The sequence below is a fragment of the Archangium sp. genome (assembly GCF_036277355.1).
In the GTDB taxonomy this organism is placed as follows: domain Bacteria; phylum Myxococcota; class Myxococcia; order Myxococcales; family Myxococcaceae; genus Archangium.
This window is the reverse complement of sequence record NZ_DASUNC010000203.1, coordinates 1-57,671: the sequence shown is the minus strand read 5'-3', so window position 1 is coordinate 57,671 and position 57,671 is coordinate 1. Positions and strand designations below refer to the sequence as shown.

Here is a 57,671-nt window from a genome sequence, read left to right as displayed (position 1 = left end):
CCTCCGGCCGCGAAGGACCAGTAGCACGGGGCCGGTGCCCACGCTGGAGAGCAGCCGGGCGGGCGGGCGCTCGACAGAGACCCGCTTGGTAGCCCGGAAGCCTCGCGGTGCCCATCCCTGAAGGCGCGGCTGCTCCGCTCTCGCACCTCGCGAGCGGCGGGAGCGCCAGACGTGTTCCCGGGAGACGGACATGCACGACAGCGGTTTCAGACGGTGGGTGGTGATGGGGGCGCTGGCCTCGGCTTCGTGGCTGGTTTCGGCGTGTGGAGCCCTTCCGCAGCAGGGGAACACCTATGAGGTCGCCCCCGGCTTCGCGCGGACCCCTCAGCTGAGCGGCTACAACGGCACCATCCAGGACAACCCCACCAGCATCGACCCGCGGACGCCCGAGGCGCAGGGCACTCCGGGCCGCTCCCTGCGGATGGACCCCGGAGAGCGGGCCCTGCTCCAGTCACAGGGCGGCGCCGCCATGGGCGGCAGTGGCTCCACTCCACCCGCTCCGGGCCCCGCGGGCGGCCCGCTGTACGAGGAGCTCGGCGCGGAGGGCAGCGCCATCGCGCCGTCGAACGACGTTCCCGCCGCGCAGGGCGTGGGCAATGACCGGCCCACCAACCCCAATACGCCGGGGGGTGCTCCCGCCCGGCGCGATGCGCGGGGCAAGTAGGCCGTCCCGCGTCAGGAGCGTCCTCGCGGTGCCGGAGGGGTCCGGCGCCTCGGGAGACCCCTGTTCCGGGCATTGGCTTCACACCCCTTCATTCATGGACCCGGGCTGGCGCTGATGCCTGCCCGTGAGGAGAGCAACGGACATGCGCGGAAGCATTCGCAGGTGGTGGGCGGTGGGAACCCTGGCCTCGGCGTCGCTGCTGTTCCCGGCGTGCGCGGACACGAACAAGGGCACGGATACCGCCACCCAGGAGCAGATGGGCACGGGGGGCGCGGGCAGCGCGGGCATGGAGGGCCAGGAAGGCATCGGCGGCTCCGGCACCGCCGGCACGGAGACGCACAAGGCAACCCATGGCGCCAAGGGCGGCGGAACCATGGCCCGCGACGCGGGAACGCCGGGCCCGGCGGACGCGGGCACGGGTGGCGCGGGCCTGGACTCCGAGAGGGAGTCCGGAGACCTCCCCACGAAGTAGGCGGGAGGCCCGGGACGGGACTACCGCGAGGCCAGCATGACCTCGGTGGGGTCCTTCCCGTTGAAGCCGCTGGCGAGCCCCTCGGCGAGCGTCCGGTGTTCGGCGTCGCCGAGCGTGGCCAGCCGGTCCTCGGGGCCGTGGGCGAAGCGTGCCTCGAGACGGGCGAGGCGGCGGTGGGCCTCCTCGATGCGAGCGCGGGGCACGCGGCCGGACTCCACCGCGCGCACCAGCGCCTCGATGCACCGCCGCTGCACGCCCGCCTGATGGCAGACGAGGAAGAGGTCCACGCCGGCCAGCGTGCCCTGCACCGTGGCCTCCTCCACCGAGTAGTGGCCGGCGATGGCCTTCATCTCCAGGTCATCGCTCACCAGGACGCCGTCGAAGCCCATCTCCTGGCGCAGCATGCCGTCGAGCACGCGGTGGCTCATGGTGGCGGGCACCTTGGGGTCGAGCGCGTCGAAGAGCACGTGCGCCGTCATGAGCGAGGCGAGCCCCGCCTGGGCGAAGGCGCGGAAGGGAACCAGCTCCACGCGGCGCAGGCGCTCCATGCCGTGGGGCAGCCGCGGCAGCGTCAGGTGGCTGTCCGAGGTGGTGTCGCCATGTCCGGGGAAGTGCTTGCCGCATGAAGCCACGCCGCCGGCCTCGAGGCCGCGCCCCAGGGCCACGCCCATGCGGGCCACCTCGTCCGGGTCGCGGCTGAAGCTGCGGTCGCCGATGACGGGGTTGGCGGCGTTGGTGTCCACGTCGAGCACGGGGGCGAAGTCCCAGTCGAAGCCGATGGCGCGCAGCTCGTGCGCGAGCAGCCGGCCCACGCGCTCCACGAGGGCCACGTCGCCGCGCTGGCCGAGCTCGCGCATGGGGGGCAGGGCGGTGAAGGGCGCGCCGCGCAGCCGCGCCACGCGTCCACCTTCCTGGTCCACCGAGAGGATGAAGGGCCGGCCCGCGCGCGTCTTGATGTCGCGGCACAGGGCGGCCGTCTCCTGCGCGGTGCCCACGTTCCGCTTGAAGAGGATGGCGCCGAAGATGCCGTCCTTCATCAGCGCGGCGAAGTCGTCGTCGATGCGGGGGCCGGGGAAGCCCACCATGAAGAGCCGGGCACAATCCCGGTAGAGAGCGTTGCTCATGGGGCCGTACCTTCTCACGCCCTTCACTTCACGGGGAGGGAAGAGCACGGCGGATGCTCGCCGCCGTACGTGGCTGCCTGTCCATCCGTCAGGAAGGCCGCACTCGGGAGGAGGGGCGCCGGGCGGGCCCAGCCATGGCTCTCCTGGCGGGAGACGAAGTTCCCTCAGCCCATGACGGGGAGCAGCAGGGCGGAGGGAAGCTTGCCGCCCTGGCGGGGGGCGTAGCGGTCGGCGAGCAGCTTGACCCCATCGGGCATGGGCACTTCGACGTCCCGCTCGACGAGGACGTCATGGGTGTCCGCGGGAGGAAACGCGAGGAGACGCGCGAGGAAGCGGCTGGCGAGGGTCATGGCCGCCCATGATTGCACTCCGGCCCTTGACGCATCACACCTGAAATGAGGGCGACTCCTCTCTAGTGAGGGGCGCGAGATTGCCATCCAGGTCAGCCGCTCCGGAAAGAGAGGAAGCCACCGTGAGCACGATTCTCCTGGTCGACGACGAACCGGATCTCCAAGAGCTCTACACCGATGTATTGGAGGTCATGGGCTACCAGGTCATCCATGCGCACGATGGCCTGGAGGCCCTGGAGAAGGCCCGCCAGCAACGGCCGGACCTGGTCGTGACGGACTGGATGATGCCTCGCATGGATGGCGTCGAGCTCTGCCAGCGCCTGCTCCACGAGCCGGGGCTCGAGGGGGTTCCCATCATCCTTCATAGCTCCCGGCGCGCGCCCCGGATTCCCGGCGTCCGCATGACGCTCTCCAAGAGCTGTCCGCTGAACGAGTTCGAGGACGCCGTGGCCCAGGTGATCGACGAGAGCACCGGCGAGGTCCTCACCCCCGCTTCCCTGGAGACCTCCGAAGGGACTCCCGTGGAGGCCCTCGTGGAGCTCCACCACTGAGGGCCCCCGCCGTCAGCGGACCGCTCAGGGGTCTGGCTGGAACCGCGGGTCCGCGAGGAAGGCCTCGTCGGTGAGCGCACGCAGGAACGCGGCGAGGTCCGCCTTCTCCTGCGCGGTCAGCTCGAGTGGGTGAAGGGTCGGATCCGTATTGGGATGACCCTGCCCGCCCTGGGAGTAGTGCTCCACCACGTCCTCCAGCGTCGCCAGCGAGCCGTCGTGCATGTACGGCGCGGTGACGGCCACGTTGCGGAGACTCGGCACCTTGAACTTCCCCCGGTCCGAGGGCCTCTCGGTGATGGCTTCCCGCCCCAGGTCGGGGTCGTCCGGCCGTGTGCCGTTGTTGTGGAAGCCGTTGTTGGTCAGGTTGAAACCCACGTGGCAGTGGAAGCACTCGGCGCGCTCGGAGAAGAAGAGGTTCATCCCGCGCTTCTCCGTGTCTGAGAGCGCCGTGTCCTCGCCCTTCTGGAACCGGTCGTACCGGCTGTCACCACTGACCAGGGTGCGCATGAAGGACGCGAGGGCCTTGGTCACGCCCTCCGGGCCGGGCTTCTGGCCATACGCGGCCTGGAACTGGCGCACGTAGGAGGCATCGGCGGCCACGCGGCTCACGACGTCCTCCATGCGCATGTCCATCTCGAGCGGATTGACGATGGGCCCGATGACCTGGTGTTCCAGGGTCGGGGCACCGCCGTCCCAGAAGAACGAGGTGTTCCAGGCGAGGTTGAACAGGGGCGGCGCGTTCCGGGTGCCGAGCCTGCCCTCGACACCTTCGCTCACACGCCGGGGATCGGCGAACGCGTTCTCCTGCTGGTGACAGCTCGCGCACGCCACCTCGCCCGTGCGGGAGAGGCGCGTGTCGAAGAAGAGGCGCTTTCCCAGCTCCACGCGTTCACGTGACAGGGCGTTGTCCTCGGGGACGCGCATGGCGGGGAAGCCCGAGGGCACGGTGACGAGCTCGCCGGTGCCGCACGCGGTGAGCACCGAGCCCAGGAGCATGATGGACAGGAGGCGCATGTCAGTGGTGCTCCTGCTCGAGACGGAGGAAGCGCGAGCCACGGAGGTTCTCGGCCAGGGAGTCCGCGAGCGCTCCACCGTGGACACGCCGCTGCTCGTCGTTGGTGATGTCCGGCTGAGCGGCTCCAGCGGGTGACACGAGGAGGCGGTTGAAGTCCGCGATGAGCTCGGGGCCGGTGCCGCCCTCGGGCGTGAGGGTGAAGGGGGCATCGAGCTCGAGGGCGACGAAGCGCTTGTCCTCGCCCACGTGGAAGAAGAAGTTCTTCCAGGCGCCCGAGTCCTGGACCTGGCCCTCGAACTTGAGGAACACGTAGCCGGGGTTCCAGCTCCAGTACATGTCCGAGTCCACGTCCAGCGGCGCGTCCATGGCCGAGGCATCCGAGTGGTTGAGCTTCGCGCCGGACCCGCAGGACTCCGGCACGCCGATCGAGACGGCCATGCCGCGGTAGTTGCCCGCGGGCGCCTGGACGTAGACGTTCAGGGACTCGGGCCGCTCCAGGTCCAGCAGGGTCACCCCGTACGGCAGCCGGTGGCCCTGGGCGTCGACCAGCTCCGCGCTGACGCGCTCTCCGCTCTCGCCGAGGAGCGCCACCTGCGAGAGGTACAGCCGCGCCTTCAGGGTCTTGAAGGACGCGCCATGGGAGGAGGTCACCGGGTTGCCGAGCAGGAGCGGGGCCGTGCCAGCCATGAAGTGAACGCCGAGGCGCGTGATGGGGGCCGATGCGTCCACCGTGGAGGGGGGGAGGCATGTTTCTGGCGTGGCGGAGGAGTTGTCCCCACACCCGATGGCGAGCGAGGACGCGAGAGCGACGGCCACCCCGAGGCGCGTCGTCCGACCCTTGCTTCCCACCCACGTGAACCGCCCCGGTACCGCGACCGCCGTCTCACCCTTGCTGTTCATGTTCGTCTCCTGGCTGCGCTGGAGGCAGTGATTTGCCCCGAGCGCACCCGGAGACGCGGATGCCGCGGTCGAATTACAGGTGGATTATTCGAGCGATTTGCTCAGCGCACCTCGGCTTCCCGGAACACCACGCCGTCCAGCTCCAGGCGCTTCACCGCCTCCACCAGGCGCTCGCTGGCGAAGATGAAGCCCGGCGCATCACGGAAGCGGAAGACGTCGACGTCCTCGGGCAGCGAGGAGGCGTCGAGCCAGAACTTCTTCGGGAGGGGGTTCGGGTTGTTGCCACACGTAGGGCAGGCAGGATTGCGATCTGGCGAAAGGCATTCAGGGTGGAACTGACCGTGCAACTCCAACTGCAGTTCCAGCAACTCTGGATGCTTCTTCTGCCGGAAGCGTACCTTGATGGGGCAGCCTTGGAGGCCTCGTATGCCGGCCACCTGTAATTGCTCCAGTGCCTCCCGGCGCACGTAGAGTGTCCAGGGGTTCTGCATGAAGAGCTGGCCGAAGTAACCCAACCCCGAGCCCTCCACCGGGCCGAAAGCCGCGCCTGATTTCAGCATGGCCCATTTGGGAGCAAGGGGACGTACCAGCTCGCGAAGTCGGACGAACTCCTCGAAAGATACCGGTTCTGGCTCGTGGAGCTTCTCCCGTTCCGGAAGGCTCGAAACATCCACGCAGGGATACTGGAGTCCCCCAAAACCGCCACCCATGCGGCAGGCTGGACATGGCTGCGACCAGTCCAAGCCGGGCAGGCTCCACTTGTGTCCGGCGTTCAGGTTCCCCGTATAGAGGGGAGCGTCGTCTCCTGTGACTCCATAGAACTTCAAGCGTCTCTTCCTCCAACCCGTTGAGCCGTCAGTCCGCGAAGAGCTGGGGGCCCGGCGATACAACCTGGTGGCCGTAAGGCACGATGGGACCCACGATGTCGAAGCGATAGGCCAATTCGAACGCTTTGCGCATCATTTCCTCCCGCGGCAGTGTCTGGTGGAAATTGGCATTCATGAACTGCCGCCATGCCGTGTTCCACAGACCGCCGTTCGCGCCACGATGAATGCGCAGGTGCACCTGCTCCGGGATGGCCATCGTCCATGCGTGGACGTCGATGCCACTGTTCTTGAACCACTGCCTGAACTCCTGCGCCTGGGGGAACAGGTGGTGCTTGATCAGCGTTCCTTCGAGCCGGGGAAAGGCCGGGAGGAAGCCCTGCCGGTAACGGAAATGGAACGTCATCCGGGGCCGTGCATCCTCCCGGAGCCCCGCGCGTCTCCAGTTGCGATGGATGCTGGGACTGCGCATGGGGGGGCGGTAGCGCGCCAACTCCGCACCATGTGCCAGCGGAGCATGTGCCACGGCCTCCGGGTCCACGTCTTCGCAGCTGAAGACACCACACTCGCCCTCATCGCATGCGAGCACGACGCACTGATCGGCGCTCGGGGCTTCGCACGCGATGGGGCCGGTGTGCACCGCCGGAGACGTCGTGGCGCATGCGGACAGCAGCAGGACGACAGCAAGAGATAGGGGGCGCGGGAGCGGTCGGGTCACGGGAGCCCGGAACTGTATCGGGTCCCGTGGTTCAGAGGGCGTAGACCCTCACCCCAACCCTCTCCCAGACGGAGAGGGAGCTACTTGCGCAGCAGCGTGCCCTCGAAGAAGAAGGCCAGGGCCGCGGCCACGATGAGCCACGTCCACAGCGGCACGGGCGGGCGCTCCGAGTCCGCGCTCGAGGCCTTCACCGTCTCCTCGCCGAAGTGCGCGGACAGCGCGTCCTGCGGCAGCCGGCTCAAGTCACTCTCGGCCGGGTCGAGCGTCGCCGCGAAGGCCAGCGCGGGCACCGCGTTGCCATCCGCGCCCAGCACCGAGAACGTCCCCGGCTGCTCCACCGGACCCACCAGCACCGTGCCGTCCGGCTGCGCCTTGTGTGGCACCTCCTTGCCGTCCGGCGCCTTCACCGCCGACACCTTCTGCGTGCCCTCGGGCCGCAGCGTGAGCGTCTCGCCCACGCGCACCTTCTGCTCCTCGCGCTCCTCCAGCGAGCCCGCCAGGTACGCCGCGAAGCGCTGCATCAGCGGCAGGAAACTGGTGCGGATGGGGAAGTCGCTCCAGTCCCGGTCCACCGTGCTGGTGAAGAGCGCCACCCGGCCCTTGCCCCTCCTCGCCACCGCCACCGCCGGAGCGCCGTCCTCGTACGTGGCCAGCACCTGGCTCGCGCCCTGGGCCGTGCCGCTCCCGTCCGCCTCCAGCAGCATGTACCGGTAGAAGCACGCCCCCACGAGGCCCTCCTCGGCGCGGCCCGTGAACGGCGCGAAGAGCGGATGCTCCACCTTCACCTGCGCCAGCTTCGCCGCCTTGCCCTCCGCGTCCGGGTCATCGCGCTCCACGCTGGTGCGCACCAGCCGCAGGTTGCGCGGCAGCAGCGCGCCCAGCCGCGTGTTGTACGCCTCCGGATCCACGTGGTCGCCCACGCTGATGAAGAGGCCTCCGCCGTTCTCCACGAAGGCGCGCAGCTTCGCCGCGTCCGCCTCCTCCGGCGCCGTCACGTTCAGCAGGTACACCAGGTCGTAGCCCGTGAGGTCCTCGCGCCACCCGGCCGCCGCGTCCCGCACCGCCACCTGCACCGGCGAGCCCGGCGCCGACAAGGCCGCCTCCATGAAGAAGGCCTCGTCCCGGTAGCGCGTCGCGTGCGGCGCGCCGTTCACCACCAGCGCCTTCAACGGCCTCGGCACCGCCAGCACGAAGGCCCGCCGGTCATCCTCGGCCAGTCCGTCCGGCGTCAGCATGCCCTGGCCCACCACGGTGCCTCCCTGCTGGAAGCGCACCGTCAGCGACTTCTGCGCCGTGCCATTCGCCGGCACGTCCACGAAGCCCTTGCCCACCGTGCTCTCGCCCACCCGTACCGCCGCCTCCAGGTCCTTCAGCGGCTGGTCCGAGAAGTTCTTCACCGTGAAGGTGAAGAGGAAGGCACGCGGGCCCGCCTGCAGCGCGGGCTCCACCTTCAAATCCACCAGCGCGTGGTTGGGCAGGGCGTCCTCGCCGTTGGCCGCGTCGCGCAGCACCACCTCGGGCCGCACCGCCTCGCCCGTGGGGCCCTTCACCGTGGGCGTCGGCGCCTCCAGGCGCATGGAGCCGGCCGTCAGGTCCGACACCACCACCAGGCGCTTGCCCGCCACCGGGCTCTCCTCCAGCGAGCGCGCCGCCAGGTCCAGGCACCGCGACAGGTCCGCCGCCCCATACGTCGGCTGCGCCTCGTCAATCACCTGCCGCAGCTTCGAGCGGTCGAAGCCCGGCGCCGCGGGCGGCAGCGGCGAGCCCGTGCACACCAGCACCGTCGCCGGCTCCTCGGGCCGCAGGTCCGCCAGCGCGTCACGCGCCTCGTCCCGGCCGCGCTCGAAGAGCGACGTCCCGTCCGACCAGCGCATGGACAGCGAGGCGTCCAGCACGATGGCCGTGGCCGCCGGGCCCTTCACCACCGCGGCCGCCTCGGCGTCCTGCTTCAGCTCCGGCCTCGCCAGCGCCACCGGCAGCGCGAGCAGAATCAACGTGCGCAGCGTGTACAACAGCAGCCGCTTGAGCTTGAGCCGGCTCGCGGTGCGCTTCTGGCTGCGCAGCACGAAGGCCAGCGGCCCGAAGGGATGGGGCCTCGGCCGCCGCCGGTCGAAGAGATGGATGAGCAGCGGAATGAAGGCGGCCAGCGCGCCCAGCAGCATCCACGGGTGTGCGAACGTCACCGGCGCCTCCCGCGCTTGCCCAGGTAGCGCAACAGCACCTCGTCCAACCGCTCGTCGGTGCGCACCAGCTCGTAGTCCACGTCCGCCTCCGCGCAGGCCGACTTCACGTTCGCCAGGAAGGCCCCGAACTCCTCCAGGTAGCTCTCCTTGATTTCACGCGGATTCACCTCGATGCGGCCCTCGCCCTCCATGTCCAGGAAGAGCGTGGGGTCATCGAAGGGGAAGGTCAGCTCGGCCGGGTCCACCAGGTGGAACACCGACACGTCGTTCTTGCGCTGCCGCAGCGCGAGTATCCGCTTGAGCGCGTCCTGGTTCTCGTCGAGGAAGTCCGACAGCACGATGACGGAGGAGCGGCGCGGCAGCACCTCGGCGAGGTGGTCCGCGGCGGACAGCAGATTCGTGCCCCCATTGGGCGCGGTGTTCTCCAGCGCGTCCAGCAGCACGTTGAGGTGGCCGGCCGAGGCGCGCGGGGGCACGTCCTGGAAGCGGCCATTGGTCATCACCGCGAGGCCGGCGGCGTCCTGCTGGCGCACCAGCAGGTAGCACAGCGCACCGGCCAGCGTGGTGGCGGCCTCCAGCTTGGAGAGCGCGCCGCTGCGGTAGCCCATGGAGGCGGACGCATCCACCACCATCACCGCGCGCAGGTTCGTCTCGTGCTCGAAGCGCTTGACGTAGTACTTGTCGAACTTGCCGTAGGCCTTCCAGTCCAGGTGGCGCAGCTCATCGCCGGGCGCGTACTCCTTGTGCTCGGCGAACTCCACGCTCTGGCCCTGGTGGGGGCTCTTGTGGAGGCCGGACAGCACCCCCTCCATCACCGCGCGGGCGCGCAGCTTCACGCCCTGCAGCCGGGCCAGTGTCTGGGAGTCCAGCAGCATGCGCGGGCGCTATCCCTTCACCATCGCGACCAACTGGTCCACCAGCTTCACCGACGTGGTGCCCTCGCTCTCGGCGGTGAAGTTGGGCAGCACGCGGTGACGCAGCACCGGGCGGGCCACCGCCTTCACGTCCTCCACCGAGGCCACGAAGCGTCCATTCAGAATCGCCCGCGCCTTGGACGCCAGCACCAGGTACTGGCTCGCGCGAGGCCCCGCGCCCCACGACACGTTCTTCGCGATGAACTCGGGCACGCCCGGCTCCTTGGGCCGCGTGTGCCGCACCAGCTCCACCGCGTAGCGCACCACGTGGTCCGGCACCGGCACCCGGCGCACCAGCTCCTGCAGCGCCAGAATGCGCTCGGGCGAGAGGATCTTCTCCAGCCTGGGCTGCGAGCCGCCCGTGGTGGACTTGACGATCTCCACCTCCTCCTCGGCGGTGGGGTAGCCCACGTCCACCAGGAACATGAAGCGGTCCAGCTGCGCCTCGGGCAGCGGGTAGGTGCCCTCCTGCTCGATGGGGTTCTGCGTGGCGAAGACGAGGAAGGGCAGCTCCAGCGGGTAGGTGCGGCCACCGGCGGTGACGCGGTACTCCTGCATGGCCTGCAGCAGGGCGGCCTGCGTCTTGGGCGGGGTGCGGTTCACCTCGTCCGCGAGGATGATGTTGGCGAAGAGCGGCCCCTTGAGGAACCGGAAGGCGCGATGCCCGGTGGCCTTGTCCTCCTCCAGGATGTCCGTGCCGGTGATGTCCGAGGGCATCAGGTCCGGGGTGAACTGGATGCGGTTGAAGGACAGGTTGAGCACGTCCGCCAGGGTGGAGATGAGCAGCGTCTTGGCCAGGCCGGGCACGCCCACGAAGAGGCAGTGGCCGCGGGCGAAGAGCGCGATGAGCAGGTGCTCCACCACGTCGCGCTGCCCCACGACGCGCTTTTCGATCTGCCCGAGAATCTGGGCTTTGGCCCGGGCGAGCTCCTCGACGGCCTGAAGGTCCTCGCTGGTGGCTTCCGGTACCGGTGTCGGGGCGATGGGGGCGGCGTTTTCCATGAGAAGGGTTCTCTTAATCTCGGGCGGCGCGCGGTCCAAGGGGTTCGCGGGGGGTCCGCGGCACGAACGTGGGATGCCAACCGTTCCAGAGGGCGGGTATTCCTGCCACAGGACGTTCGTCCGCTCCAGGACACCCTGTGTCCGGTTCCCTACCCCCCAGGGGGGGTCGGCCGGACCCGAGACCGGGGGGATGCCGGAGGGAATGACCCCCTTACCTTCCCCCGGTTCGTCCCTCGGGGCCACTCCGGCACGTCCTCCCCCTCCGAGGAGGCCTCGTCCGGCGAGGAAGGGAGCGGTACCCGTCCGGTTGCCTCGACCCCCTCCGAGCCGGCTCCCGTGCCGCTCCAGCCGGAGCCCCCTCCCGTCCAGCCCTGGTTCCACCGGCTCGGCGGGCCGCAGGACGACTCCGGGACGGGGCTCGCCGTGGATGGGGCGGGGGACATCTCCGTGGTGTGGCTCTCCACGCCGCGCGAGGACGACGAGCGCGAGTCCGTGCCGGGCCAGCGCCGGGGCCTCACGCTGGCGAAGTACAGCCCGGATGGGGCCGAGCGCTGGGCCCGGGACTTCTCGCGGATGCGCGTGGCCTCGCCGCGCGTGGCGGCCTCGCCCTCGGGGGAGGTGTTCCTCTCTGGCAACGCCTTCCTGTACCCCCTGGACTTCGGCCTGGGCGCGGCCACCGATGGCTTCGTCGTGAAGTTCTCCGGCGAGGGCCAGCCCCTCTGGCAGCGGCGCGCGGGCCAGAAGGTGTACGGCCTGGCGGCGGATGGCGAGGGCGGGGTGCTCGTCACGGCCGAGGAGTGGACGCCGGAGGGCCCCGTGCCGGTGCTCGCCCACCATGACGCGCGGGGGGCCTTCCTCTGGGCGCGGCAGCTGGACCGGGTGGACGAGGGGACGCAGCTGCACGCCCTGGCGCTCGCGCCCTCGGGCCGGACGCTGCTCGCCGGACGCCTCGTGGGCCCGCTCACGGTGGATGGCCGGGCCTTCGGGAGCGCGGGGGGCCAGGCCCTGTTGCTGCTCGCCTTCGAGCGGGATGGGCGGCTCGCGTGGGGCAAGGAGCTGCGGGGCGTGGACGGCCACGTCACCGGGCTGCGGCCGGAGCGCGACGGGGGCGTGGTGCTGGTGGGCGAGCTGCGCGGTCCCCTGTCCTGGGGCGGCGCGCGGCTCTCGGGCTCCGAGGCCTTCGTCCTCGCGGCGGGCCCGGACGGCGCCGAGCGCTGGGCCCGACCGCTCGCCTGTGACTCGAAGCCGGCCTCGCCCGTGGTGGCGCTGGACGAGGCGGGCCAGGTGGTGGCCGTCTGTGGCGGCACGTTGAGCGCGTACGCCCCCGAGGGCTCGCAGCGGGACCAGCGCACGGTGTCTCCCGGCGAGTGCCCCGAGGGCGGCTGCCCGGTGGCCTGCACCACGCTGGACTTCGTCCCGGGGCGGGGCTTCACCCTCGCGGGCTACCAGCGCCACGGCGTGCGCTCCGGCGAGGCGTGGGACCAGGACGCCTTCCTGCGGCTGCTCGCTCCGTGAGCCGTCCGCCGTCCCCTGTTTCCCCAGAAATCGGAAAGAACCCGGTGGGTCTCCCCCGCTGAAACCCTCCGGGCACGTCTCGTGCGAGGGGGAGGCGTGGGACGGGGTCGCCCATGCGCGCACCTGGAATGGGAGCGCGGCAGGCAGGGGAGCGGAGGAGGAGAGAAAGACTTGAGCGGGCGGGTCTTACCCGCGACAGTCAGAAGCTATGGATCAGGGACGGCGCGCCGCGGACCGCAAGGCCGTGGGTCTGCTGGTGAAGCTCAAGCACACGGATATCGGCAACTTCGTCGAGGAGTTCGCCGTCAACATCAGCCCCGGGGGCATGTTCATCCGTTCGCGCGAGCCGCAGCCGGTGGGCACTCCGGTGAAGTTCGAGGTGCGCATCGCCGATGGTCTCCGGGTGATGAAGGGCTCGGCGGTGGTGCGCTGGGTGCGGCCGCCCGAGGACCTGTCCGGGCCTCCCGGCATGGGCATCCAATTCACGGAGCTGGACGCGCCCTCCCAGTCGCTCGTCGACCGGATGTTGCAGCGCAAGGGCGAGGTGTCTCCGGCGGCGCCCTTGGCCGCTCCTCCCGCCGCGAGGCCGGCGGCCGCTCCTGGGGTGGCGCCGGTGCAGGCGATTCCCACCGTGGCGCCCGTGGCCCCCGGCACGCGGCCCGTTCCCGCGGCCCGTCCGCCCGAGCCCCTCGTTCCGCCTCCGCCGCCGCCCGTCACCGCCGTCGACATTCCGCTCGACGAGCTCATCGCCGCCACGATTCCGCCCGAGCGAGCGCGAGCCGAGCCTCCGCCCGCCGCGAAGCCGCCCGTTCGCCAGAGCAACAGCATGCAGGAGTTCGATCTGGCGGACCTCTCGGCGGCGGCCACGCCCGGGCCCGCCACGCCGTCTCCGCCCGCGCGCGCCGGTCAGGCCAGCAGTGCGGTGGAGCTCGAGCTGGAGTCCTCCGACGACGACGAGCCGCTCGAGTTCGCACGGCCCGTCGCGGGTCAGCCCATGCGGCCCGCGGCGAGGAAGCCCGCGCCACCGCCTGGTGCCCGCCCCGCGGCTCCAGTGGCTCCTGTGGCCCCTCCCGCTCCCGTGGCACCCAGGGCTCCCCAGGCGCAGCCGGCGGCCCCGCAGCTCGCACCGGTGGCCGCGAAACCGGCGGCCCCGCTGCCTCCCGAGCCCAAGAGTTCCCCCGGGCAGGTGCGCACCGTCTTCCTCACGCCGCCGGCGAGCCTCGAGAGCAAGGGCCCGGTGATTGGCATCGACCTGGGCACGTCCAACTCGTGCGTGGCGGTGGTGACGAACAACAAGCCCGTGGTGCTGCGCTCGCGCGAGGGCTACAACACCATCCCCTCGGTGGTGTCGCTCTCGTCGCAGGGCAAGCTGCTGGTGAGCCACCGCGCGAAGAGCCAGGTGCTGCTGCGCCCCGAGCAGACCATCTACGGCGCCAAGCGCCTGGTGGGGCGTCCCTTCGACAGCGCGGTGGTGAACCAGGTGCGCGAGCGCTTCCACTACGAGATCATCCCCGACGCGCGAGGCCGTGCGGCGGTGCGGATGGGCGAGCACGTGCTGTCGCTGGAAGAGGTGCAGGGCATCATCCTGCGCGAGTGCAAGGAGTTGGCGGAGCAGCACCTGGGGCAGAAGGTGGAGCGGGCGGTGGTGACGGTGCCGGCGTACTACTCGGAGCCGCAGCGCGAGGCGGTGCGCCGGGCGGGGTGGATGGCGGGGCTGAAGGTGGAGCGGATTCTCAACGAGCCCACCTCGGCGGCGCTGGCGTACGGGCTGAACCGCGAGGTGACGAAGAAGGTGCTCGTCTATGACCTGGGCGGCGGCACCTTCGACGCGACCATCCTTCGAATCGACCGGAACGTGTTCGAGGTGCTGGCCACGGGAGGCGACATCTTCCTGGGCGGCATGGACTTCGACAACGTGCTGGTGGACCTGTTGCTGGAGCGCTTCCAGCAGCAGGAGAAGGTGAGCTTCCAGGGAGATCGCATCGCGCTGTCGCGGGTGACGGACGCGGCCGAGCGGGCGAAGGTGGCGCTATCGGAGTCCAGCTCCTACGAGGTCCACATCCCGATGCTGATGATGGACGAGTCGGGGCAGCCGAGGGACCTGCACGTCACGCTGACGCGGGCGGAGATGGAGAAGGCGTGCCTGCCGATGGTGATGCGCACGCTGGACGTGGTGCGGGACGTGCTGCTGGACGCGAAGATGAGGCCGGGGGACATCGACGACATCCTCATGGTGGGCGGGCAGGCGCGCATGCCGCTGGTGCGCGAGAAGCTGAAGGAAGTGTTCGGCAAGGCGCCGCACGCGGGGGTGAACACGGACGAGGCGGTGGCGCTGGGCGCGGCGTTGTACTCGAGCGCGGTGGACAAGGTGAGCAGCGTGGTGCTCATCGACGTGCTGCCGATGACGATCGGCGTGGCGATGCCCGGTGGAGCGTTCACGCGGGTCATCGAGCGCAATACGCCGCTGCCGGCGCAGCGCTCGTTCGCGATCTCCACGACGCGGGACAACGAAGAGGTGATGGAGCTGTCCATCTTCCAGGGAGAGGACACGCACATCTCGGCGAATGAGTACCTGGGCACGGTGCGGCTGGAGGGGCTGCCGAGGGGGCCGAAGGGCTCGGTGCGGGTGGCGGTGACGCTGCGGCTGGATTCCGAGTGCGTGCTGCACGTGACGGCGCAGGAGTACTCGACGCGCAAGGAGATGAAGGCAACGCTGGCGACGCGCTACACGCCGGAGGAGCTGCGGCAGCGGCTGGGGGTGGCCTCGGACGCGGCGAAGGCGGCGGAGGAGCGGCGCGGCCAGGACCTGAAGGAGCGCTCGGGCCGCTTCTGGGGCTTCCTGAAGAAGGTCGTGGGCAAGGCCTGAGGGAGTTCATGGTGCCCCCGCCGCGTTGCTGTCTCCCACGCTCGTGGTTGCTCGTTGGCCTCGTGCTGTGGGAGGCCAACGGCCAGACAGGATGCACCGATCGCAACAGCGTGGTCGGGCGCATCACTCCTGAGCACTTCTGGTTCAAGACGACCGTTGAGAGGTCCGATGCGCAACCGGGTGGATGGCAAGCCGTCTGCATCCACGCCCGCATCACGGAGGGCGACTCGGGGGCGACGACCGTCTGCAAGTTCGAGGTCGGCCTCCCTCTACGAAACGGCCAGAGGGAAATTCCTCTGTGGGTGGCTCGGCGGGACGCGGCGGAGATGGCCAATCGCGCTGCGTACAAGGTCCTCTCCAACGCTCCGCGTGGAGAAATGATGTTCACGCTGTGTAGCAATTTCAAAACCCTCTATGACCTGATGCTCAGGGAGAAGCATCCGGGCGCTCTGGTGGGAGCCTGTGTCTCCGAAGGTATCGAAACCGTCCTCTTCGACATCCCGAGGCCTTCCAAATCATGAAGGCATTCACGAAGGCGGAGCTCATCCGCATTGCGCACCAGCACTACCCTCCCGGAAGCACCGTCTTTGTCGACATCGACAGGTCCACACCCGAATTCCAGCGTTGGTCCGCTGCTTGGAAGACGGCGCTGGCCTGGGAGCCCTGGGACTCTCTTCTCAGTGAACTCATGGCTGCATTTCCCGGCCGTCCCGTCGGGGACGTGACGCAACCTGGTATGTCCGCCTGTCTCCGGTGTTGTGTGTACCTGGAGAAGCCACTACCCGAGGGAGGGCGGGTTCTGACCCGTCTGGCTGGTGCTGTGAGCGTGCTCGCCCCGCTCTATCTCGTCTACGTCACGGTGCAGCACATCCGGGCCGATGACACACGGACCCGGCCGCAGCTCTTCTTGCAGCCACCGGACGAAATCAGGCCGCACGCGGAACTGCTCGTGCATCAGCTGGAGCGGGCACTCGGCTACCAGCCATTCCCGCTCGGACTGGCCAACGAGCCTGTTCCCGGCCGATGCGTCTACTTCCTCAATGGAGGAGAGCCCTCGTTGCTCGATGCCCTTCTGGGCAGGGATCTGGGCAACCTGCCCTGAGTCCATGGGCACCGCCTGGTGCCCCTCAGGCCGCGCCTCCCTGGGCCTCGGCCATGGGGCAGGGAATCTCCAGCGTGAACGTGGCCCCTCGTCCTGGCCCCTCGCTGTGGACCTTCAGCGAGCCCCCCAGCTCCTGCGCCGCCAGGGCACTGGAGTGCAGACCGAAGCCGTGCCCGTCCTCCCGCGTGGTGAAGCCGTACTGGAAGATGCGCAGCAACATCTCCGGTGAGATGCCCACGCCCGTGTCCCGGATGTCGATGCGGACGTAGTCTCCAGGGCCTCGCTCCAGCGTCACGATCAACCGCCGCTCACCCGTGGCCGCACGCTCCAGGGCATGGCTGGCGTTGCTGATCAGATTGACGAGGATCATCAGCAGCTTGTGCTTGTCCGTCAGCACCGGAGGGAGCGCCGTCAGGTGCCGCTCCACCCGCGCTCCATGACGGGCGAGCCCGGCCGCGTTGATGCGCAGCGCGTCCTCCAGCAGCTCCTCCAGGTGCACGGGCTCGTGCATCCGTGGCGTGCGCGCGTAGTTCTGCTGCACCTTGACGATGTCGCCAATGTGCTCGGTGTACCGGCCCACGTCATCGAGCAGCAAGAGCAGCTCCTTGCGCTCGTTCAGCAGGGTCTCTCCCAGCTTGCCCAGGAAGGGCGTCACATGCCGGCCGCGCTCGTCCTGCGTGAGGAAGGTTCCAACGTCGGCCTGGTGCTCCTGGAGCATGCCCGCCACCCGTCCCACCTGCTCGAGCTTCATCCGGCCCATCCGCTCCCGGGCGAGCTGCGCCGCGGTGTAGACGCTGTTGAGCACGTTGCCCACGTTGTGCAGCACGTTGGTGGCGATCTCCGCCATGCCCGCGCGCCTCGCCGTCTGCACCAGCCGGACATGCACGTCCTGGAGCTCGCGCGTGCGCTCCTCCACCCGCTGCTCCAGGTGCTCGTTGGCCTGACGCAGCGCCTCCTCGCGCTGTTGGACCTTGTCGGCCATGGACCGGATGGCCCGCGCCAGCTGTCCCAGCTCGTCCTCGCGTGAGGTGTTCAGCTCCACCTGGAAGTCACCGGCGGCCACCCGCTCCGCGGCCTGGCTGAAGGCCAGCAGCGGCCGGGTGACGTGCCGACGGAGCACCCAGGACATGATGGCCAGCTCCGCCACCAGCGCGACGAGGCCCACCAGCAGCACCTGGCGCGCGGCGCGGAGCGCGGGCTGGGACACCACGCGCTCGGGCAGCACCGTGACGAAGTTCCAGCCGGGTCCCTCGAGCCGGGACATGCCGATGTACTCCTCATGCTCCGGCAGCTCCGCCACCGTCTGGCCCGGCGGACCGTGGCGCACCTGCTCGAAGATGCTCCGCAGGCCGCGCTGCTCCTCCTCGGTGACGCTGGGCGCTTCCTCGCTGTTCTTCCCGCCGCTGCCCGGGATGTAATAGACGCCCGTGTCTCCTTCCCGGGTGAACCGCGGATGGGCGATGAGCTGACCGTCGTCGCGGAAGAGCAGGTTGTACGCGCCGGGCAGATGGTCGTTGATGGTGCGCGTCATCAACTCCTGGATGAGCACGTCGTGGCCAATCGTCGCGACATGCCGGCCCTCCAGGTCCAGCGGCGTGGAGACCGAGACCATCCAGCTCTTGTCCACCGGATCCGAGTAGACGCCGCACCAGACCGTCTTCCGCTCCGGGTTCTTCCCCGGCTGGCTCAGCTCGTAGAACTCGAGCGTGAGGAAGGACTGAGTGCTCTCGGCCTCCTGGGTCCACGTGGGACGCTCCGGCCAGTAGAGCACCAGCACGTTTTCCGGCAGCACGACGTAGGTGTTGGTGAAGCGCGTGTGCAGGGCGGGCCCGTACTGGGCGAGCACGTCATACGCGGCCAGGATGCTCCGGCGCAGCCCCGCGCCCATCCGGACGTCCTTGGGCACCATGAGGCCCGGCATCTTCGTACCGTCGAAGCGCTCGGGGCGGTTGCGGACGCTGCCATCCGCCAGCTGGACGAAGAGGCGGTCGAAACGCGCGTCCACCTCCTCCGGAGTCAGGGCGAGGAGCCTCTCCTCCAATGCCTTCAGCAGCACGGCGTGGTTGTCCTGCGCCAGCACGAAGATGCCCTGCTCGCGCTGGCTGCGCTCCACCACGTACCGCTCCAGCCTCGCGAGGTTCTCGGTCCGGACCGACTGCAGCACGTGCAGGTAGCTGAAGAGCGTGGCCAGGGCCACCACTCCCGCGATGCGCGCCCCCATCTGCAGGAGCGTCGAGCGCGACAGGGAGCGACGGCGGGAGAACGGCATGGCGCGGCCTCTCTCGGGCGGGAGTTTCCGATTCTAAACGGTATTCCTTCTTTGATGTCCCAAGCATTGAGAAAACCCCTGATTTTTCTCGGAGTGCAGTAGGGCCACCCTCCGCGTCCTGTGCCGATGATTCAGGTGAAAGGCCTACATGCCGAGCCGCGGGCGGGGCTGATCCCAGCGGGAACGTGTCCTTCTTGGAGGCGCAAGGGGCAGCGGCCGCCGGGTGGAGTGCGCCGCGCGCCGGGGTGTATCTGGCCGCCCATGACCTCCAACCGACGTTTCACGCACCGGGCCTGGGGCCTGGTGCTGGCGAGCCTGCCAGTGATTGCCTGCGCGCATCTCCTGGGCCCGAGCCTCTGGCAGTTCGCGGGCGGCAACCTGCACAACACGCGAAGCGCGGGCGATGAGCAGCACATCAGCCCCCAGACGGCGCCCCACCTGTACGTGAAGTGGACCTTCACCACCGAGGGCGACGTCTCGGCGACTCCGTCCGTGGTGGAGGGCGCGGTGTACTTCCCCGACTGGGGCGGCTGGCTGCACAAGGTGGACGCCGCCACGGGCGCGCGCATCTGGTCCCGGCGGATCTCCGAGTACACGGGCATCCCCGGCAGCCGCTCGCGCAACACGCCGGCCTTCCACGAGGGGCGACTCTACCTCGGCACGCTCAACGGCGACTTCCTGGCCGTCGACGCGAGCACCGGCGACCTGCTCTGGAAGTCCCATCCGGACGCGCACCCGGCGGCTGTCATCACGCAGTCGGCCATCGTGGATGGCACCCGCGTCTACGTGGGCGTGGCCTCGTACGAGGAGAGCTACGCGGCGGATCCTTCCTACCCGTGCTGCACGTTCCGCGGGAACGTGGTGGCCATGGACACGGCGACCGGCGCGGTGGTGTGGCGCACCTTCGTGATGCCGGAGGGCTACTCCGGCGGGGGCGTCTGGGGCAGCACGCTCGTGCTCGACAAGAAGCGCAACTCCCTCTACGTGACCACGGGCAACAACTCCAACGTGCCGCCCGAGGTGCGCCAGTGCCTGGTGGATGCCACGGATGACGCCACCGCGGCGGCGTGCCTCGCGCCGGACGACTACTTCGACGCCATGCTCTCGCTCGACGCGAGCACGGGCGCCATCAAGTGGGGCCGCAAGCTCTACCCGCAGGACGTCTTCATCCTGACCTGCCTCATCCGCCCCGAGGACTGCCCCCCGCCGGGTGGCCCCGACTATGACTTCGGCCAGGGTGCCATCCTCTTCAAGACGCACCACGCCGATGGAGCCCCGCGCGAGCTGGTGGGCGCGGGCCAGAAGAGCGGCATCTACTGGGCGTTGGATCCGGACACGGGCGCCACGGTGTGGAGCACGCGCGTGGGGCCCGGGGGCGTGGGCGGCGGCATGATGTGGGGCTCGGCCATGGCGGACGGGCGCATCTACGCGGCCAACGTCAATTACGATCACCTGCCCTACACCCTGCCCAATGGACAGACGAGCTCCTGGGGCAATTTCACGGCGCTGGATGCCGCGACCGGGCAGATCGTCTGGCAGACGCCGGATCCGCTCGAGGGCGCGCAGGACCTGGCCCCGGTGACCACGGCGAATGGTGTGGTGTTCGGCTGCTCCATCGACCCGCGGGGCCACATGTACGCGATGGACGCGAGCACGGGCGCCGTGCTGTGGACCTTCGTCAGCGGCGGCTCGTGCAACGCGGGCCCGGCCGTGGCGGATGGGACGGTGTTCTGGGGCTCGGGCTACTCCAACTTCCAGGTGGGCACCCCGAACAACAAGCTCTACGCCTTCACCGTGCCGTAGTGCTTCCGTTTGAAGTCCTTGCGATCTGCGAGTTGGTGCCCGACTACGAGGCCTGGTTCGATCGGCAGATGAGCGCGCTCGAGGATTTCGACGTGACGCTGACGTACTGCTTCACGCCGGGCTCGTGCGGCATCAACGACCACCACACCAGCCCGCCCCACCGCATCGAGGAGTTCGCCGACTTCTGCGCGCGCATGACGCGCCGCTACGCGAAGCAGGTGCTGCGCAGCAGCGTGGCGTAGCGCTCCGCGGCCCGGCGCAGGCGCACCGCCTCCTCCGGGACGAGGCCCTCCAGCGCCGAGGCCGCCAGCGTGTGGTGGCCCAACTGGAAGGCCAGGTAGCACGGCCGGTAGAAGTCCAGGAGCGGCCCGCTGACGGCGTGGCCGCTCGCCCGTGCCACGTACTCGGCGAGGATGCTCTGTTCCGCCGCGTCCAGCTCCAGCTCCACGGCCGCGCCCACCACGTCCCACGCCACGTCCTGGCAGCCGATCAGATCATGCGCGTCGTGGTGGTCCACCGCGTCCGCCTTGAGGAGCCGTCCATCCGGCAGGACGAGCCACTCCCACGCGTGCGGCTTGTTGTCCGTCTCCACCGGGCGCACCTCGGCGGAGAGCCGCTCCAGGCGCGGAGCCCAGGGGCCCAGGGACTCGGCGAACCCGTCTCCCAGCACCTGGGCCGAGTTGTAGCGCGTCATCTCCAGCAGCTTCGCGAGCGAGGCGCCCCACCCGGGCTCCGCGATGAAGCGGCGCGCCCGGAAGCCGAGATAGGCCCCCACGCGCGCCACGAGCTCCGCGCGGTCCAGCCCGCGTGCCAGGGGAAGGGGCCGCGCGCCCTCGAGCCACCGCTGGACGAGGAAGCCGTGCCGCAGCCCCTCCACGTGCGGCGTGAGGCTCGCCTCCGAGAGCTGCCGCGCCCGTGCGAGCCGGCGCTCTCCGTAGAGCCCGAGGCCGGCGAACTTGAGCAGGAAGGCGCCGCGCTCGGACAGGACGAGGTACTTGCGCCGCTCCTGCTGCACGTGCACCGCGGGCCAGTGGCGCTCGTCCGGGAAGATCTTGTGCCGCCAGGCCCCTCCGCTCACGTCCACGAGCGGGCCGTGGACGGGGCCGATGAGGTCCTCGACCCAGGCGGCGAGCGGCGGCGGCGGGTCCTCCGGATGGACGAAGAGGGCGTCGAAATCGGCCGTGTACCGGCGTGCCCGGGCCCAGCGCACCCGGTGGCGCTCGCTGGCCACGGGCCCGAGCTCCCCCGCGTGGCTCGGGAAGAAGAGCAGCCGGTCCTCGGGGATGCCGCGCGCCTCGAGGAAGTCCGCCACCGCCCCGAAGGAGCTGCCCGACAACCCGGGCCCCTCGTCCACGATGGCGACGTGGGACTCCCGCGCGCGCGCCAGGAGCTCGCGCTCGAGCTCGGGCCCGAGGCTGAGGGGGCGCTGAAAGGGATGGCCTCCCGGCCCGACGGTGAAGGGCGGGGCCAGGGTGTTCGCGGCGGCGGCCACCACGCACGCGAGGCCCGTGCCGATGCCGTGGATGCCCACCACCACCGGCGGGCGTGGCAGCAGTCTCAGTGAGCGCGCGGCCTCCAGGTACAGCTCCGGGTAGAGCGCGTAGTAGGCGTAGCCCTCGGGCATCTTCACCGTCACCCGCTCCGGCAACTCCAGGCGCTCGAGTGCGTCGAGTACTTCGTCGGGAACGGGGCCGTAGCGCATGAAGCCGCTCACGTAGGAGTCCCGGACGGCGCGTGCGAAGGCCATGGGGAGCGCGAGGTAGGACGCGCCGCGTGGGCCCGGCTCGTCCTGGCGCCGCTCGGCGAAGTCCGCATCGAGCAGTCCCTGGGCGAGCTCGCCCGCCTCGATGAACAGGGACACCAGCGCCATGTGCCGGGCGATGCCCGCGGGTACGGCCTCCACCCGGCGCAGGCGTCCACGAAGGGCCGTGAGCACCTCGGAGGGCCGTACCTCCCGCGAATGGTCTCCGTAGACGAGCATGGAGCCGTTTCCCCCCTCCGCCTCTTGCTTGCCCGGCTCCCGTCGCCGTGGCCCGGGAGGCCGTCCGCGTTTCGGAGACAAGATAGGGGGCCACCTCCGTGTGAGGCCGATGTCATGCAGTGCGCGCCCGGTGTGCAGGCATCCTGTCAGGCGGCCGGTGGCGGGTCGGCTTCGGAGCGAGGAGTTGAAGGCCCAGGAGGAGGGACTCCTGCTGCGGTGGCGGGCGTTGTCGAATCCCTCCCTTGCGAGGGGATGACGTCAAATCGCTGAACCCGCGTCCGCCAGCTCAGGGGGCGTGTGCACCGGGCTCGGACGCTCGGCCAGGTCGCGGAAGTACCGGATCGTCTCCCTCAACCCATCCTCCAGCCGCACTCGAGGCTCCCAGCCGAGCAGCGTGCGCGCCCGGGAGATGTCCGGCTGGCGCTGCTTCGGGTCATCCCTGGGCAGCGGCTGGAAGGTGATGCGGCTGCTTCCACCCATGGCGTCGCGCACGGCCTCCGCGAACTGGAGGATGGTCATCTCGCGCGGGTTGCCGATGTTTACCGGCTCCTCCACGTCCGACATCGCCAGCCGCACGATGCCGTCGATCAAATCCGACACGTAGCAGAACGAGCGCGTCTGGCTCCCATCGCCGAAGACGGTGAAGTCCTCGCCCCGGAGCGCCTGCCCCACGAAGGCGGGCACCACGCGTCCCTCGTTGAGCCTCATCCGCGGCCCATACGTGTTGAAGATGCGCACGATGCGGGTGCGCACCTGGTGCACGCGCCGGTACGCCGCCACGATGGCCTCCCCATAACGCTTGGACTCGTCGTAGCAGGAGCGCGGGCCAATGGGATTCACATTGCCCCAGTACTCCTCGCGCTGCGGGTGAACCAGCGGGTCACCGTAGATCTCCGATGTGGACGCCTGAAGGAACACCGCGTCCTTGTGGTGCGCCAGCCGCAGTCCATTCTCCGTGCCGAGCGAGCCCACGCGCAGCGTCTCGATGGGCAGCTGTGCGTAGTCGATGGGCGAGGCCGGCGAGGCCATGTTGAAGACGAAGTGCACCGGCCCGTCGAAGCTGAACGGCTCGGTGATGTCGTGGTGCAGCGAGATGAAGCGCTTGTTCATCCTCAGCCCGGCGAGGTTGCGCTCATCGCCGGTGACGAAGTTGTCCAGGCTGATGACCTCGGAGGCTCCATCCGCGAGCAGCCGCTCGCACAGGTGAGATCCGAGGAAGCCCGCTCCCCCCAAGACAACCGCCCGTTTCCCGTGGATTCGATTCATGCACGGGAGGCTGGGGCCGCACAGGGCTTCCAGGGAGCGGTGGCCGATCATCCCGAGGATGCGTGGGTTGATTGCCCGACATGCCAGCACGGCTGCGTACGGCAGACAGCAGCGATGGCGTTCTCCTGTGCACGGCGTTCGGAGGGTGGCCCAGGGTGCGATTGTTCCCGCTCAGGGCCCAAGTCACCTCGCGTTCCTCACACACCGAGGCGCAGGAGAGGCAACGACGATGGATGCGCGAGCGGAAGGCGCTGGAGGCGGCGGTCATCGGTGGGCCCAAGGGCGCGCGGGTCGAGCGGGTGAAGCTCGAGGGCCGCGGCTGGTTCGGGCACCGGGGAGGGCTTCACCTGCTTCGGCATCGGCCGAGGGTCGTCACCCCGGGGGCAGGGGCGTGTACGTGCCGCCCCGCGACTCCACGGCCTGGCGGATGGCCCGCTCGAACTCCTCACGTTGGGTGAACATGCGGATGCCACCCAACGTGATGTTGGCCATCGTCACGCCCATCTCGACGACATTCGAGCTGAACAGCACGTTGAGCGAGCTGAGCCGTGGCATGAGGCGCATGCCCAGCTCCGTCAGCCCGGTGCGCGCCTCGGTGGTGTAGAGCGCCATGCCCTCCCAGTCGTGGAAGATGTCCATCTTCCCCAGGTTGCTGGCGGCGAACTCGTTGATGACGGCCACGGCGATGCGGGAGAACTCGGCTTCGAACAAAGCGCCGCGGAACCTCAACACGAGGACATGGGAGGCGGGGTTCCACTGACGCAGCTCCCCGTTGGGGGAGGTCCACGTCCGGGTTCCATTCTCGAGCGGCCGGGAGAGCATGGGGGGCGGTCAGTATGGCACGCCTTACTCGGTATACAGCGTCACACCGAGGCCGGGCCGGAACGTGCCGATGACGAGCGTGTCCGCGTTGGGCACGGTCGCCAGGCCCACCAGCAGGCTGGTGCTCACGGAGAGCTGCGGCGCGAGCCAGTACTCCAGGCCGCCACCGGCCGCGAGCGTCAACACGCTGGTGCTCGTGTTCGCGGCACCCACCTGGTTGAGTGAGCCCGCCAGCGAGAAGAAGGGACGGAGCGCCTTGCCCGGGGAGTCGCTGTAGATGTTCAGCCCGAGACCCAGCGACAGGCCCGTGAGGGACGTCTTCCCCTGCGACGCGTAGGCGAAGCCTGCATCCAGGTCGATGCCTGCCCGCTCGTTGATGAAGTACCGGATGCCCACGCTGGAGCTGGTGCCCGCGGACTCGCCCAGGCCCAGGGTGCTGCCGAGCAGCGAGGCACGCAGGCCGAACAGCCCCATGCGCGGTCCCACCGGCAGTGCGGGCGTCAGGGGGGCCATGGGGGTCACGGCCGGAGTGGCGGGCGCCGCCGGAGTGGCCGGGGTGGCGGGCGTCTCGGGCGTGGCGGGGGTCGCGGGCGCCGTCCCGGCCGTGTCCTGCGTGTTGCCCGCGTCCGGGTCTCTGACCTCGGCGAGGGCCTTCTGACGGGCCTCTTCCTCGGCGGCCTTCTGCTCGCGATAGCGCTGGATCTCCGCGGCGCGCTCGGCGGCGCTCTTCCGGCGGGTGGTGCCCGACGTCGTCTCGCAGCCGGTGATGGCCAGGGCGAGCAGGGCGATGCTCAGGGTCCGCATGGGGGTCTCCTCCAGAAAAGGGCGGAGCACATACCATCCACGCGCGCAGGTGGGCCACCCGCTCTCCGTGAGAGCGGGCTCCTTCGCCGCCAGGGTTTACGCCCTGTACGAGGTACCTCGTACGGCCCGCTCAGCGCAGCTTGCGCCGCAGGTGGTTGAGCAGATCGATGCGGGTGATGAGGCCGATGAACTCCTCGCCCTCCACGACGATGGGCACGAAGCCCTTGTCGAGCATCGGGAGCAGCTCGCGCACCGGGGTGCGGACATCCACGGTCTGCAGGCGCGTGGTCATGATGTCGCGCACCGGCAGGCGCAGGCGCGTCTCGTCGTCGATGGCCGCGAGCAGCAGGTCCGACTCGTCGATCATCCCCACCACCTTGTTGCCCTCGAGCACCGGCAGCTGGGAGACCTCGTAGAGCTTCATGCGCCCGTAGGCGACGAGCAGCGTGTCGTTGGGGGACAGGGTGACGACGGCGCGCTCGGCGTAGCGGCGGGTGATGACGTCGCGCAGGTCGCCGTGGGCCTGGCGGGGCAGGAAGCCCTGGTCCGCCATCCAGAAGTCATTGAACATCTTGGACAGGTACTTGTTGCCGCTGTCACAGACGAAGGTGCACACGCGCTTGGGCGTGGTCTGCTCGCGGCAGTAGCGCAGCGCCGCGGCGATGAGCGTGCCGGAGGACGAGCCCGCGAGGATGCCGGCCTTCTTGAGCAGCAGGCGCGCCGTCTCGAGGCTCTCCTTGTCGGAGATGGTGTAGGCCTTCTTCACGCGGGTGAGGTCCGCGTTGGGCGGGAGGAAGTCCTCGCCGATGCCCTCGACGACCCAGGAGCCGGCCTTGCCCATCCTGCCCGTCTGCACGTACTCGGCGAGCACGGAGCCCTCGGGGTCGGCGAGCACCATCTCGCACTCGGGAATCGCCTTGGCGAAGTAGCGCGAGAGGCCACCCAGGGTGCCTCCGGAGCCGACGCCGCACACCATCGCATCCAGACGGTTGCCGAGCTGGGCGGCGATCTCCGGGCCGGTGCTGGTCTCGTGGGCCAGGGGGTTGGCGGGGTTGGCGAACTGGTTGACGTAGAAGCCTCCCAGCTCGCGGGCGATGCGCTCGGCCATGTCCTGGTAGTAGTCCGGGTGGCCCTTCTCCACGTCCGAGCGGGTCATGACCACCTCGGCGCCGAGCGCCTTGAGGTGGAGCACCTTCTCCTGGCTCATCTTGTCTGGAATCACCAGGGTGAGCCGGTAGCCCTTCTGGGCGGCGACGAGCGCGAGGCCCAGGCCGGTGTTGCCAGCGGTGGCCTCGACGAGGTGCTTCTGGTGGGGACCGAGCTGGCCGGCCTGCTCGGCGGCGGAAACCATCGACAGGCCGATGCGGTCCTTGATGGAGCCGCCGGGGTTGTGGCTCTCCAGCTTGAGGTAGAGCTCACACGGGCCGGTGTCGAGCTGGGTCACCCTCACCATGGGGGTGTTGCCGATGAGGCCGATCAGGTCGGTGGGAAGAGGTGCGGAGCGCATGGCGGCGCACTGTACACGAGCGCGAGCGCTCCCTGGTGCTCACGGGCGCCGCCGTTGTGCTGCGCACACCCATCGCTCAGTCGAGGAACCGGCGCCACCAGCGGCGCCACTCTTGTTCATCAGCGGATTTGCCCTGGTCGCCGAGGTAGCCCCAGGGAAATGGCTCCTGCCAGGGCTCCAAGACTCGTGCGAGCTCGCGATAGGCGGGGAGCGGCTGACCGTGAGCCGTGTCTCCTGCTTCAGGCTCTGGCCCCAGCAGCACGAGGATACGCTCGCTGTCCAACGCCTGCACCTCCGTGGAAGGGGAGTGGAGCCGGGCGCGGAGGCCCGAGGCTCCTCCCAGCCCACCCAGCACTGGCTCTCCGAGGAAATTCATCCAGTGGACGCCATCCACCTTCACGCCCAGCTCGTCGCGAATGCCGGCGTCGCGAACATCGAAGCCAGGGTGGCGGAAGAGCAGAGGGCGCAGGGTGTCGAGCCGGCCGAGCCTGGGATAAGCGACGTCCAGCGCGAGCCCGGCATGTCCGGAGGCGAAGGGAAGGAGAGAGGCCAGCTCGAGGGCGAGCTCCCGTATGGCGCTGGCACCGCGCTCCTTGAGGTACTCCGTGGGCAGGGTGACACGGAGGACGCTTGCTCTATCGGGTGAGGCCTGCCGCGAGGGAACGCGGGCGTGGTACTCGAAGGAGAAGCCGCTGTCTTGCGTGCCGTAGATGCCGAAGTAGGGGTCCGCACCATCCTTCAAGGCCTGGGAGACCTCGTCGCGCGTGTAATCCTCCGCGTATCGGTGCTCCTTTGGGTTCAGGGTGGCTCGAATGAGTTCCCAGCCTCCGTCATCGAGCCCGCTGGGTTCCCAATCACAGCAGGTGTATTGCGAGAGAGCAGCCGGGTAGGCGCTGACCGCATGCAGGTAGCTGTCGAGCGCGTGGGACACCCCAGCGGCGATGTCGAAGTGGTCGCGGGGCACGAAGAAGACGGCGCGCACGACATCCCGGGCGATGAGGCGGTTCCAATGGCTCGTGACGTCCCCTGTCTCGGGAGCCCAGGACGTGTAGGGGATGGGCCCAGGGATTCGGACTCGCGGACGGATGGAGGTCATGGGCTCATCTACTGGCGAACGATCGCACGCTGAGGAGTGATGAGCGCGGGAAGGCACTCACCGCCAAGGCGTGCATAGGACGTCATTTGTGCCACGACTTCAGCGGTCCATGGATTGGAACCCACGTCGTAGCCGCAGGGGAACTTGAGATCGTAGATGCACTGAACCCGGGTGATGTTCCGGGTGAAGTGGATGACGATGTCGGGTTGCAACGAGCCGTCCCACCTGTCAGTCAGCAGTACCTCTTTGGTGAGCTCGTCTTTCCGAAGACGTGGCTCGATGGAGACGTTGTCGGGGAACTTTTCCGAGAGCCGGCGTTGAATGCACTCGAAGGCGGCGGCGTGCTTGAGCTTTCCGAGATGCCTGCGCCAGGTGGGGGCGAGCTTCTCCCTGACGGTGGGTTGTTTGCCGCACTCGGAATCAGGCAGGGAGCGCCCCTTTCCGAAGAGCTCATCATCCACCTTCGTATTGGCCTCCTTGACGCACGCGACCAGGATCTCCTCGACGGCTTTCTTCTGGGTTTCGTCGAGGAACTTGCTCACGGTGATGAAGCCCTGAAGGGCCTCGGTGGCTTGAATGACTGTCTCGAGCACCTGTCCAGCCCGGACCGCACCCGGAGCGATGATCTCCCCGGTACTCGCATTGATCGGAGCGCCACAGGCCGCGCCACATGATTGGTTGAACTGGGGGCGCGCGCCAGCGTGCTGCCCGCCCCAAGAGAGATGGGGTTGCGCATGTGCGGCCGGATGCGCGAACAGAACAGCGAGAACGATGATCGCTTTATTCATAGGTGGTAGCGCGCTGGCTTCGAAACGAGACGTCACTGGCGCGAGGTCCGTGTGACACGAGATCCACGGTCCTGCCTAGCAGCCGTTCGAGGTGCTCCAGGACCGCGTCGTCGTTCGCTGTACACTCCTCGAGAGAAGGCGTCACGTGCCCCAGCCACCTGGCCAGCCGCTCCTGCCTGTCGAGTGATGGCGTCGTGGCAACGGCCAGCCGCGTGACGAGACCGGCCTCGCTCCGGTGCGCGATGAACTCGGAGTCTCCGCGCATCGGCTCCCGCTGGTAGCCGGCACAGACCTTCCAGGTGCGCAGCTGCTTCAACAGGTCCAGGTGCGTGATGGCCAGCGCATCCACTCCACCCACCACATCGAGCGCGTACCGGGCCAGCACCGCGTCGAACCAGCCGTAGCGGACGTTCCCCTGCCACGCGTTGTGGGTGTTGTGCTCGGACATCACGGGCCGCAGGAGCTCCGTCTCCGTTGGCAATGGCCCCGCGCCATGCCGGGCCATGTGGCTGCGCAACACGCCGATCCGTTCCACCTCGGCATCCAGTCCACTCTCGGCGATCAGTGCCAACGCGTTCGCGGCGGTGCAGTCCGACCACGTCGTGAACGGATGGAAGCCGTGCCACTCGTCGAGCAGCACCCCCTGCGCTCCCTCGAACACCGTGGCCGGGGACTCCGCCATCCAGGCGCCCAGCAGCGAATCGGGCACCACCGCGCCGAGCTTCACCAGGTGCGTCGCCTGTTCGAGCCACGCCTCGATGACGCCCTCGTGCTCGAAGATGGCGCGCTCGTGTCCGGCCGGGCCTCCCGCGGGAATCACATCCCACAGCGCACGCAATTCCTCGTACTTGCGCTCACGGATGCGCTGGAGCTTCCTCCGCGCCCGTGCCGCATCGCGCAGGTCCCCGGCGAGCACGGTCTCCTCCGGATGCTCCAGCGCATCCTGGACCGTCTCCCCAACGCCGACACCGCAGCTGCCGTGCCGCGACTCACCCCGAGCCAGCTCGCGCAGGCGGTTGGCCGATTGGTGGAAGGGCGTGATGACGCGTGCGCGCTCGCTGATGCGGATGCGCGAGAACACATCCCCCACGCCCTGGGTGCGCAGGGCCTCGCCCTCCACGAGCAGGGCCGTGGGGTGGATGACGACGTACCTCGACAGGAACGTCCGGACACCTGGAACGAACGTCCCCGCACCGAACTGCGCGAAGGTGTGGTGCCGGCCCTCGGGCGTGACCACGTTGTGTCCCGCCTGCGCGCCGCCGTTGTACCGCACCACGACGGACGCTCCCGTCCGCCGCACCAGGAAGTCGGTCAGCAGCCCCTTCCCGCAGTCACCGAAACCCAGGTCGATGACGATGGAGGCTCGCCGTCCACCCGGCGTCTTCATTTGAAGACGTTATGGATGAGCTTCTGCAGGCCTCCTCCCTCCGACGGAGCGCCGGACAGGGCAGGGCCTCCGGTGCGTCCGAGCGCCTCCGCCAGGGGCGTCAGTGCCCGGACGGTCGCCGCCAGCCGATCGCCGGGCACGTTCGCGTCCCTCAGCACGCGGCTCAGTCCGTCCACGTCCTTCACCAGCCCCTCGTAGAGGCAGACGGCTCCCGCCGTCACGAAGCAGATGTCCTGCGGCGACTCCATGCACAACACATGGTCTCCCAGCAGGTCCCTCCACCGCCGCTCGCACTTGTTGCGGCGCTCCAGGTCCGGGATGACGAAGAACGGCACGAACGTCTTCTGCAGCTCGGCGACGATCTCCTCGGTCTTCAAGTCGTCGTCCAGCCTGTCCCCGATGATCCCGTCCACGATGTGCTTGGACAGGCTCGGATAGGGCAGCTCGTCACCCGTCATGAAGAGGTAGCCCTTCTTCTTCCGCTTCACCCAGCAGTCCATCTCCGTGTGCTGGGCCAGGAAGTACAGGCCGAGCTCATACGTCTCGTGACCCGTCCCTCCGCCGCCTCCCTCCAGGAAGCTCCACGTCAGCCACTGGTCCATCAGCTCGGCGGTGGACTCGAACTGGCCCACCTGCAGCGGCGCGCTGTCGCTCGTCGCATCCCCCACGGCCATGAAGAGCAGCTGGGGATCCGGCACATGGCAGTCCGTGAGCACCTTCATGAACTTCGGCAGCAGCTGCGTGGCCAGCAGCTTGGGAATCGTCCCCATCGAGCCCGTGACATCCAGCGCGAAGACGATGCCCAGCGAGTTGGGATGCTCGGCGCTGTCGCGGCTCTCCCGGAGGCGGACGCCCTTCGGGTTCATCAGCGCGTGGCAGGACTTCTGCTGGAAGACCTGCTGCGCCGGAAGCCGGGCGCGTCCGCGAAGGAGGGCCTCGTGTGCCTCGCTGCTGTAATTGCCGTGTCCCATCGTCAGTGCTCCTTCGTCTCCGCGAGCGGCCTCGCCCTCACGGCATCACGAGCGGGTGGAAGCTCGGGCGGCCAAAGACCGCGTGTCCCACTTCACCAACGCGCTCGCGAAGTGTCCAGGCGTCCTCCCTCGTTTCGACCCCGTCCCCCGCGGCGACCTGCCGGATGAGCGCCGCCAGTGCTCCTGGCACCGAGCCCGGCACCGAGCCTCGTGAAGGGTCACCCCCGAGGACCGCGGCGATGCAGCGCGCGCTCATCTTCAGGTCGGCCGCGGGCGTGAGCGTCTCCGAGCGCAAGAATTCCGCGGGGTAGTAGTCCTTGAAGCGGGTGCAGAGGGCGCGCAGGGGCGCCCCCACGCGGTCCGCGCAGCTGAAGCCCACGAGCCGCACCCCATGCTCGCCGTGCTCGACGACCAGGTGCTGCGGGAGCACCGCGCCGTGCACGACTCCCGAGCTGTGGAGGAACGAGAGCGTCTCGAGAATCCGGCGCCACATCCACACGGACACGCGCGGGTCGACGCCTCCCGGGTACACGTTGCGCACGGCCTCGAAGGTGTGGACGAAGCCCGCATGCCACCGCAGGGCCATGGCGCGCGAGCCGGTGTGCGGCCCATCGCGCAGCACGCCCCGGGCCACCGGCTGCGGAAGCCGGGTGGTGAAGGTCGCGGCCCCGGCCGCGGTGCTGCGCTGGAGCTCCTGAAGGATGTCCCACTCGTGGTCGAAGAGCGGCGCGTCCTCCGGGTCGCGCAGCACCTTCAGGAGCACTCGCTCGGTGGGCCAGCGGGCTCTCTGTGCGACATAGACGGTCGAGAGCTCACCCCGTGCGAGGAGCTGTCCGGGCGCCCAGTGGCCATCGCCGAGGGTCCACCAGGCCGGGTAGCCGTGGTTGGACGGCTGGTTCCACGCCTGGAAGGCTTCCCGGAAGCGCGCGGCGGAGACGGCCGTGGGGTCCACCTGCACCGTGGCCCCGCAGAACGAGCAGACGGCCGAGCGGGCCAGGCGAGCAGGCGCGATGGGCGCATTGCACTGCGGGCACTTGAGGACTCGCTCGGTCATGGGCGCGGATGGTATCCGACGAGACCCCAGGTGATACTGTTCTGGTTTCCACGTGATGCCGACCCCCATGCTTTTCGCAGCCGAGAGGCCCTCCCGCGCGGTGTGGTGTACGCGCTCGTTCCAGGTGGGAGCGGGGTTGGGGCTGGTCCTGGCGGTGCTGGGGCAGGGAGTCGTTGCGTGGTCGGGCCAGGAAGCTCGAGCCGCGGCCGTGCTGGTGTCCACGGGCGTCTTCGCGCTGGTGGGCCTGCTGGGCGCGGCGCTCACGGCTCCATGGATTCACCTGCGGGGAGGCCGCCCGTTGGCCGCGGGGCTCGTGACGGCGGGGCTCACGCTCACCGCCGCGCACCACGTGATGGCCACGGGCGTGCGCATCCTGTCGGGCGCGCTGCCGACGTTCTCCGGCCTGGAGATGTTCCTCGCCAGCCCCTCGCAGTTCTTCCACGCCGCGCTGGTGGGGCACCGGACCGAGATCTTCTCCCTCGGCGCGTCCGCCCTCGTGTTGGCGGCGTTGCTGTTCCTGCTCCTCGTCCGCCCCTCCGCGAAGCAGCGGCCGTACCCGCTGGCGCTGCTCGCGGCCGTGGGCCTGGGAGGCAGCGCCGCCGTGTTCGTGCTCGCCACCACGCCGGGCTTCCGGTCCGTGGGGGACGCCTGCCCCGAGTTGACGCTGCTGAGCTCGCTCGGGGATGACTCCGGGGACGCGGGGATTTCCGCGCGGAGGGATGCGCGGCCTCCTCCGTCCGTGCCGCCCGGTCCGCCGCTCTCCGCGGGTGAGGCGTGGCTCGCGTCCGCCCGGGAGTGGAAGGGACCCCGGCCCAACGTCCTCCTCATCCTCCTGGAGTCCGTGCCGGCCCAACACCTGGGCTACGCCGGCTACTCGCGGGCCGCCACGCCCAACATCGATCGCCTCGCCAGCCGGAGCCTGCGCTTCCGCCACGTGTGGAGCACCGCCCCCGCGTCCGCCTACGCGCAGATGGCGCTGCTGTCCTCGCTGCTGCCGCGCCGCCGGCCGTGGTTGGAGCAGTACGAGCAGATCAACTACCCGCGGATGCTCTTCCACGACGTCTTCCACACGCTCGGCTACGACACCGCCACCGTCTCCAGCCAGAACGAGAACTGGCAGGGCATGCGCCGCTTCCAGAACACGGGGACGCCCACCTTCTACCGGGACTCCAACGACCATCCCGGCCCGCACATGGGCGAGGGCGAGGAGCGCAAGCTCCCGGACCACCTCACCGTGGATGTCTTCCTCGAGTGGCTGCGCAAGCAGTCGAAGGCGCCGTGGGCCGCGTACGTGAACTTCCAGCGGACCCACTTCCCGTACGCGCTTCCGCCGGGCTTCACCGGACGCCACCAGCCCTCCGAGCCCAACCCGGGCACCTTCGGCTTCCTGCACTACCCGCGCGAGGAGCTGGAGGTGGTGCTCAACCGCTACGACAACGCCCTGGAGTACGTGGACGCGCAGGTGGGCCGGCTGCTGAGCCACCTCGAGGCCAGCGGCCAGTGGGAGGACACGCTCATCATCCTCTCCTCGGACCACGGAGAGCATTTCTACGAGGGCGGCCGCGTCACCCATGGCAAGTCCCTGACGGACATCCAGCTGCGCGTGCCGCTGCTCATCCACTGGCCCCGGCGCATCGCGAGCCGCGACGTGGACGTGCCGCTCTCCCAGCTGGATGTCCTGCCCACGGTGCTGGAGCTGCTCGGCCTCGCGCCGCACCCGTCCTTCCAGGGGCGGCCGCTGACGGAGCTGGAGCGTCCGGGCGCCCCGCACCCGGCCATCTTCTTCACCCTGCATGGGCTGCGGCTCGGGGATGGGGTGGTGTGCTGGCCGTGGAAGCTCACGCTGGACCGCTCGTCCCAGCACTACGAGCTCTACAACCTCCAGGAGGACCCGGGCGAGGCGCGCGACCTCTACTCCCCGGAGGCCCCCATTCCGGCCGCGCTGCTCCAGGTGCTGACGGCCCAGCTCGAGGCCCAGCTGCAGTACCACTCCCCCCAGGGCGCCCGGAACGAGCGTTACGCGCCGCGTCAGGTGTCCTGCCCGGACTGGAGCACCTTCGCTCCCGGGCCCCGGCTCCAGGTGGGCGCCTCGAAGCCCTGAGGGGGCCGGTGCAACAGGCCTGTCACGAAATGTACACCTGTTGAAATTTCGTGGTTTGGGTTCAACATTTATTCTTTCACAATCTGGTAACGCTGCTAAACATGGAGTCCCAACGAAACGGGAACTCCATGCCAAACGCCCATGACGCCTTCCTGAAGAGCCGCTTCTTCGCCGGACTGGACGGACTGCGGTGCCTGAGCATCGTGGCGGTGGTGGCCTACCACGTGGCGGGCAGCCATCAGGGCCTGGTGGGGCGGGGGTACCTGGGCGTCTCGCTCTTCTTCGCCATCAGCGGGTTCCTCATCACCACGCTGCTGCTGCGCGAGCGGGACAAGGCGGGGCACATCTCGCTGCGAGGCTTCTTCGCCCGGCGCGCGCTGCGCATCTTCCCGCTGTACTACACGGTGCTCGGCCTGTACGCGGCGCTGGTGTTCGTGTCGGAGAAGGACGCGGTGGTGCGCGGGGACTTCTTCGCCAACCTGCCGGCCTTCCTCACGTACACGTCCAACTGGTTCGTCCCGCCGGCCGCGGACAAGCGCGTCATCTTCTACTTCGCCTGGTCGCTGGCCACCGAGGAGCAGTTCTACCTGGTGTGGCCGCTGGTGATGGCCCTGTCGCGGCGCACGTGGACGCCGGTGCTCTTCATGGGCGGACTGCTCGCGGTGTCGGTGGGCGCGCCGTGGGCCGTGTCCGCGGGGCTGCTGGACGCGAGCCACCTGGGCGGGCGCGTGCTCACCAGCGTCTCGGCGTCCATCTGCCTGGGGTGCCTGGCCGCGCACCTGACGCACTCGCCCAAGGGCTTCGCCTGGGTGTCCCGGGTGCTGGGCCGGGCGTGGAGCGTGCCGCTCATGGCGGTGGCGCTGGCCGGCGTGGTGGTGTGGCACGAGGCGCCGAACTGGCTCGTCTCGCTGGTGATGACGGCGCTGGTGGTGGCCACCTGCATCCGCGAGCAGCATCCGCTGGCGCCGGTGCTGGGCCACGCGTGGGTGCGCTACGTGGGCACGGTCAGCTACGGCGTCTACCTGCTGCACATGCTCACCCTCAACGTGGTGCGCAAGGCGCTGCCGGGGCAGCACGTGGCCGTCTACTTCGTGCTGACGCTGGCGGCGAGCGTGGTGGCCGCCACGCTGAGCCACCGCTACTTCGAGAGCTGGTTCATCAAGCTCAAGGGCCGCTTCGACTGGCGCGAGGGCTCGCAGCAGGCTCCGGAGCCGCGCCGTGTCCGGGCGCAGCAGCCGGCCACGGCCGAGCCCGGCCCGATGGTGGGCGTGGGCGTCGAGGCCTGAGGGCCGCCGGGGCTGGAGCCCCCGGCCTCGCTCCCGTAGCATGCCGTGCACTCCCCGAGACAAAGGTGGAATGACGGCATGAGCGGGCGCTTGAATCTGGTGCTTCCCGAGGTCCTGGCCAATCCCTATCCGCACTTCGCGCGGCTGCGGCGGGACTCGCCCGTGTGCCAGGTGGACCCGGGCGGGCTGTGGGCCGTCACGCGCTACGCGGACGTGATGCACGTCCTGAAGAATCCCCAGGTCTTCTCCTCGGCGGGGCTCCAGCGCTCCATGTTGCCGCCCTGGCTGGACCACAACCCCATCGCCCACTCCCTGCTGGTGATGGATGAGCCCCAGCACGGGCGGGCCCGGACGCTCGTCAGCCGCGCCTTCGGCACGTCCATGCTCACCCGGCTCGAGCCGATGCTCCGCGCCACCGCCGGGCAGCTCGTCGACGCCATGCTGGCCCAGCGCACGGTGGACTTCCTTCCCGCGCTGGCCCTGCCGCTGCCCGCCGCCGCCATCGGCCTGCTGCTGGGGTTGGACCCCTCGCTCTTCCCGCGCTTCAAGCGTTGGTCCGATGACCTCGGGGCCGTCAGCGCCACCGCCGAGTCCGACCACGAGGGCCAGAAGCGCATCCGCCACACCATCCAGGAGATGGAGCACGACATGCGCGAGGTGGTGGCGGAGCGCCGCCGCGAGCCTCGCGAGGACCTGGTGAGTGCGCTGCTCCAGGCCCGGGTGGACGGCGAGGCGCTCAGCGACGCGGAGCTGATGGCCTTCCTGTTCCTGTTGCTGGTGGCCGGTTTCGAGACGACGGTGAACCTGCTGGGCAATGGCGCCGTGTTGCTGGCGGACCAACCGGGGCTGCTGGAGCGCCTGCGCGCCGAGCCGGCCCTGGTGCCCGCGTTCATCGAGGAGGTGCTGCGCTACGAGTCACCCGCGCAGTCCACCTTCCGGCTGACGCTGGAGGAGGTGGAGCTGGGCGGCGTGCGGCTGCCCCAGCATTCCGTGCTCATCCTCCTCCTGGGCGCGGCCAGCCGGGACGAGGCGTATGTCCCCGACCCGGAGCGGTTCATCCTGGAGCGTCCGCAGCGGGGCAATCTGGCCTTTGGTCATGGAATCCACTTCTGCCTGGGCGCGGCCCTGACGCGGATGGAGGCGCGCGTGGCGCTGGAGGCCCTGCTGCCTCGCATCCAGCGCCTGTCGCGTGGGCCGGAGCCGCTGCAATGGACTCCCTCCATCCAGCTGCGGGGGCTCTCGCGGCTGCCCGTGGAGCTGACTCCGGCCTGAGCCCGGCTCAGCGCTTGCGCGTCGAGGGCTTCTTCTTCTTCGGCGTGGGCTTCTTGTCGTCGTCATCGTCCTCGGGCAGGCGCGGGCCCGAGGCGAGGTCGAACTCGTAGGTGCCGCCAATCAGCGCGCGGAAGCGGTAGATGTTGGAGAGGTCCGGCGTCACCGCGATGCCGGCGACCGCTTCCAGCACCAGTCCCGGGAAGACCTCGCGGCGCACCACGGGGATGATCTCCACCTGGTTGGCGTTGTTCGTCCACACCGGGGTGATGGCGGGCTCGAAGTAGATGCGGCCGATGACCTCCAGGCCCACCAGGGTGAAGTTGTCGATGTTGTACGTGCCCGCCAGGCCCAACTGCACGGCATCCGGCACGTCGAAGTCCGCCAGCGCGCCCCGGTCCCGCGTGCCCTGGTGGAGGTAGCTGCCATTGAGCATGAAGCGCAGATCCTTGCTCACCCGCAGCTCGCCGACGAGCGTGCCCTCGTAGTCCCAGGTGCCATCGGACAGGTTGGGGGGGATGGCGTCCTGGTTGCTGGGACCGGTGGGGAAGGTGACGCGCGCGTAGGCCGCGAGGGCGAAGGGGCGCGTCTCCAGGAACGTCCACTGCAGGCCGAGGGGAATGTCACCGAAGGCCAGCTGGAAGTCGTTGTCGCCGGGCAGGCCGAGCCCGAGCAGCTCGAAATAGACGTTGGCCTCGAGGTTGTCGAGGATGCCCCAGCGGATGCTCGGGGAGAGCTGCTGGTAGGGGAGGGAGCGCTCGGACTCGAGGTTGAAGAAGCCCTGGTAGCGCAGGCCGAGCTCCAGGTTCCCGCTCCGCGTCGTCTCGGCGGTGCGGGTCACCATGGCCCGGTAGGGTTTGGCCTCCACGGGGGAGGCGAGGAGGAATACGGCGGCGGCGGCGAGGGAGAAGGTCGGAAGCCGGGCATTCATGCGGCGGGACACTAATCCCCCGGGCATGGATTGTGTCCACCCATCACTATGAATTGGCCATGGATGGATGTGGGGGAATTGGCGCGCTGCACCCTCCGGCCGCGAACTGTTACATTTGGTCTGACTGTCGGACCAGTTGCTCGTGTTCGCGCCCGGAAGTAGTCCTTCTATTCGCTCTGCGACGATGTCAAAGAACTTCGTGGACATTCCATCAGTCCGACGTGGACAGGAACTATATCCGGGGGTTTAGAGCGTGTTAGCCGTCGACTGAGCCCATGCTCAAGCGGTGTCTCCATGCGACTCCTTACAGCTGAGCGCTTTCGAGCCCGAGGGACTCACGTTCCGCAGGGAAGCCGGTTCAGCTCTGTGGTTTCCCAGCAGACCTCGTGGAAGATGCACGTTCGACAGCACAGGTGCGACTCGAGCTGGAGCACTTGGCAGCGCGAGCGCCGGAGGTCCAGGAGATCGGCGTGTTGGCAGTTTTGTGGATCCCCCGAGAGCGTGAAGCTGTCGGCGACGTGTTCGAACCGCCCGTCGCTGCCCGCGAAGCCGCGCTTCTTAGCGATCGGAAAGTTGTGGAAATCGCATTCCGGTCCCTTTGGGGGAGCCGCCTTGTAGAACCAGCCTTGGCCGGTGATGACGAGGAACTCGTGCTGTGTGTTGTGCTCTCCCGTTTGTCGTACCAGTTGTGGTCGGACTGGCGCCGCCGGGGCGAGCGCATCTGTCGACCCGGGCTCCGGCGCAAATGCCGACCCGAACTCCGGCTCCCGAATGTTGATGGGGAAGTGGACGGCCGACGACATCTCTAGATCGAGTCGGTTGAAAGCGTTCAGCACGCGTTGTTGGAATCGTTCGCCTTTCGCCGTGAGATCAGCAGTAAATGTGCCGAGCTGACTAGCGTCGCGCGGCTCGATGGCCGGGTTCGCGTTGTAGTCGACCACCGCGAATGCGCGACCGCCGCTGAGCAGCACGATCGCCGGATAGACGGCGCGCAGTGGGAATTCACTGCGCCTGCTGCCTGTCATGCTGGTTGCCACCACCACGCCTCTATAGGCTTTGCTCAGGGCAGTGGGATTAAGGATCTGCAGTGCCTCTCCCAGGTTCATTGTAAGTGGGAGTGTGTTGATGAGTCGGCGACGGGCTAGGAGCTTGTGGATTTCGCCGTGCCGCTCGACGATCTCTTCTGGCGAGACGAAGCAGTGAATTTCGCTCCAATCTGGTGCCCCACCATCAATGAATGCTGCTGAGGGATTCCTGAAGATGATGAGCCAGCGACCGGCCGTGATCACCACGCGCTTGAGAGTTGCGCGTTCTGCCTCGCCAAACGAGGTCACATAGGAGCGAAGGTCCTTAAGCCAATCGACCCATTGCGCCAGAATTCCGGGGTTATCACCGGTCTTCAGCTTGCCGAGCGCCTCGCTGATCAGCAGCGGCATCCGTGAGGCGCTGACGTTGTCCTCTCGCGGCGGTCGAGCGCTCACGGAGTCCGCGCCCTTCGCCTCCACGAGAAGGGTCGGCGCGCCGCGTTGGCTGACACCTAGGTAGTCGAAATAGAGTCGATCCCCATTCTCGGCCCAGCTTCTGGCTTCTTCCGTCACCTTGTTGGGATCGTCCGGATTCCAGTCGAGGGCGCGCAACATCGGATCGATCAGGAATCGCCGTGTTCGGCGTTCAAGTAGCGCCTCGCCATCGCCCGGCACAATCAGCTTGTCCGACAGGGCAGTTGTCGCCTGCTGCCGAATTACCGCCTCTTGGGCCTTGAACTGGGTGAAGGCCGTACGAAGCGCATCTCCAAAAGCAGCGATTCTGCTCTCCTCGCTCATCGCAGCAAGTCCGGCAATTCGAAGAGTACCTTCATCGCCTCAGGCCAACCTACGGACGAGAACAGTTCCAGGACTGCAACCAGGGTTTGACGGCGCGCGGCATCTTCGAAAATCTCACGGTAGTCGGCTAGGTAGAGACGGATCAATTTCACCAAGCTGTCCAGCCCGAGAGCTTCGAACTGGTATCCGTCTGCTGCGGCTGGCCCGAGCAGGAGCTTTGCGACCCGGTCGAACACCCCGGGAGGGTCGCCGTCCACGAGATACGCGAGCAACTCAAGGAGATTGTGGACCGTGCGGGCTTGGGCATGGGCAGCGATCGCGTCAAGAGTCGCGGAATGGTCGGCTAGGAAGCGCCGCTTGGCTGCAGAAGTTGAAAGACCAATCTTGGTTTCGCGGTTTCCTGGCGAGCGAAACGCGCCTGAGCCGAAATAGAATTGACTGCAGACTTCGTAGATCACGCGGTCGCCAGCCTCATAGAGGGGGCGCCAAGTCTCAATTGCTTCCTGTGAGGGGGCTCCGAGCAGATGGGGGTGGGCCTCATCCAAGGCGCGGACTGCTGCGCTAACCACGAGATCGAGCAGCTTTCGCGCTCGCGATGCCATCTCAAGCTGGTCAGGCTTCGGCTCGTTCAAGTACGAGAAGAAGAACACTTCTCGCAGGTCATGCAGCATCGGGGCGATATGAGCCTTGCCACGGCGCAAGTCAGAGGCCCAGTGCTCAATCCACTTCCAAGCGCGAACCTCGCCGAGGGCCACGTATAGGAAGGCCACCAAGTGCGCGAATGCATCGCCGTCGGGATGATGGCTTGAACTTTGCGCATCCCTGCGCAAGGCCCAATCGCGTTGCAGCACCCGGTCGAGGAATTCTGCGCACCGCTCGGGCTCGGCGCGCGACAGTGCCCGCAGCGATCCAGCGACGAAGAAGCGGAGCACTCCCCAGTGCGTCTCGTGGTCGGCTACATCGGCCACCAGAGTCCACATTCGCTCTCTAGCGACCTTCCATAGGACGTTCAGTGACTTCGTGACCTGAAGCCGTACCGTGGGGGCGGGATCGCGCAGGCATACTGCCATCCGGTTGACGATGTCGGGCCGCTCTCCGGCGAACCTCGGCGCGAGGGCTACGAGGCTCAATGCCGCATAGACGCGAACATCCCAGTTACCCCAAGCCATTTGCTCTGGCGGAGTGTCCGTACGCTCGGGATAGGGACTCGCCGACAGGCGATCTATCAAGGCGAGCAGAGGATCAAGTTCCGGTAACCCCTTGGCTCCTGGCGAATAGGCGATGCTCTTGGCGAGCCGCTCCACCCCGTTGCTGACCGCTCCCCAGCTTGAATGAACGAGCCTGGGATGAGGCTCCTGGGCCGCCCCTTTGTCGAGGAGCACGACAACGTCCAAGATGTCGGCCCAGAGCCGCGCAAGGAAGACGGCGTCGGCGTCTTGCTCGTTCTGCTTCAGGTGGTCCTCAAGCTGGCGGCTGGCCGCGCGGATTTCGCGGTCAGGGCTTCGCTCAAGGTCCGCACCCTCGCTTCGCAGCAGGCTTTCCACGATATCATCCGGCGAGGCTTTCCATCCGCCCTCTATGCTCAGGCGCGGCGGATTTCCCCTAAGTTCGTTCAACGCCGCAAGCTCGGAGCGACGCGTGCGCATCTCGGGCGTGACGAGTAGGTTCTCAGGCACGATCGCCAGGAATCGTTTGAGGACTAGGTCCCAACAGTTTGCTTCCGGCTCGCTTGGGAAGAGGTCTCGCGCCAAAGCCACAGTCTCGAAGGCCGAGCGGCTTTCTGGTGTCTGCCGTGGATAGGCTGCGGAGAGGAAGCTCACGGCGTCGCGATACAGACCCTCGAGCGCCGTAAAGTGCGGCTCTGCTGCCAACGGCCAGAGCATGTCATCAGCAACCTCGGGGCGTTCAGCGGCCACGCCGAACAGGCGGGCCCACACCGCCGCGTTCGTGGGAAGCTTGAGGGCAGCCATCACCGCCTCGCGGAAGGCTTCCCGAGGGCAGGTGCGGAGAAAGGTTACGAAGGTGCTCAGGGGCTCTTCTTCGTGGGTGCTCTCCCTTCGCCAATCCTGGAGCGATAGGATATCGTCGAAGACTTGGATGTCTTTTTCGCCTATCCTCAATCGCGTGAGCTTCTGCGGACTGCTGAGGCCGCGCCGCTTTGCGGCGTCAATCCCCTGAACGGTGCCGATCACCGCTGCAGTGGCGGCCATCGGGGCGGTTTTCAGGAACGACCCGAGCGCCTTATTCAAACGCCAGCGGGCGTGCTGGTAGTCCTGCCGACGGGTAGACGTCATCGCCAAAATCCGGCTGGGTGAGCCGCCCATCCAGGTCATCGCGTCGTCTGTCACATCGCGCCCGAATAGTGTCGCGTAGATCCGGGCGACGAAGACCGGGTCGTGCGGGATGATCGATGTGACGCCTTCTGCCAGCCAGGGCGCTTCCTCCGAGGCGTGCTTCTCGAAGCGGTCGTCCAGTATGCGACCGAGGAGTGCGCGAGAGGCGTCGGGATCCGTTCCATAGGATCTTGCAACGAAGCGGATGCCCGCTGTGGTTAGGGCCGGGTGCTCTGGGGAGAGTGACCATGCAGTGTTCAAGAGAGTCCGCGCAGCGTCGCCGAATGTGTTCAAGACCTTCGGAGCCGAGAGGTCGGATCGTTCCGCGAGAGTCATCAGCAGCACTCGGGATGCATCCGCCAACCGACCAACTTTGACCACCGCAGCGACGCGTGCGACGCGCGCCCATGCTTCGGCCGCAGACGATAGGAGACCGCCATGCTCGCCAGCCGCCATTCCGACGAACCGTGACAATTGGCCCACGAGTTGGCCGACGGCCTCTGATCTCTGCTCGGACTCAATGAGGGTGCAGAGGGCATCGACGTCCGATGGTGTGGCGACGCGCTCTGCAGCGGTTCTGATGGCGATGCTCAGCACTACTGGATCCGGGGCGGACACCCCGGCGAGGTCCGTCAGGAAGCGCCAGGTTTTCGGCCGTCCCTCCTTATCTGCCTCCCACACCTCCTCAAGCGCGAACCGCAGTGCGGGTCCAAGCATGAGCCCGAGTGTAGGATCTTGGGTGACTTGCGTGCGCAGTGCCCCGGGATCGTCACCCGAAAGATAGAAGCGAGCGGCTATGTGATCGAAGAGTACATGGTGGGCGAAGGCCACGCGGTCGCCCGCCGATGTGAGCACCCCGGCTTGGCGCACCTCGTCCACCGCATCGTTCTCGATATCGGTCGCGCGGACGGTGAGCTGTCGGCGCTGGACCATGGCGGATACTGCCGCCTTCACGGCAAGGCGAAGGCGTTGGCTTGGGAGCCGGATGTCCTCGTACAGGCCGATGAGCTCCGATTGAGTGGCTACGGTGCGGATGGACTGTGGGTTTTCACCCGCGCTAAGAAGCTCGGCGGCCAGCGAGAGATTGAAGATGTTGCGGAGCAGGTCGCTCAGAATGTCTGGCGCCGACGCCTCCAATTCGCGGAGCATTGGTGACGCTGCGGCCACTGCCGCCAACTCGCCGCTGGAGAGCCGTGGCACGTGGAAATGCCGGACGCCTCCCTGGTCCTGCTCGGCGAAACTCGGGTTGGGAGGCAGGCCGGGCATGATCTCGCGGAATCGGCGGCCGTTACGAAGGTCGAAGCTACGGATAGACGCGACGATAGACCAGCGTGCTCCCAGCTTCTGGACAGCCTCTTCGATGAACGACGCGATGAGCGCTTCGGATGGCCCCCCCCTTGAGGCATCAAGGGCGTCCACAATCAGCAATCCAGGGTCGGTGCCAGGCCATGCGCCCAGGACCTCCAGCGGATCGTGGTCCAGTTTGAGTTCGCTGCGGAAGTCGCTCCGCGTGCGGAAGCCGGAGAATCGCTCAACGGACAGAAAGAGGACCGGCCCCGGCGCTTTTCCCATCTGCTCCGCAAGCCTCAGCAGTACACCGGTCTTTCCGGCCCCAGGCTCACCGGTGACGAGTAGACTTCCGCTCTCAGCCGCTGCTCGGAGGGGGGCGAGACAATCCCTTGGAATTTCGATTCCGCCATCGATTGGCAAGCTCATGTGCTTGCTCAGGCGCCTCTGTTCCTCACGTGAATAGGCGAGGAGTATCTCTATGTCCTTGTCGAATCCTGGGGCGGAAATGTCGACGTGCCCCGCCGCTCGAAGCCCTCGTAGCACGCCAGCACGATCGACGGGGGCGCCCGTGCGAATGAACTGACGGCTGAGCCCGAGGAGGGTCGCCATCGGCGCTTCGCCGGCGCCGTCGGAGCCATAAAGGCTTCGGCCAAGGATGTGTACTCCGGTGCGCCATGCCTCGCTCGTCGCGTCCTCGGGAAACCGCCGGATCTGGAACAGGCGCGCGAGCGATACGAGGTCCTCCGCCTCAAGCGGCGCGTTTACATGGGTAGGCCAAGCTGCTTGGACGTGGGTTTCGAATAGGGTCAGGGCATCGCGCCCTTCAGCCGTCGCTCGGGCGATCACGTCACCCCAGGCGCCGCCATGGTCGAAGAGGCGGCAAGCCGCATTCAACTTATCGAGCGTGCGAGGCGCGTCTTCGGCGACGGCGAGCAACGCCCGGACTTGGCCTGTGGGCGACGGACTCCTCTTTTTTTGACGCACGTACAGGTCGACGACCTGGTCAAGCCCCTTCGCCAGAGCTGGCCGGTCCGGCCGTGTCTTGCACTGCACGTAGAGCGCCCCGCCGCCTTCGAGCCGCACGACGAGGTCGTCGATAGCGTCCCCGGTCTCGCATTGGAAGCCGGAAATCTTCAGGTCCGCCGTCAGACCGAAGGCCGAACCGATGGGGACGTCGGCGAGCATCTGGACGGCGAACCAAGTTGTGACGGCTGCTTGGAAGGCCATGCCCGATTCGGTAGCGCGGCCGCCGGCAGCGGTGGAGTTCTCGTTCATATGGTGGACTGACGAGTATAGGCCCGATGGGCGGCCTTTACGTATAGCAGGCACAAAAGTCGATGCGCCTGCGCGATGAGTTCTTCACCGTGACCTTCTACGGGCCACCACGCATGAGCCTGCCCCAATTCTCCCGCCCCACGATGCTGCCTTCGCTGCCCCTACTCCCGAGGTGCCTGCTGTCAGAACCATGCCCGTCGCCAGCCGCGAGACGGTCCGCACCTTCTCCGCATAGGGCTTGTGGCGGAACTCCTCCCACAACTGTGGCGAGTTCTCGTAGAGCTGCCTCACCGCACCCGGGAGTTGGGCCATCCCCTCGAGCATCTCGCCCGTGTAGAAGACGAGCCGGTAGAGGCCCTCCACCACATCCACGGCCGCGAGCACGGCACCCTCGGCCACCGCGAGCCCGGGGTTGTCGTCCGGCTCGTAGATGCCCGCTGGACGGGCCCCCTTCGGGGTCTCAAGCTTTTCATCCACCGGGAAGAGGAGCCCGCCGTCGATTTCGTTGAAGGGACCCACCTCGAAGCGCCCGGCGCGCAGCGTCCCGTCCTCGGCCAGCACAACATCCCCGGCCTTCTGGACCGCTACTCCTGAAGTGGCCTTCACCAGGTAGCCGTCAGGGCGCAGCACCAGCAGCTCCGAGAAGCGCCGCATGCGCGCGTGGAGTTCGTCCCGCGTCACCAACTCCCCACCCGTGGCCACCTCCAGGAGCAGGTGTGCCGCCATGCGTCGCAAGCCGAAGTTGCCCAGCGTCACCGGTGTGGCGAGCAGGTGGGGCATCAGCTCCAACGCTTGCTGGGGCGACAACGTGCGCCCGTACCAGGGCACCGCGGTGATGGGCACCCCGGCCTGCACGAGGAAGCCCTGGAAGTAGTCGAGGGTCATGGGCACCTCGAATGGCCGACCGTCGCTCACCCCATCCGGCCATCCGATGCCGCTCCCCTCCAAACCCTCCTGAGCGTCTATGTCGCTCGCTCGGTGGGCCAGGCGCGGCCGATTTGCCGCCCCACCACCCTCGGCCGCGCTCCCAGCGCCCTCGCGCTCCTCTGCGTCGGCGTTCGCGGCCTCCAGGTCTTCGTTGGGAGCGTCGGCTCTGGCTGCGGCCGCCACCCGAGCCTCAACCGCGCGCTCCTCTGGCACTGGCCTCTTGAGCTGTACCTGCCCCCAGTGGCGACCGCTGACGCCAGCGTTCCGCCCATGGGGTAGCCCGTGGCACATGTCGTCTGTAGCACAACGACCAACAGCGCCAGCGCACCCGGGGCCATGTGGACAGAAACCATGTCCGGGAGCTTGGAGGACCCGCTCATCTGGAGGAGTCGTCTTTGTTCGCTCGCTGTCGGCTACCTGCCGCCGTCCGTCGCGGGGGCCGCGGGCGCGGGCGCGGCGTCCTTGCCCGCGGGGGTGTTGAGGGAGGCCTCGCCTTCGACGAGCTCCTTGTCCTCGCGCATGAACTCGCGGGACACCTGCTCCACATCCTCGGGCTTGAGGCCGGTGAGCACCACGCTGGCCGCCCTGGTGCGCGTGACGAGCGCCGTCTCCCCGAGTGCCCCGTGGATGCGCATGAGCGCGATGTGGATTTCGGGGTCGAACGGGTCCGCCGCCAGCGCCTCCAGGTAGGCCTGTTTGGCCTTCGGGTAGTCCTTGCGGAAGAGCAGGATGCGGCCCAGGTGCACGCTGGTGCTCGGCGAGCCCGGGTGCACGCGCAGCGAGCCGCGCAGCACCTTCTCCGCCTCGTCCAGCCGCCGCAGCTCCAGCAGCGCCAGCGCGTACTTGTTGGACACGGACTCGTACTTGTCGCCCACCAGCCGGTGCGCCTTGGCGTACTCCTCCGCCGCCGCCTTGATGCGGTTGCGCTCGCGCATCAGCTCGCCCAGGTGCGCGAACTTGCGCGCCGGCACCTCCGTCACCTCCGCGAAGTCCCCGAAGGAGATCTCCCGCCCCTTCTTCTTCTCGTCCTGCTCCTTCGCGTTCTCCTTGAGGACGACCTTCTCTTGCGGCAGCAGCTCCTGCGGGAAGGGCTGCTTCTTGATGTGCGCCAGCCAGTTCTTCTCGAACTGGGCGAAGGACATCCCCGTGGCCGACTCCACCGCCTTGCGGTCCGGCTTCCCATCCCGCAGGCCGAGGATGATCTCCCGCAGGCCCTTGTTGCCCTGCGTCTCGTACACGTAGTCGATGGCGTAGTAGACCTCGGCGAAGGCCGTGGCCGCGTCCTCCGCCGTGGGCAGCATCGCGATGGACGGGTGCATCTTCTCGAAGGGGATGAGCTTGTCCTCCTTCACCCGCCGCCCCAGCAGCGCCTGCGTCGAGGGCGTCATCGCCAGCCCCGGCTTGCCCCGCCAGCGCGACTCGAGGAACTTGGCCAGTCCCTCGTGCAGCCAGATGGGCACCGTGTTGTGGCTCATCTGGCTCACCACCAGGTGGATGTACTCGTGCGACAGCGTGTCCTGCCAGTCGTAGCCCCGCGCCACCGCCTTGGGGCTCGTCACCATCAGCTTGTTGAACTTGCAGATGGCGATGGTGCCCGTCGTCTGAATCTGCTGGTACGTGAGCGTGCTGACCTTGGAGAGCTCGCGCGCGTTGTTCACCACCTCCACGCGAATCTTGCCTCCCGGCGGCCGGTGTCCGAGGTCCTCGGCGAGGGCGCGGTGGATGGACTCCAGCGTCTCCAGCGCGTATGGCACCAGCACCTCGTCCTTCCCCTTCGGGTAGAAGAAGATGAAGTGCTCGCTCTCCGCGCGCGCGTAGTCCTTCACGATGGCGCGCGTGTCCTTGGCCAGCCGCAGGTAGCTGCCCGGCTTGTCCTCGATGTTCGCCGCCTGCAACAGCTCGATGGCCTCGTCGTAGCGGCCCTCCTCGAAGGCCACCCGGCCCTGGAAGTATTTGAGCGGCTCGACGTCCTCCGGGACGATTCCCTCCAGCGCCTGGAGCTCGCGCCGCGCTCCCGGCACGTCCCAGGCGTCCAGCGCCGCTTCCACCTTCCCCAGCCGCTCCTTGGCTTCCGCCTTCAGCGCGTCCTGGGCCTGGGCGCTCGTGACGAGGAACAGGGACAGCAGGGCGAAGACAACCCGGTTCATCACTTGACCAGCTCCTCGTAGTAGCGCTTCACCTGGTCCTGGTACTTCTCCGGCGTCCCTTCCTTCATCGCGTCCAGCAGGTCCTTCCGGAACTCCTTCGGCGCCTGGTACGCCTCCTCGTCCGGAATCTCCACCTTGTCACGTGGATCCCGCCCGTTGCCCTGCTGCCGGCCCATGCCCATCGGCAACGGCAGTCCGCGCCCCTTGCCCCGGCCCCGCTGGCTCTCCTTCATCTGCTGCTGGAATTGCTTCAGCCCCTCCAGCGCCGCCTGCTGCTCGCCGTAGCCCCGGTTCGCGTCCTTGCCCTGCATCCGCTGCGCCGCCTCGCCCATCCGCCGGCCAATCTCGTCCATCTGGTCTCCCGCCTCCTGGCCGAAGATGGGCGCCATCTGCTCCATGTCCTGCATCTGCTGGCGCAGCTCCCGCGCCTTCTGCTCCAGCGACTGCTGCTGCTGGGCCAGCTGCTGCAACTGCTGCTTCTCCTGCTGCCCCATCTGCGAGCCCGGCGGCGGGAAGAGCGACTGCAGCTTGCGGTTCACGTCCTCCACCGTCCTCGCGTCCTTCTCCAGCTGCTCGGCCAGCTGCGCCGACTGCTGGCGCACGTCGTCCGGGTTGCCGTACAGCTCGTCCAGCGCGCGCTGCTGCTCCCCGTAGCTGGACAGCTGCTGCGCCGCCTCCGACGCCCGCTGCGCCGCCTCCGCCGCCAGGTCGAAGTCATCCACCTTCAGCGCGTTCTTCGCGTTCTCCAGCTCCGCCTGCGCCTCCTCCAGCGGCCGCGACGCCCGGCTGTTGAGCTCGTCCGGCTTCAGCTCCTGGTAGTGCTTCTGCACCTGCTCCAGCTGGCGCTGCAGCTCCTCCTTCATCCCCCGGCCCTTCTCCGCCAGCCGGTCCTTGTTCTGCTGCCGCGCCTGGTCTCGCAGCGCCTTGGTGGCGTCCGCCACGCGCTGCTGCTCCTGCGCCGTCTTCTGCAGCTCGTCCATGAACTCGCCGAACTTCCTGGCCAGCTCCGGGTACTGCTCGTTGCCGAACTCGTCCTGCGCCTCGTTCAGGCCGTTGAGCATCTCGTCCATCTGCATGGACAGCTCCTGAAGCTTCGCGAGCGCCTCGTCCGTCTTGCCCTCGCGCATCAGCCGCTCCACCTCGTCGAGCGCGCTCTGCATGTCCTGGTCCTTCATCATCTCCTGGAGGGCCTCGGCGTTGAGGTGCTCGTCCCGGATGCCCTGGCGCATCTCCGCCATGCGCTGCATCAGCTCGTCGATGCGCTTGCGCACCTGTTGAATCTGCTGCATCACCTGCTCGCGCACCTGCTCGTCCGGGTTCTGCTTGTACTGCTCGATGAGGTTGGCTAGCTCGCGCCGCTCGGAGGCCAGCTGCCTGGCCAGCTCCTGCAGGGCCTCCAGCTTCTGCCGGTCCAGCAGCGACTCCAGGTAGAGGATGTCCTTCTCCAGCTCGGCGATCTCCTCCTCCACCAGCACGCCCAGGCGGGCGCCGGTGCCGAAGTCATCGCCGCCCGTGCGGCGCTGCTGGGTGCGCAGGTAGATGCGCCGCAGGTCCCCGGTGGCGCGCACCCTGGGGCCCAGCGTCTGCGCCACGTTGGCGAGCGCCGCGACGAGCTCGGCGGGGTTGTCCCGCTCGCGGCCCAGCTCCTGGGCGAGCGCGCGCATGTCCGTCACCAGCGTCTGCCCGCTGGTGTCCACCGTCTGCGCCGCCGTCACCTTCTGCACGTCCTTCGTCTTGTCCCGGTCCGGGCCCTCCATGCGGTCCGCCAGGTGGTCCACCATGCGGCCCCAGAGCGCCTCGGCCTTCTGCAGGGCGGCGCGGCGGTGCTCGGCGGCGCTGTAGACGCGCAGCACCTGCGTGCGGCTCACGCCCCGCTTGGGGCCCTCCACCGCGTCGTTGTCCTTCGCCTCCACGTAGTAGGAGATGCGGTCCCCCGCGTCCACCTTCAGCGAGCCCAGGTCCCACGTATAGGTGCCCTTGTCGCGCCGCCCGTCCTCGCGGGGCAGGGGAATGCGCGTCTCCTCCTTCGCCCCCGGCGTGCGGAACACGAGCGCCAGGCCGTTGAGGCCGTAGTCGTCGCTGGCCTCGTACTTGAGCGTCACCTTCTGGCCCGGGTCGATTTCAATCTCCGCCGCGGGCGTGAGCAGCGTCACCTGGGGCGGGGTGTCCGCCTCCACGTTGAGCGGGATGTCCGGGCCGGTGGCGATGGCCTTGCGGCCCGTGCCGTAGAAGACGAAGTGGTAGTTGCCGGTCTTCTTCGTCACGAAGGTGCCGGTGAGCTCGCGCTTGCCGTTGACGGTGAGCGGGAGCGTCTCGCCATTGACGACGAGCTCCGCGCGCTCCACCTCGCGGTCCGAGCGCGTCTTGAGCAGCACCTCGGTGCCGGCCGGGGCGCTGATTTCACCGTTGGTGCCCGGCACGGTGCGCGGGGCCATCCCCGTGTAGGCCGGGTAGCGGTACGTCAGCTCGATGTCGCCGGTGATGGGCTCGCGCTGCTCTGCCCGCACCCTCTGCCGCGCGGAGCTGAGCGCCTTGTCCCACCCGGCGCGCCAGGACGCACCAGCCAGGCCCAGCACCCCCATCAGCACGAGCGCCACGCCACCCACCGCGAGGCCCGTGTGCTTGAGGCGCGTGGAGTCCACCACCGTGCCCGGGTCCACCTGGGCGGCGCGCAGGTCCATCTGCCGCAGGAAGGCCTCGGCGAGCTCCGCCGAGTGCTGGGGCTGCCGGCCGCGCTCGCGCGACAGCTCCACCGCGGCGAGCACGTCCAGGGACAGCTGCGGCTGGCGCTCGCCGATGAGGCGCGCGGTGCGCTGGTCATCGCCCACGGTGCGCAGGGAGAGCCACACGCCGAAGGCACAGGCCACGAGCGCGCCGGCCACCGGGGAGAGCAGCAGCAACCAGCGGCCGGCCGCCGGGGCGGCGAGGGCCAGGAAGCCACCGGCCACGGCCAGCACCAGCAGGGTGGCGGTGCCCAGCAGCGCGCCTTGCAGCCAGAGCTGGCGGCGTTGGCGGGCACGGACCGCGGCGAGCAGCCGCTCCACGCCCGGCGAGCGCGGCTCCGCCTCGGGCGCCGGAGGCGGGGCAGGGGGCTGCGGGGGAGGCGGAGGCGGGAGCTCCGCGCCTGGGGTTTGCGGGGATTCGAGGTTCACGCTGTCACGTCCGCTCGGTCGCGTGGCAACCCATGGCCGGGCCGCCTATTTCCCAAATCTGTAGCAGGCCCGAGCGCACGGCGCGTCCCCCTGTCCACCGGGGGGGTTGCTTCCGGTGCCGGGTGTCCGCCGGTGGAAGCTTGACGGCTGACCAGGAAGCCGGGGGGTTCAGCGGCTGGCGCTCTTCGAGGAGGCCAGCTCGCCCGCGTCTCCCGCCGGCCCTTGCTCGTCGTCCTTGGGCGAGTGGCCGGTGGGGTGGTCCTGGGGCTCCCCGGCGCCCAGCTCCTGGGCGAGCGCCATCAGCACCTCCTGGGCGTTCTGCAGGCGGGCGCGCGGCACGCGGGAGATGGCCCGCTGCACGGCGCTCTCCACGGTGCCCTCGGACGGCACGTCCAGCGCGCGGCCCGCGTCGGTGAGGGCGAAGAGCGCCTTGCGCCCGTCGAGCGGATCCGACTTGCGCTCGAGCAACCCGCGCTTCTCCATCCGCTTGAGCACCCCCGTCAGCGTGCTGGGGTGCACGTGCATGATCTGCGCGAGCCGTCCCGCGGTGATGCCGGGGAAACGGCCCACCAGCCGGAGCACCAGCCGCTGCGGGCCCGTCAGCCCCAGCGTGGCCTCCATTCGCTTCGACGTGGATTGCAGACCGTGATCCACCGCCCAGAGCAGGCGCATGAATTCCAACACTTCGCCAAGGGGGGGGCCTTTGGACTTGTCCGCTTGGGTGGCCTCGGTGGCCTCGTCAGTGGGCTTCATTTCTACAGTGTCCCCCAAATTCTACCTTCCTGTCGCGTACTCCCTCCCGGACAGGTAGTTCATCCAGGCCTTCCCTGCCTGGAAAATGCATTGCCCGGCGGGCCAGGGCGGGCTAGGGCGCGCGCGCTCCCACCAGGGGAGACGCCATGCCTTCGTTTGACTCCATACTTTCAGCCATTCCCGAGCCGGACACCAGGGCGGCGCGGCGGTGTCAGGCACTTCTGGACGAAAAGACGAAGCCGAGGGGGAGCCTGGGGAGGCTGGAGGAGCTGGCCTGCCGGTTCGCCGCGCTGACGGGCAGGCCGGTGCCGCCGTTGCCGGGCAAGGCGGTGGTGGTGATGGCGGCGGACCACGGGGTGGTGGAGGAGGGGGTGAGCGCCTATCCGGCCGAGGTGACGGGGCAGATGGTGGCGAACTTCGCGAGAGGCGGGGCGGCCATCAACGCGCTGGCGAGGCAGGTGGGGGCGCGGGTGGAGGTGGTGGACGTGGGGGTGCGCCACCCGGTGGAGGGGCTGGAGGGGGTGAAGGTGCGGCGGGTGGGGCCGGGGACGGCGAACTTCACGCGGGGGCCGGCGATGACGCTCGCGCAGGCGCGGGCGGCGCTGGAGGTGGGGGTGGAGGTGGCGGTGGGGCTGGCGGACGAGGGCGTGGGGCTGGTGGGGCTGGGGGAGATGGGGATTGGGAACACGACGGCGTCGAGCGCGCTGACGTGCGTCTTCACGGGGCTGGCGCCCGAGGCGGTGGTGGGGCGGGGGACGGGGGTGGACGACGCGGGGCTGGCGCGCAAGGTGGAGACGGTGAGGCGGGGGCTGGAGGTGAACCGGCCGGAGGCGGCGCGGCCGTTGGAGGCGCTGGCGAAGGTGGGGGGCTTCGAGCTGGCGGGGCTGGCGGGCGTGGCGTTGGGCGCGGCGTCGAGGCGGGTGCCGGTGATGATGGATGGCTTCATCGCCTCGGTGGCGGGGCTGGTGGCGGCGAGGTTGTGTCCCCAGGTGACGCCGTACCTGCTGGCGAGTCACCTCTCGGTGGAAGTGGGGCACGCGCGGGTGCTGGAGTTGCTGGGGCAGCGGCCGCTGCTGGACTTGGGGCTGAGGCTGGGGGAGGGCAGTGGCGCGGCGCTGGCATTTGGCCTGGTGGACGCGGCGCTCCGGGTGCTGCACGAGATGGAGACGTTCACCGGGGCGAGGGTGACGGACGTTCCGCCTCGCGCGGGGACGTGAGCGCGTGCGCTGCGCGCCTGGGTGAAGCAGGGGTCGGCTCAGAAGAGGCTCTTGAGCATCCCAGCACCGTCCAGCACCGCACGCACGTGGTCGGCCAGGGCGACGTGCGCCGGCTCGTGTCCGTTGAAGCGTTCCGGCGTGAGGATGATGAGAGAGCCCTGGTCCTCCATCGGCTCGACGCGTACGGGCTCGGGCAGGGGCGGCACCTCGCCCATCCGGTGTGAGAAGTACATCAACCAGCCCGTGTAGGGCTGGCCCACGGGATGCTCTCGCACCCGCTGATAGGCGTCCGAGAAGACGACACCACAGTCAGGCTCCCAGGCCAGCACCATGGCGCGGAGGAGTCTGGCCAGTACAGGCACGGTGAGCACTCGCTCCGAGCCCGGCTCCTCCCTGGGCAGATTGAGCAAACAATTGTTCAAGGACCCCACGGCGTCATAACCACAGGTGAACCTGACCGCGCCACCCCGCTCATCCTCTTCATGCCCCGTCCAGGCTCCAAGCATGAAGCCGACATTTCCGAGCCTGTATCCCCTCTTCTTGAAGAAGCGTGTGAATGTTTCGGCGGAGGGCTCGAATCGAAGCTGGAGCGCCTTCTTGCGCGAGTCCGCTTTTTCGAACCAGCGGGTGTAGATGGGATCGCACTCCGAGAGCAGGCGGAAGAAGGTCTCGGCCCGTCGGGCACACACCTCCGCGGACTCCACCCGGCATCCCCAATAGACAGCGGCGTCGTAGGTATCCATCGTCTGAGACACGCCCGAGGGCTACGGCGGTGTGTAGACCACGTCAATGCCCCTGATGCTTTCCTTCTGGAACAACCCCTTGAGGATGTCCACCATCCTGGGTTCCGCGACATGCCAACGGATGGGGGTGCCGTTGGCCACCCGGCTCTGCCGCCTGGCCTGTCTGATGAGCCTCTCGGCCCCCTTGAAGTACTTTCTTGCCTTGAGGTCCGCATCGAAGTGCTTGTCGTAGCCCAGGCCCTTGGTCTCCTTCAGGACGCGCTGGTTCAGGTCGAAGCCATCGAAGTCGGCCTTCTCGCCGTTGCGCCACACGCGGTACACCCAGCCCGCGGGCGCCTTCGTTACCTTGTGCTGGAAGGCGCGTGAGCGCGGCGACATCCGCTCGTTCTTGGGCACCCACTGCCCCGGCCCGCCCACCGGCGGCACCCAGCCGCCACCTCCGCCCGAGCCCACCTTGGCCAGGTGCAGGCCCCAGGTGACGCCCAGCCCCTGGCCCGCCATCGTCACGGCCCGCCCGGGCACCGCCACCAGCCGCAGCACCAGCTCGCCCCGCTTCGTCAGCGTCAGCAGCGGCACCGACAGCCGGCCGAGCTTCTCGCCCCACCCCACCGCCTTCACCGCCCCCGCTCCCGACGTCCCCACCGCCAGCAGCACGTTGGCCAGCAGCCGCGACACCTCTCGCACCTGCTCGCCCCGAGGCCTCTGGCGGAAGGCCTCCCGATACTCGGGCGCGTTCTGGAAGAGCACGCGCACCGCTTCCGGCAGCCGCGCCAGTCCCTCCAGACTCTCGCCGGGGTGGAACACGAGTTGGCCCAGGCTCTCGAGCGTGTCCACCAGCGCCAGCCCCGCTCCCTCCAGCGCGGGCAGCACCACGCCGTCATCCGGCACGTAGGGGCCGAGGGGCTTCACGCCACGGGGCACCTCCAGCCCCGTGTCCACCGGCCACAGTTGCCCGTCCTCCACCGCGTAGAAGGGGCCCACCTCGTAGCGGCCCGCCCGTAGCGTACCGTCCTCGGCCAGCCGCACTTCGCCGGCCCGCTGCACCGCCTCGCCCGTCACCGCCCGCACCAGGTAGCCGTCCGGGCGCACCACCCGCAGCCGGTGGAAGCGGTCCATGCGCGCGTGCAACTCCTCGCGCGTCACCGGCCTTTCGCCCGTGGCCACCTCCAGCAGCAGGTGCGCCGCCATGCGCTGGCGGGGAAACTCCCCCAGTCCCGCCTCCGCCTCCAGCAGGTGCCCCAACAGCCGCATTGCCTGCTGGGGCGACAGGGTGCTGCCGTCTTCCGGCAACACCTCGGGGGACACGCCCACCTGCACCAGCAGGCCCTGGAAGTGGTCCACGCTGAAGGGCACTGCCCAGGGGCGCCCGTCCCCCACGCCATCCCTCCAGCCCACGAGGCCCTCGTCCTCCAGCGGCGCGTCTTCCCCTCGCACCGGGCGGCGCCTCCGCGAGCCGGACTCGTCCCCAGGCGCGTCCGCCCTCATGGCCGGGGCACCGAGCCCCTCGTCGACATCGTCCTCCGGGTCATCCTCCTCGTCGGGCGGAGGTGAGTCCCCGGGCGGCACCGCCGTCCGGACGGCGTCCACCACGGGCCCGTACGGGCGCGCATGCGTGGAGAATGCGGGCGTCAGGCGGCGGGAGCCGTGTCCGGGGAGCAGCCCGGCCAGCGGCGCGCCCGTGGCGCACCCGCCCAGCACCAGCAGGGCCCACGTCAGCACCACACGGCTGGAGCACCAGCGCCCGGCAGGCAGCCCTTGGGGCGAAGGCAGACTCATGTGGCCGCGCTCACTCCCATCCACACCTGCCAGGCCATGAAGGCCAGGTAGAGCACGAGCAGCAGCAGTCCCTCGGGCCGGGTGATGGTCCAGTCGAAGCTGACGGACAGGGGGAAGAGCAGCAGGGTGAAGCCCAGCAGCACCAGGAGGATGGACATTCCTCCCGCCGGCAGCGGCACGGTGGCCATCACCGCCACCGTCCCCAGGATGAGCAGCAGGTTGAAGATGTTCGAGCCGATGATGTTGCCGAGGGCCATGTCCGCCTGGCCGCGGCGCATCGCGATGAGGCTGGTGAAGAGCTCGGGCATGGTGGTGGCCAGCGAGACCACGGTCAGCCCGATGAGCTGCGAGGACATGCCGAGCGCCCGGGCCGCGCCGACCGCCCCCATCTCGCCCAGCTTGCCTCCGAAGCCCAGCAGCGCGAGGCCGCCGGCCACCATGGCGGAGGCGAGCTGCCACGAGACGACGGGCTCGCGCTTCGCCACCTCCCGGAGGTCCTCGGCGAGCTCGGCGCCCACCTGCGCGGGCTTCCTCGCCGAGCGCAGCAGCATGGCCAGGAAGAGGCCGAAGCCCGCGATGAGCACCAGGCCGTCCACGCGCGACAGGCCGGGGCGCTCCGCCTCCAGCATGGGCGGCAGCAGGGCGAGCACCAGCAGCACCACCACCGCGCCGAGCAGCGCGGGCAGCTCCCGCCGCAGCAGCGAGGACTGTACCTTCATGGGCCGCACCAGCGTCGACAGGCCGAGAATCAGGCCCATGTTGGTGAGCGAGGAGCCCATCATGTTGCCGAAGGACAGCGCCGTGTCGCCACCGGACGCGGCCGCCACGTTGAGCGCGAGCTCCGGGGCCGAGGTCCCGAAGGCCACCAGGGTGAGGCCGATGGTGAGGGGCCGCACGCCACGGCGCTCCGCGAGGGCCACCGCGCCCTTGACGAGCAGGTCCCCGCCGAGCAGCAGCAGCACGACGCCCGCCGCGAAGAGGCCCAGGGAGGTCAGCAGTCCCGTTTCCATGGGCCCTGTCCTATCCGAAACCGGCGCCTATGCGCGGTGGGGATGTTCAGGTTTCTTCGTCGGGCAGCAGCGTGAGGAGCAGCTCGTCGTCGGGACCGAGCGGGCGCCAGCCAGGTGGTGGCGGTGTGGCTCGGAGTGCTGCTCTGGCCCTCTCGACGCGCTTCTCATGGGTTTCAGGGGTGTAGGCAGACCACGAGCCGAGCGCCAGGGCGATCTCTCCACGGGTTGCGTCGTCCATGACGGACGGCCAGCCTTCAGGGAGGCTCTGGAACAACATGCGTACGAGCATACTGCGCACCAGACGAGTGACCTGCTTGTGCCGCTCCGCCTCGGCGAGCAACCCACTGAACACCTGCACCCCGGCGATATCGTCCGGACCAAGCTCCTCGGCCAGCTCCACCAACGAGGCCGTAGGGCGAGCCTCGGCGAAGGCGGTGAGTGAATCGTAACCCCGCTCGCGGACCCGCTCGTACAGGCGTGCCTTGATGTTGCCCTGCCACGCACGTCCGTCGCTCATCGCCCTCTCCTGCTGATGAAGTTCATCGGGATTGCGTACTCCTTCATGCGCTCCGCGACGTTCTTGAGTATTTCATTTCGTGTCAACATCCGTCCGGCGTCGATCTCGGCATCGCGCAGTGCCTTCATGATCATCCGGTTCCACTCACCGGGCCAGGTGCGCCCCAGCTTCCAGTTCCCCCCACCATGGATGGCTTGGTGATGAGCCTGCTCCAGCCTGACGCAGAACTGGTCGATATCCATCTCGCCGGTGAAGCCGCGCTTGTTGAACCACTCGCGGAACTCTTGCGGCATGACGTGGTGCCCTGGTGGCTCGGCCATGCCGGCTCCCGCCTTGTCCGTCACGCGCATGCCGCGCACTTCCGGCCCCTCGCCCAGGGCCTCGCGCACGCCGCGCGGCAGCTCCCCGTGCGCCATCATCACCTGGCCGGCCTGTATCCGTACCGCCGCGCTGACGGCGGGAAGTGACAGGACGCCGGCCCGCACCAGCCGCTGCATCATCTCCACCCACTCGGCGGAGACGACAACGCGCGTGCCCATCATCACTCCGTGCGAGCCCACCATGAAACCCATGCCCAGCGTGACGGGAGCCGCCGCGCGCAGCGCGGGCAGGGTGAACTTCAGCGCCGACACCAGGGTGAGCGCCTCCGCGGCCTCCTTGAGCACCAGTATCTTCTGGAGGGTCTCCGCTCCCTTGCGCACGGTCTCTCGCAATGCCGCGAACTCGCGGGTGAGGTGGCCCACCAGGGCGGGCATGTCCTCCGCCGCCGCCTCCACCCGCGCGGGCTCCAGCGAGGAGAGCGCCGTCAGGGCGGGCTCGAGCAGCGTCTGGAAGCGCTCCATGTCCACGTACAACCACTCCACGCTGTAGAGGCGGCGGGAGAGCGCGTCGTCGGTGAGGAGGAGGAAGTCGAACCAGACGGCCAGCAGCAGGGAGCCGAGCATGGCGGCCTCCAGCCGGGGACCGGCCAGTCGCAGCAGGGCCAGATGCATGTCCGGGTCCTCCACCTGGGAGGCGGCGGTGGCCAGGCGGGTGGCGGCGGCCAGCTCGGCGTCCATCCACCGCAGCTGACGTTCCCCATATTCGATGTAGCGGACGAAGATGCCGTTGCCCGCACGAGCGATGCCCTGGTGACTGGCCCGGAGTCTGGGCAGCTCACGGGAAAGGCGGCGG

Annotated in this window: 46 protein-coding genes (1 of these 46 running past the window's edge); 14 read left to right on the top strand and 32 right to left on the bottom strand. The window is 68.8% G+C overall.

Annotated features, from left to right (window positions below; translation table 11 throughout):
- The 3 genes from VFZ09_RS50215 to VFZ09_RS50205 form a co-directional block, all read left to right on the top strand.
- Positions 1-24: the 3' end of a hypothetical protein gene (locus tag VFZ09_RS50215; RefSeq protein WP_329735002.1), read on the top strand. 570 nt of this gene lie to the left of the window's left edge; the window shows 24 of its 594 coding nt (coding positions 571-594); its start codon lies beyond the left edge, outside the window; its stop codon occupies positions 22-24.
- 166 nt (positions 25-190) lie between these two features.
- A complete protein-coding gene (locus VFZ09_RS50210) occupies positions 191-664 on the top strand; it encodes a hypothetical protein (protein ID WP_329735001.1) in 474 nt (157 codons plus the stop codon).
- Positions 665-806: 142 nt separating this feature from the next.
- Complete coding sequence (locus VFZ09_RS50205; RefSeq protein WP_329735000.1) at positions 807-1,136, top strand: hypothetical protein; 330 nt, start codon at positions 807-809, stop codon at positions 1,134-1,136.
- A gap of 20 nt (positions 1,137-1,156) precedes the next feature.
- On the opposite strand, the gene nagZ is transcribed toward VFZ09_RS50205, so the two are convergent.
- Both nagZ and VFZ09_RS50195 read right to left on the bottom strand, forming a co-directional pair.
- Positions 1,157-2,260 carry a beta-N-acetylhexosaminidase gene (nagZ, locus tag VFZ09_RS50200; RefSeq protein ID WP_329734999.1) on the bottom strand — a complete coding sequence of 368 codons (1,104 nt, stop codon included), beginning with the start codon at positions 2,258-2,260 and terminating at the stop codon, positions 1,157-1,159.
- 164 nt (positions 2,261-2,424) lie between these two features.
- Entirely contained in the window at positions 2,425-2,610 is a 186-nt protein-coding gene (locus VFZ09_RS50195) for a hypothetical protein (protein WP_329734998.1), read from the bottom strand.
- A gap of 122 nt (positions 2,611-2,732) precedes the next feature.
- On the opposite strand from VFZ09_RS50195, the gene VFZ09_RS50190 reads away from it, so the two are divergent.
- On the top strand, positions 2,733-3,161 hold the full coding sequence (locus VFZ09_RS50190; RefSeq protein ID WP_329734997.1) for a response regulator: 429 nt from the start codon (positions 2,733-2,735) through the stop codon (positions 3,159-3,161).
- 24 nt (positions 3,162-3,185) lie between these two features.
- Here VFZ09_RS50190 and VFZ09_RS50185 read toward each other — a convergent pair whose 3' ends face one another.
- The 7 genes from VFZ09_RS50185 to VFZ09_RS50155 all read right to left on the bottom strand — a co-directional run bounded on the left by VFZ09_RS50185 (position 3,186) and on the right by VFZ09_RS50155 (position 10,717).
- A complete protein-coding gene (locus VFZ09_RS50185) occupies positions 3,186-4,175 on the bottom strand; it encodes a cytochrome-c peroxidase (protein ID WP_329734996.1) in 990 nt (329 codons plus the stop codon).
- A 1-nt stretch (position 4,176) separates the two neighbouring features.
- Positions 4,177-5,076, bottom strand: coding sequence for an MbnP family protein (locus VFZ09_RS50180; RefSeq protein ID WP_329734995.1), 900 nt, complete (start codon positions 5,074-5,076; stop codon positions 4,177-4,179).
- 101 nt (positions 5,077-5,177) lie between these two features.
- Positions 5,178-5,903 (bottom strand): double-CXXCG motif protein, encoded by a 726-nt coding sequence (locus tag VFZ09_RS50175; protein WP_329734994.1) that lies wholly within the window; start codon positions 5,901-5,903, stop codon positions 5,178-5,180.
- Positions 5,904-5,931: 28 nt separating this feature from the next.
- On the bottom strand, positions 5,932-6,618 hold the full coding sequence (locus VFZ09_RS50170; protein ID WP_414640818.1) for a TIGR02269 family lipoprotein: 687 nt from the start codon (positions 6,616-6,618) through the stop codon (positions 5,932-5,934).
- Positions 6,619-6,698: 80 nt separating this feature from the next.
- Complete coding sequence (locus tag VFZ09_RS50165; protein ID WP_329734992.1) at positions 6,699-8,801, bottom strand: BatA domain-containing protein; 2,103 nt, start codon at positions 8,799-8,801, stop codon at positions 6,699-6,701.
- The gene (locus tag VFZ09_RS50160; RefSeq protein ID WP_329734991.1) at positions 8,798-9,676 is read right to left on the bottom strand and encodes a DUF58 domain-containing protein; all 879 of its coding nucleotides are present in this window, start codon (positions 9,674-9,676) and stop codon (positions 8,798-8,800) included. Before VFZ09_RS50160 ends, VFZ09_RS50165 begins: the two co-directional genes overlap by 4 nt.
- Before the next feature lie 9 nt (positions 9,677-9,685).
- On the bottom strand, positions 9,686-10,717 hold the full coding sequence (locus tag VFZ09_RS50155; protein ID WP_329734990.1) for a MoxR family ATPase: 1,032 nt from the start codon (positions 10,715-10,717) through the stop codon (positions 9,686-9,688).
- Positions 10,718-11,053: 336 nt separating this feature from the next.
- On the opposite strand from VFZ09_RS50155, the gene VFZ09_RS50150 reads away from it, so the two are divergent.
- The 4 genes from VFZ09_RS50150 to VFZ09_RS50135 all read left to right on the top strand — a co-directional run bounded on the left by VFZ09_RS50150 (position 11,054) and on the right by VFZ09_RS50135 (position 16,200).
- Positions 11,054-12,232 carry a hypothetical protein gene (locus VFZ09_RS50150; RefSeq protein ID WP_329734989.1) on the top strand — a complete coding sequence of 393 codons (1,179 nt, stop codon included), beginning with the start codon at positions 11,054-11,056 and terminating at the stop codon, positions 12,230-12,232.
- 208 nt (positions 12,233-12,440) lie between these two features.
- Positions 12,441-15,098, top strand: coding sequence for a TIGR02266 family protein (locus tag VFZ09_RS50145; RefSeq protein ID WP_329734988.1), 2,658 nt, complete (start codon positions 12,441-12,443; stop codon positions 15,096-15,098).
- Between the two features lie 8 nt (positions 15,099-15,106).
- A complete protein-coding gene (locus VFZ09_RS50140) occupies positions 15,107-15,619 on the top strand; it encodes a hypothetical protein (protein WP_329734987.1) in 513 nt (170 codons plus the stop codon).
- Positions 15,620-15,924: 305 nt separating this feature from the next.
- Positions 15,925-16,200, top strand: a complete 276-nt coding sequence (locus VFZ09_RS50135) for a hypothetical protein (protein ID WP_329734986.1) — start codon at positions 15,925-15,927, stop codon at positions 16,198-16,200.
- A gap of 25 nt (positions 16,201-16,225) precedes the next feature.
- Here the strand turns inward: VFZ09_RS50135 and VFZ09_RS50130 are convergent, their stop codons facing one another.
- Entirely contained in the window at positions 16,226-18,469 is a 2,244-nt protein-coding gene (locus tag VFZ09_RS50130) for an ATP-binding protein (protein ID WP_329734985.1), read from the bottom strand.
- Positions 18,470-18,730: 261 nt separating this feature from the next.
- On the opposite strand from VFZ09_RS50130, the gene VFZ09_RS50125 reads away from it, so the two are divergent.
- Together VFZ09_RS50125 and VFZ09_RS50120 are read left to right on the top strand one after the other, a co-directional pair.
- Positions 18,731-20,272, top strand: coding sequence for a PQQ-binding-like beta-propeller repeat protein (locus tag VFZ09_RS50125; protein ID WP_329734984.1), 1,542 nt, complete (start codon positions 18,731-18,733; stop codon positions 20,270-20,272).
- 35 nt (positions 20,273-20,307) lie between these two features.
- Positions 20,308-20,514: a hypothetical protein gene (locus tag VFZ09_RS50120; protein WP_329734983.1), complete on the top strand. Its 207-nt coding sequence runs from the start codon at positions 20,308-20,310 to the stop codon at positions 20,512-20,514.
- On the opposite strand, the gene VFZ09_RS50115 is transcribed toward VFZ09_RS50120, so the two are convergent.
- From VFZ09_RS50115 to VFZ09_RS50070, 10 genes are all read right to left on the bottom strand, one after another.
- Complete coding sequence (locus VFZ09_RS50115) at positions 20,478-22,253, bottom strand: hypothetical protein (protein WP_329734982.1); 1,776 nt, start codon at positions 22,251-22,253, stop codon at positions 20,478-20,480. The two genes, VFZ09_RS50120 and VFZ09_RS50115, sit on opposite strands and share 37 nt — an antisense overlap.
- Positions 22,254-22,511: 258 nt before the next feature.
- Positions 22,512-23,519, bottom strand: a complete 1,008-nt coding sequence (locus VFZ09_RS50110; protein ID WP_329734981.1) for a UDP-glucuronic acid decarboxylase family protein — start codon at positions 23,517-23,519, stop codon at positions 22,512-22,514.
- Between the two features lie 372 nt (positions 23,520-23,891).
- Positions 23,892-24,230, bottom strand: a complete 339-nt coding sequence (locus VFZ09_RS50105) for a hypothetical protein (RefSeq protein ID WP_329734980.1) — start codon at positions 24,228-24,230, stop codon at positions 23,892-23,894.
- A 135-nt stretch (positions 24,231-24,365) separates the two neighbouring features.
- The gene (locus tag VFZ09_RS50100) at positions 24,366-25,145 is read right to left on the bottom strand and encodes a hypothetical protein (protein ID WP_329734979.1); all 780 of its coding nucleotides are present in this window, start codon (positions 25,143-25,145) and stop codon (positions 24,366-24,368) included.
- Positions 25,146-25,275: 130 nt separating this feature from the next.
- Positions 25,276-26,652: a pyridoxal-phosphate dependent enzyme gene (locus tag VFZ09_RS50095; protein ID WP_329734978.1), complete on the bottom strand. Its 1,377-nt coding sequence runs from the start codon at positions 26,650-26,652 to the stop codon at positions 25,276-25,278.
- 76 nt (positions 26,653-26,728) lie between these two features.
- On the bottom strand, positions 26,729-27,748 hold the full coding sequence (locus VFZ09_RS50090) for a type VI immunity family protein (protein WP_329734977.1): 1,020 nt from the start codon (positions 27,746-27,748) through the stop codon (positions 26,729-26,731).
- Positions 27,749-27,756: 8 nt separating this feature from the next.
- On the bottom strand, positions 27,757-28,536 hold the full coding sequence (locus VFZ09_RS50085) for a hypothetical protein (protein ID WP_329734976.1): 780 nt from the start codon (positions 28,534-28,536) through the stop codon (positions 27,757-27,759).
- Positions 28,529-29,923 (bottom strand): adenylosuccinate synthetase, encoded by a 1,395-nt coding sequence (locus tag VFZ09_RS50080; RefSeq protein ID WP_329734975.1) that lies wholly within the window; start codon positions 29,921-29,923, stop codon positions 28,529-28,531. The genes VFZ09_RS50085 and VFZ09_RS50080 overlap by 8 nt, the downstream gene beginning before the upstream one ends.
- Positions 29,920-30,894 (bottom strand): VWA domain-containing protein, encoded by a 975-nt coding sequence (locus tag VFZ09_RS50075; RefSeq protein WP_329734974.1) that lies wholly within the window; start codon positions 30,892-30,894, stop codon positions 29,920-29,922. Before VFZ09_RS50075 ends, VFZ09_RS50080 begins: the two co-directional genes overlap by 4 nt.
- A gap of 37 nt (positions 30,895-30,931) precedes the next feature.
- A complete protein-coding gene (locus tag VFZ09_RS50070) occupies positions 30,932-31,948 on the bottom strand; it encodes a serine/threonine-protein kinase (protein ID WP_329734973.1) in 1,017 nt (338 codons plus the stop codon).
- 67 nt (positions 31,949-32,015) lie between these two features.
- Between VFZ09_RS50070 and VFZ09_RS50065 the strand changes: the two genes are divergently transcribed.
- The 3 genes from VFZ09_RS50065 (at position 32,016) to VFZ09_RS50055 (ending at position 36,607) form a co-directional block, all read left to right on the top strand.
- A complete protein-coding gene (locus tag VFZ09_RS50065) occupies positions 32,016-34,049 on the top strand; it encodes a sulfatase (RefSeq protein ID WP_329734972.1) in 2,034 nt (677 codons plus the stop codon).
- A 128-nt stretch (positions 34,050-34,177) separates the two neighbouring features.
- Complete coding sequence (locus VFZ09_RS50060) at positions 34,178-35,335, top strand: acyltransferase (protein ID WP_329734971.1); 1,158 nt, start codon at positions 34,178-34,180, stop codon at positions 35,333-35,335.
- Between the two features lie 78 nt (positions 35,336-35,413).
- Complete coding sequence (locus tag VFZ09_RS50055) at positions 35,414-36,607, top strand: cytochrome P450 (RefSeq protein ID WP_329734970.1); 1,194 nt, start codon at positions 35,414-35,416, stop codon at positions 36,605-36,607.
- Between the two features lie 7 nt (positions 36,608-36,614).
- On the opposite strand, the gene VFZ09_RS50050 is transcribed toward VFZ09_RS50055, so the two are convergent.
- The 7 genes from VFZ09_RS50050 to VFZ09_RS50020 form a co-directional block, all read right to left on the bottom strand.
- On the bottom strand, positions 36,615-37,535 hold the full coding sequence (locus VFZ09_RS50050) for a transporter (RefSeq protein ID WP_329734969.1): 921 nt from the start codon (positions 37,533-37,535) through the stop codon (positions 36,615-36,617).
- Between the two features lie 335 nt (positions 37,536-37,870).
- Positions 37,871-39,358, bottom strand: coding sequence for a hypothetical protein (locus tag VFZ09_RS50045; protein ID WP_329734968.1), 1,488 nt, complete (start codon positions 39,356-39,358; stop codon positions 37,871-37,873).
- Positions 39,355-44,256 (bottom strand): hypothetical protein, encoded by a 4,902-nt coding sequence (locus VFZ09_RS50040; protein ID WP_329734967.1) that lies wholly within the window; start codon positions 44,254-44,256, stop codon positions 39,355-39,357. The genes VFZ09_RS50045 and VFZ09_RS50040 overlap by 4 nt, the downstream gene beginning before the upstream one ends.
- 84 nt (positions 44,257-44,340) lie before the next feature.
- Positions 44,341-45,141 (bottom strand): hypothetical protein, encoded by an 801-nt coding sequence (locus tag VFZ09_RS50035; protein ID WP_329734966.1) that lies wholly within the window; start codon positions 45,139-45,141, stop codon positions 44,341-44,343.
- Between the two features lie 455 nt (positions 45,142-45,596).
- Positions 45,597-47,330, bottom strand: coding sequence for a peptidase MA family metallohydrolase (locus VFZ09_RS50030; RefSeq protein WP_329734965.1), 1,734 nt, complete (start codon positions 47,328-47,330; stop codon positions 45,597-45,599).
- Positions 47,330-50,482, bottom strand: coding sequence for a DUF4175 family protein (locus tag VFZ09_RS50025; RefSeq protein ID WP_329734964.1), 3,153 nt, complete (start codon positions 50,480-50,482; stop codon positions 47,330-47,332). Before VFZ09_RS50025 ends, VFZ09_RS50030 begins: the two co-directional genes overlap by 1 nt.
- Before the next feature lie 168 nt (positions 50,483-50,650).
- Positions 50,651-51,235 carry a MarR family transcriptional regulator gene (locus VFZ09_RS50020; RefSeq protein WP_329734963.1) on the bottom strand — a complete coding sequence of 195 codons (585 nt, stop codon included), beginning with the start codon at positions 51,233-51,235 and terminating at the stop codon, positions 50,651-50,653.
- Positions 51,236-51,381: 146 nt separating this feature from the next.
- Here VFZ09_RS50020 and cobT point away from each other — a divergent pair, with 146 nt between their 5' ends.
- Positions 51,382-52,452: a nicotinate-nucleotide--dimethylbenzimidazole phosphoribosyltransferase gene (gene cobT / locus VFZ09_RS50015; RefSeq protein ID WP_329734962.1), complete on the top strand. Its 1,071-nt coding sequence runs from the start codon at positions 51,382-51,384 to the stop codon at positions 52,450-52,452.
- A gap of 38 nt (positions 52,453-52,490) precedes the next feature.
- Here the strand turns inward: cobT and VFZ09_RS50010 are convergent, their stop codons facing one another.
- The 5 genes from VFZ09_RS50010 to VFZ09_RS49990 form a co-directional block, all read right to left on the bottom strand.
- Positions 52,491-53,207, bottom strand: coding sequence for an Imm52 family immunity protein (locus VFZ09_RS50010; protein ID WP_329734961.1), 717 nt, complete (start codon positions 53,205-53,207; stop codon positions 52,491-52,493).
- 9 nt (positions 53,208-53,216) lie between these two features.
- Positions 53,217-54,971: a Tox-REase-5 domain-containing protein gene (locus VFZ09_RS50005; protein ID WP_329734960.1), complete on the bottom strand. Its 1,755-nt coding sequence runs from the start codon at positions 54,969-54,971 to the stop codon at positions 53,217-53,219.
- Positions 54,968-55,981: a calcium/sodium antiporter gene (locus VFZ09_RS50000; RefSeq protein WP_329734959.1), complete on the bottom strand. Its 1,014-nt coding sequence runs from the start codon at positions 55,979-55,981 to the stop codon at positions 54,968-54,970. The genes VFZ09_RS50005 and VFZ09_RS50000 overlap by 4 nt, the downstream gene beginning before the upstream one ends.
- Positions 55,982-56,027: 46 nt before the next feature.
- Positions 56,028-56,498, bottom strand: a complete 471-nt coding sequence (locus VFZ09_RS49995; protein ID WP_329734958.1) for an NUDIX hydrolase — start codon at positions 56,496-56,498, stop codon at positions 56,028-56,030.
- The coding region (locus tag VFZ09_RS49990; protein ID WP_329734957.1) for a DUF2380 domain-containing protein at positions 56,495-57,671 on the bottom strand (1,177 nt) is incomplete at its 5' end. The genes VFZ09_RS49990 and VFZ09_RS49995, both read right to left, overlap by 4 nt.

What these genes read in the sequence shown, in the direction of transcription:
- VFZ09_RS50210 (WP_329735001.1), top strand. Translation starts at nt 191, where the DNA reads ATGCACGACAGCGGTTTCAGACGGTGGGTGGTGATGGGGGCGCTGGCC.
- VFZ09_RS50205 (WP_329735000.1), top strand. Translation starts at nt 807, where the DNA reads ATGCGCGGAAGCATTCGCAGGTGGTGGGCGGTGGGAACCCTGGCCTCG.
- nagZ (WP_329734999.1), bottom strand. Translation starts at nt 2,260, where the DNA reads ATGAGCAACGCTCTCTACCGGGATTGTGCCCGGCTCTTCATGGTGGGC.
- VFZ09_RS50195 (WP_329734998.1), bottom strand. Translation starts at nt 2,610, where the DNA reads ATGACCCTCGCCAGCCGCTTCCTCGCGCGTCTCCTCGCGTTTCCTCCC.
- VFZ09_RS50185 (WP_329734996.1), bottom strand. Translation starts at nt 4,175, where the DNA reads ATGCGCCTCCTGTCCATCATGCTCCTGGGCTCGGTGCTCACCGCGTGC.
- VFZ09_RS50180 (WP_329734995.1), bottom strand. Translation starts at nt 5,076, where the DNA reads ATGAACAGCAAGGGTGAGACGGCGGTCGCGGTACCGGGGCGGTTCACG.
- VFZ09_RS50160 (WP_329734991.1), bottom strand. Translation starts at nt 9,676, where the DNA reads ATGCTGCTGGACTCCCAGACACTGGCCCGGCTGCAGGGCGTGAAGCTG.
- VFZ09_RS50155 (WP_329734990.1), bottom strand. Translation starts at nt 10,717, where the DNA reads ATGGAAAACGCCGCCCCCATCGCCCCGACACCGGTACCGGAAGCCACC.
- VFZ09_RS50145 (WP_329734988.1), top strand. Translation starts at nt 12,441, where the DNA reads ATGGATCAGGGACGGCGCGCCGCGGACCGCAAGGCCGTGGGTCTGCTG.
- VFZ09_RS50140 (WP_329734987.1), top strand. Translation starts at nt 15,107, where the DNA reads ATGGTGCCCCCGCCGCGTTGCTGTCTCCCACGCTCGTGGTTGCTCGTT.
- VFZ09_RS50130 (WP_329734985.1), bottom strand. Translation starts at nt 18,469, where the DNA reads ATGCCGTTCTCCCGCCGTCGCTCCCTGTCGCGCTCGACGCTCCTGCAG.
- VFZ09_RS50125 (WP_329734984.1), top strand. Translation starts at nt 18,731, where the DNA reads ATGACCTCCAACCGACGTTTCACGCACCGGGCCTGGGGCCTGGTGCTG.
- VFZ09_RS50115 (WP_329734982.1), bottom strand. Translation starts at nt 22,253, where the DNA reads ATGCTCGTCTACGGAGACCATTCGCGGGAGGTACGGCCCTCCGAGGTG.
- VFZ09_RS50110 (WP_329734981.1), bottom strand. Translation starts at nt 23,519, where the DNA reads ATGAATCGAATCCACGGGAAACGGGCGGTTGTCTTGGGGGGAGCGGGC.
- VFZ09_RS50100 (WP_329734979.1), bottom strand. Translation starts at nt 25,145, where the DNA reads ATGCGGACCCTGAGCATCGCCCTGCTCGCCCTGGCCATCACCGGCTGC.
- VFZ09_RS50095 (WP_329734978.1), bottom strand. Translation starts at nt 26,652, where the DNA reads ATGCGCTCCGCACCTCTTCCCACCGACCTGATCGGCCTCATCGGCAAC.
- VFZ09_RS50090 (WP_329734977.1), bottom strand. Translation starts at nt 27,748, where the DNA reads ATGACCTCCATCCGTCCGCGAGTCCGAATCCCTGGGCCCATCCCCTAC.
- VFZ09_RS50085 (WP_329734976.1), bottom strand. Translation starts at nt 28,536, where the DNA reads ATGAATAAAGCGATCATCGTTCTCGCTGTTCTGTTCGCGCATCCGGCC.
- VFZ09_RS50080 (WP_329734975.1), bottom strand. Translation starts at nt 29,923, where the DNA reads ATGAAGACGCCGGGTGGACGGCGAGCCTCCATCGTCATCGACCTGGGT.
- VFZ09_RS50075 (WP_329734974.1), bottom strand. Translation starts at nt 30,894, where the DNA reads ATGGGACACGGCAATTACAGCAGCGAGGCACACGAGGCCCTCCTTCGC.
- VFZ09_RS50070 (WP_329734973.1), bottom strand. Translation starts at nt 31,948, where the DNA reads ATGACCGAGCGAGTCCTCAAGTGCCCGCAGTGCAATGCGCCCATCGCG.
- VFZ09_RS50065 (WP_329734972.1), top strand. Translation starts at nt 32,016, where the DNA reads ATGCTTTTCGCAGCCGAGAGGCCCTCCCGCGCGGTGTGGTGTACGCGC.
- VFZ09_RS50060 (WP_329734971.1), top strand. Translation starts at nt 34,178, where the DNA reads ATGCCAAACGCCCATGACGCCTTCCTGAAGAGCCGCTTCTTCGCCGGA.
- VFZ09_RS50055 (WP_329734970.1), top strand. Translation starts at nt 35,414, where the DNA reads ATGAGCGGGCGCTTGAATCTGGTGCTTCCCGAGGTCCTGGCCAATCCC.
- VFZ09_RS50050 (WP_329734969.1), bottom strand. Translation starts at nt 37,535, where the DNA reads ATGAATGCCCGGCTTCCGACCTTCTCCCTCGCCGCCGCCGCCGTATTC.
- VFZ09_RS50045 (WP_329734968.1), bottom strand. Translation starts at nt 39,358, where the DNA reads ATGAGCGAGGAGAGCAGAATCGCTGCTTTTGGAGATGCGCTTCGTACG.
- VFZ09_RS50040 (WP_329734967.1), bottom strand. Translation starts at nt 44,256, where the DNA reads ATGAACGAGAACTCCACCGCTGCCGGCGGCCGCGCTACCGAATCGGGC.
- VFZ09_RS50035 (WP_329734966.1), bottom strand. Translation starts at nt 45,141, where the DNA reads ATGACCCTCGACTACTTCCAGGGCTTCCTCGTGCAGGCCGGGGTGCCC.
- VFZ09_RS50030 (WP_329734965.1), bottom strand. Translation starts at nt 47,330, where the DNA reads ATGAACCGGGTTGTCTTCGCCCTGCTGTCCCTGTTCCTCGTCACGAGC.
- VFZ09_RS50020 (WP_329734963.1), bottom strand. Translation starts at nt 51,235, where the DNA reads ATGAAGCCCACTGACGAGGCCACCGAGGCCACCCAAGCGGACAAGTCC.
- cobT (WP_329734962.1), top strand. Translation starts at nt 51,382, where the DNA reads ATGCCTTCGTTTGACTCCATACTTTCAGCCATTCCCGAGCCGGACACC.
- VFZ09_RS50005 (WP_329734960.1), bottom strand. Translation starts at nt 54,971, where the DNA reads ATGAGTCTGCCTTCGCCCCAAGGGCTGCCTGCCGGGCGCTGGTGCTCC.
- VFZ09_RS50000 (WP_329734959.1), bottom strand. Translation starts at nt 55,981, where the DNA reads ATGGAAACGGGACTGCTGACCTCCCTGGGCCTCTTCGCGGCGGGCGTC.
- VFZ09_RS49995 (WP_329734958.1), bottom strand. Translation starts at nt 56,498, where the DNA reads ATGAGCGACGGACGTGCGTGGCAGGGCAACATCAAGGCACGCCTGTAC.